The sequence below is a fragment of the Methylocystis sp. genome (assembly GCF_051061285.1).
In the GTDB taxonomy this organism is placed as follows: domain Bacteria; phylum Pseudomonadota; class Alphaproteobacteria; order Rhizobiales; family Beijerinckiaceae; genus Methylocystis.
Map to the genome: position 1 here is coordinate 55,998 of NZ_JBPFEA010000016.1, position 54,530 is coordinate 110,527.

The window sequence follows — 54,530 nt, forward strand, 5'->3', positions numbered from 1 at the left end:
GGCCTGGGCAAGAGCGCGGATCAGGCGGACAGTCGTATCGCTTCCAGGACTCCAGGCATTGATATCGGCGTCGTCAACGATCGTGGCCGCCGCGACTTCCGCCTGCGCCTGCGCCATGTTGTGGGCCATAGCGCGACGCACGCCCCGCAGCGGCTCGGCGGCTTCCGTCTCGCTGAGAATGCGCGCGACGCGCTCAATGTCCTGCGTGGTGATCAGACCGTCCGCGCCGGAGGGCGTCACCATCGCGAGATCGACGTTCAGTTTTCGCGCCAGCGCTCTTACCGCAGGCGTCGCCCGCACCGCTCCGCCGACGTGGCCGACTGAGATCGGCTGATCCCGGACAACCCCGGAGCCGTGCTGAACGGCCCCAACTACCGATCCCGTGTCCTCTCCCGCGCCCTCGAAACCCACCAGCGGCGCGCCGATGCGGATCACGTCACCCGCGGAGGCGAACAGCCGCTCGATGCGGCCTCCCTGAGGCGATGGGATTTCGACGACCGCCTTGGCGGTTTCAACCGCCACGAGCGGCTGATCGACTTTAACGTCCTCGCCGGCGGCGACGCGCCATTCGACGAGTTCGGCCTCCTGCAACCCCTCTCCGAGATCGGGAAGACGAAAGATGTTCATGACGCCTCCATCACTTGCCGAACGCCGTCGATGATGCGGTCCACGCTTGGAATATATTGCTTCTCCAACTTCGCCAGCGGCACGACCACGTCATAGCCGGTGACCCGCTTGATGGGCGCCAACAGCGAGTAAAGCGCGCGCTCAGCGATTTCCGCGGCGACCTCGGCGCCAAAGCCCGCCGTGCGCGGCGCCTCGTGAACGATGACGCAGCGTCCGGTCTTTTCGACGGATCGCAGGATCGTTTCCACGTCGAGAGGCTTCAGAGTGGCGACGTCGATCACTTCGATCATCACGCCCTCTTCTTCGAGCTTTTCGGCGGCGGCGAGCGTTTCGGGCACCATCGCGCCCCAGGTGACGACCGTCGCGTCGGCGCCTTCGCGCAGGATGAAACAGGCGTCGAGCGGTAGCTCCACGCCGTCGTCCTCGACCTCCTGACGGAAGAGACGATAGAGGCGCGTGGGCTCGAGAAAGATCACCGGATCGGGATCACGCACCGACGCCAGAAGCAGCCCGTAGGCTCGGGCGGGGGATGAGGGCGCGACGACGCGAAGCCCCGGCATGTGGGCGAACATCGCCTCCGGACTTTCGGAATGATGCTCGGGCGCGTGAATGCCGGCGCCGCAAGGCGAGCGAAGCACCATGGGACAGGTCAGCCGCCCGCGCGTGCGATTGCGCATGCGAGACGCGTGATTGATGATCTGGTCGATCGCCGGATAGATAAAACCGGAAAACTGGATCTCGGCGACGGGCTTCAGCCCCATCGCCGCCATGCCGACCGCAACGCCGGCGATGCCGCCTTCCGCCAAGGGCGTGTCGATGACCCGCTCGCGCCCGAAGCGCGCCTGCAAGCCGTTGGTGGCGCGGAACACGCCGCCATTGACGCCGATGTCCTCGCCAAGCAGGAGGACGTCCTTGTCTTCGCTCATTGCGCGCGCCAGCGCGAGATTGACCGCTTCGACAAGAGTGATTTCAGACATGACCGTTTCCGTTGCCGTTTGCGCTGCGCTGGGCAAATCGGCGCGCTTCCTCGCGCTGCCACTGCAGGGTATCCGGGAGCTTTGCGTAGAGATGCTCGAACATGGCGTCGGAGTTGAGCGGCGAGGCGTTCAAATAGGCCGCAACCTCGCGATCGACCTCTTCCGCACATTCTTTATGAAGCTCCGCCTCTTGCTCTTTCGACCACGCGCCTTCGCTCACGAGGTAGGCGCGCAGTCGAGCGATCGGCTCGCGCGTCCACTGCGCGCGCACGATTTCGGGATCGCGATAGCGCGATGCGTCGTCGGCGGTGGTATGATCGCCGAGCCGATAGGTGAGCGCTTCGATCAGCGTCGGTCCGCCGCCCGCTCGCGCCTTGTCGATCGCCCGGCGCACCACTTCATGGACCGCGATGACGTCATTGCCGTCGACCTGGCGCCCCTCAACGCCGGCGGCGACACCCTTTTGCGCGAGAGTCTCCGCCGCGCTCTCCAGTTCGCGCGGCGTCGATATCGCCCAGCCATTATTGTTGATGATGAACACGACAGGCGTTTTCCAAACTCCCGCCATGTTCAGCGCTTCGTAAAAAGCGCCATTGGAGGTGCCGCCGTCGCCGATGAACGTGACGACGACGCGGTCCTCCTTCCGCGCCATCAACGCGTAAGCCGCGCCGACCGCCTGCGGGGCTTGCGTGGCGACGGGGACGCAGTTTGGAAAGTCGCCGCGCGCATTTTTGAAATCGCTGCCGCGCTCGTCGCCGCCCCAATAGAGCAGACATTCGGACATCGCCATGCCGCGATAGAATTGCGCCGCATGATCTCGATAGGACGGCACGAGCACGTCGCGTTCTTCCATCGCCGCGGCCGCCCCGACGCCGATCGCTTCCTGGCCGAGCGCCGATGCGAACGTGCCCAGCTGACCGGTGCGTTGAAGACTGATCGCCTTGTTGTCGAAGATTCTGGTTCGCGTCATCGCGCGATAGAATCGGACCAGTCGCTCGATGTCCTTCGCCGACTTGCTGGCCGCCTTGCTGATCTCGCCGCTCGGCGACAACAGCTGAACAAGATCCATATGGAGATCGAAGCCCATCTCAATGTTTCCCATCGCCCCGCTCCTGATGAGCGAAGTAGCGCGGCGATACGCGAGGTCACGGCTCTGCGACATTTTTTTTGGCGATTTCCCGGCGCCGCAGCGCAGGAAAAGAGGCTCGGCTGCGGGCTTGACTGATTTCGGCCGCGCGCCCCGATGCGCTGCGCGCGGACAATGTCGACATGCTCGACTGCAAATTGGCGCGGGGCGCGAATCGCCGACGCCGGCGACGGGCGAGCAAAGAAAGTCGTTGGCGGCGAAGCAGCGCCCTTCGCCCCCTAAGCGGTTTCTCCTGTCGACGCCGCGATGGACCTTTCGACCGACCGGCTGCGCAAGATCATGCAACCGAGGCGCTGGGGCTAGCCCGGCCGCTCGATCGCCATCGCGGTCGCTTCTCCGCCGCCGATGCAGAGCGCCGCCACGCCCCTTTTTAGGCCTTTAGCTTCCAGAGCGGCGAGAAGCGTGACGATGATTCGTGCGCCCGACGCGCCGATCGGATGGCCAAGGGCGCAGGCGCCGCCGCGGACATTGACCTTCTCATGCGGCAAGTCCAGTTCGCGCATCGCCGCCATGGCGACGACGGCGAATGCTTCATTGATCTCAAAGAGGTCGACGTCGTTCGCCGCCCAGCCCACCCGGTCCAGGAGTTTGCGGATCGCTTCGATCGGCATGACGGAAAAGCGGCTCGGCGCGCCCGCGACGGTGACGTAATCGCGAATGATGGCGAGCGGCGTCGCGCCGGCGCGCTCGGCCTCGTCGACGCGCATCAGGGCGAGCGCCGCCGCGCCGTCCGATATCGCGCTGGCGTTGGCGGCGGTGATCGTGCCGTCCTCCCTGAAGGCGGGTTTGAGGCGGGCGATATCCTGCGCCTTGGCTTTGCCGGGCAGCTCGTCGCTGGCGATGACTCGCGCGTTGGCGCCTTTGCCAAGCGTTATTGGCGCGATCTCCTGCGCGAAAGAGTCGTCGCTTGTGGCGCGTTGCGCGCGCGCCAGCGAGGTCGCCGCATATTGGTCCTGCATCTCGCGGGTAAATTGATACTCGGTCGCGCAATCCTCCGCGAAGGAGCCCATCAGCCGACCCTTTTCGTAGGCGTCCTCCAGCCCATCCAGAAACATGTGGTCGAGGACCTTGCGGTGTCCCATTCGATAACCGGTGCGCGCGCGATCGAGCAGATAAGGCGCGTTGCTCATGCTCTCCATGCCGCCGGCGACCGCGACCCGCGCGCCTCCAACGGCGAGTTGGTCGCTCGCGAGCATCACCGCCTTCATTCCAGAGCCGCACATCTTGTTAATGGTGACGGCGCCCGTCGTCTCCGGCAGCCCGGCGCCAAGCGCCGCCTGCCGCGCCGGGGCCTGCCCAAGGCCCGCGGAAAGGACGCAGCCCATGACCACTTCATCTATGTCGTTCGGCGTCAGGCCGGCGCGGCTCACGGCCGCCTCGATGGCGTGCGCGCCGAGCTGCGGCGCGGAAACGTCCTTCAACTCCCCAAGAAATCCGCCGATCGGGGTGCGCGCGGCGCCGACGATGGCGACCGGTGCGGCAGCGCTCATGACAATCTCCTCATCGGCTGGCGAGCTAGCCCCTCCAAGCAAAATATGGGGTTGAATCCCAGCTTTTGAACGCCGGGAGAGGCGTGTCGTCCCCGGCGAGAATGTCTTCGACGGTTTCGTCGCTCACAGCGTCCAGCCTGTCCGGCGACCAACTCGGGCGCCGGTCCTTATCGATGATCGCGGCGCGGATGCCTTCATAAAGATCGTGGGTCGCCAGCATGCGGCACGCCGCCTTGAATTCATTCGTCAGACACGTCTCGACGTCAGGCGCTCTCGCGGCGCGCAGCAGCAATGCGCGCGTCACTTTCAGCGCCGTCGGCGACTTCGCCCTGATGTCCTCCGCCGCGCGCAAGGAGAATTCCGACCCCTCGCGCTCGAAGGCGGCGACCACGTCTGCGACGCTCTCATGCGCCGTCGCTGCAGCGAGCAACGGCCTGTGCAGCGAGAGCCGGCCGTTCCCTGGGTGGCGGGTGAGGCGCCGCAACGCAACATCGACGTCTTCGGCGGCTCCTATCGTGGCGAGCCCGCCAATCAGCGGCTCAACGTCCTCCGCATGAATTAGAACATCCGCAAGACCGGCCTCTATCGCGTCCGCCGCCGCCACCGACGTCGCCGAAAGCGCCAGATAGGCGCCGACCTCGTGCGCCCTCGAAAGAAGCCAGGTCGCGCCCACATCAGGAAAGAATCCGATGCCGACCTCCGGCATCGCGACGCGGCTTCGCTCCGTAACCACTCTCCGGTTGCCATGCGCAGATATGCCGACGCCGCCGCCCATCACGATGCCATCCATGATCACGACATAGGGTTTGGGAAAGGAGGCGATGCGGGCGTTCAGCTCATATTCCTCGCGCCAAAAATCGGCGAAAAGCCGCTTTTGTGAGGGCTCCAGCTCGTAGAGACGCCTCACGTCGCCGCCGGCGCACAGACCGCGATCGCCGGCGCCTGTGACGAGCACGGCGCTGACGCCGGGATCGGTCCCGAAGTCGTCAAGCGCGCGCCGGAACTCGCGCACCATCGGCAGCGTCAGCGTGTTGAGCGCCGGTGGTCTATTGAGGAGGATGCGTCCGAGACGGCCCTCTCGCGAAGCAATGAGATCCATCAGCTCACTTCAGCAGCGAGCGCGCGATGATGACGCGCATGATTTCATTCGTTCCTTCGAGAATCTGATGGACGCGAAGGTCGCGAACGATCTTTTCGACTCCATATTCGCTTAAGTATCCATAGCCGCCATGCAACTGCAGCGCCTCATTGGCGACCGTGAAGCCGGCGTCGGTCACGACGCGCTTGGCCATCGCGCATAGCGCCGTGGCGCCGGGCGCCTTGGCGTCAAGCGCCGCCGCCGCGCGCCAAAGGAATGTGCGCGAGACTTCAAGCTGCGTGGCCATATCCGCAAGCCGAAACTGCAGCGCCTGGAATTCGTCGAGCATGCGTCCGAACGCCTTGCGGCTCGCCATGTAGCGAAGACTATGGTCGAAGGCCGATTGGGCCCCGCCAAGCGAACAGGCGGCGATGTTCAGGCGCCCGCCGTCGAGCGCCGCCATGGCGATCTTGAATCCGTCGCCCTCGCGTCCGATGAGATTTGCGGCCGGCACGCGGCAGTCATCGAAGATGACGGCCCGTGTCGGCTGCGCGTTCCATCCCATTTTTCGCTCGAGCGCGCCAAAACTCAGGCCCGGCGTTCCGCCTTCCACGACAAAGGCGGATATGCCCTGCGGCCCGGGCTCCCCGGTGCGCGCCATGACCACATAGAGATGGTCGGCGCCGCCCGCGCCGGCGCCCGAGATAAACTGTTTCGCGCCATTCAAGACATAATGATCGCCGGCGCGCCGTGCCTGCGTGCGTAGCGCCGCAGCGTCCGAACCGCTGCCCGATTCCGTCAGGCAGTAGCTCGAGAGAACCTCCATCGTCGCGAGCCTTGGCAGCCATGCGTCGATCTGGCGCTCGGTTCCGAAAGCGTCGATCAGGCCCGCGCACATATTGTGAATCGAGAGATAAGCGGCGATCGTGGGACAACCCATTGCGAGCGCCTCGAAGATCAGCACGCCATCCAATCGCGTCAGCCCGGCGCCGCCGGACGCCTCTCGCACAAAGATCGCCGCCATGCCGAGCGCCGCCGCTTCGCGCAGCGTGTCGACCGGGAAGACATGCTCGCGGTCCCAATCGAGAGCAAAGGGCGCAAGGCGATCGCGTCCGAAGTCTCGCGCCATTTCACGAATGGCTTCTTGCTCGGCGCTCAATTCGAAATAGGACGACATTCGGCCATTCACCGCAATTGTTGAAGTTAATCTGTCGCGGCGAAGCTTTTTGGCAAGTCAGCCTCCCAAAGGCGTCTCGGCCCGACCGCCGCACTTGGCGGCGTAGGCCTGCGCCACGCGGCTCGCCGACGCGCGCTTCAATTCGCGGCAGGCGAAAGCCCCCGCCTCCAAAAGGCGGTCGAGCGACACGCCAGTTTCGACGTCCATTCGCTGAAGCATGTAGACGACATCCTCGGTCGCGACATTTCCGGCGGCGCCGGGCGCGAAAGGACATCCGCCAAGGCCGGCGACCGAACTGTCGACGACGCTGACGCCGACTTCGAGACAGGCGAAGATGTTGGCGAGCGCCTGTCCGTAGGTGTCGTGAAAATGCACCGCGATCTTGTCGAGCGGCGCGACGCGCGCCACCCGTTCGACCAGTCGACGGGCTTGCAGCGGCGCGCCGACGCCGATCGTATCGCCGAGCGAGACCTCGAAGCATCCCATATCGAGGAGCGCGCCGGCTATCGACGCCACTCGGCCGCTATCGACCTCGCCTTCATAAGGGCAGCCTAAGACGCAGGAAATATAGCCGCGGGCCATGACGCCGTATCGCCGGGCTTCCACGACGACTTTGGCATATCGCGTTAGACTTTCCTCGATCGAGCAATCGATATTGCGTTTTGAAAACGTCTCCGACGCCGCAGCGAACACGGCGATCTCGTCCGCCCCGGCCGCAAGCGCCGCCGCGAGTCCGCGCAGGTTTGGAACCAGCACGCTCAGCCGCAGATTTTGCCTTGGCGCAAGCGCAAGAGTCTCATCCGTGTGCGCCATCTGCGGCACGGCCGTAGGGGAAACGAAACTTCCGGCTTCGATGCGCGAAAGTCCCGCGGCCGCAAGGCGGCTGATGAGTTCCGCGCGGATCTGCGGCGACAGCGTCACCTTCTCGTTCTGCAGGCCGTCGCGAGGACCGACTTCAACGATGCTAACGCGCGCAGGAAGGCTCATGCCACGTCCTTTCGCAGGATCGTGACGAGTTCGGCGCCCTCGATCGCCATGTCGCCCACTTCGCAGGCGACGCTGTCCACCACGCCGTCATGCGGCGCAGCAAGAGCGATCTCCATTTTCATCGCCTCCAGAACCACGAGGGTCTCGCCCTTGCTGACAGCGTCGCCCGACTTCACCGCGACTCGCGTGACGGTCGCCGGCATCGGCGCCAGCACGCGCTCGTTCGATGGTCCTTCGCCTTGCGATGAGCTCGCCGCTTCCACCCAGTGGATGACATAGTTCCTGCCGCCGAGAATGACGACGACGCCGTCATCCAAGGCGACTGTTGAGACCTCGTGCTTAACCCCGTCCACAAGCAGCGAGAGGCGATCGCCGACGCTTTGAACTTCCACCGCCGTGACGGCGTCGCCAAAGCTCAGCAGGAAGCCGCCGTCCTGCGGACGCATGATTTGTGCAGCAAGCGTCCGGCCCGCCAGCGTAACCCTGAGTTCATGATTGGCGCGCTCATAGAGCCGCCATGCGTCCGTTTCGGCCCAGGGCGACCACTCGTCGCCGACCGCTCGACTCGCATCAAGCGCCGCGCACCGAGCGTTGGCCAGGAAGACCGCGCTCGCCGCCGCAAGAAGGACGCGATCCGAATCCATGCTCGGCGCAGCGGGGCGCGTCAGCATCGCGATATTGTTCCCGACATATTCCGTGTCGTAATCGCCGGCCGCCATTTCGTCGCTCTTGGAGATCGCCCGCAGCAGATCGAGATTTGTGGCGACGCCGACGATCTCGACCGCGTCTAGTCCCCCTTGCAGGCGACGCAACGCCTGCTCGCGACTTTCGCCGAAGACGATGAGTTTCGCTAACAGCGAATCATAATAGGGCGTGACGCGATCCCCGGCGCGCACGCCCGAGTCGATGCGCAAGAAGGGCGTTTCCCGCGGCGCGTGAAAATGGGCGATCTCGCCAACCGAAGGCATGAACCCGCGCGCGGGATCTTCCGCGCAGATCCGCGCTTCGATCGCGCAGCCGCTCATCCTCAGGTCCTTCTGCGTCAAGGGGAGCGGCGCGCCACAGGCGACGCGCAACTGCCATTCGACGAGGTCCTGCTTCGAGACCAGCTCGGTGACGGGATGTTCGACCTGAAGCCGCGTGTTCATCTCGAGAAAATAGAAGTGGTCTTCTCCGACGAGAAATTCGACCGTGCCTGCGCCGGCGTAGCCAGCGGCTCGGGCGGCGCGGATCGCCGCGTCGCTCATCTGCTCTCGCAACGAGGGCGTCAGACCAGGGGCAGGCGTCTCTTCAATGATCTTTTGGTGGCGGCGCTGCATCGAACAGTCGCGCTCAAGGAAAGAAACGACGCCGCCGAGCGAATCTGCGAATATCTGGATTTCGACGTGCTTGTAGCCGGAGAAATATTTCTCGATGAACAGCGTGTCATCGCCGAAGGCGGCGCCCGCTTCGCGCCGCGCGCTTTCGATCGCCGCGGACAACTCCTCAGGCGCGCGCACGATGCGCATGCCCCTGCCGCCGCCGCCGGCGGACGCCTTCACGAGCAATGGAAGGCCGATGCCGCGCGCCGCTTCGAACAGTTCAGCGTCTTCGCCCCCGGAAGAACCCGGCGCCACAGGCACCCCTGCCCGCATCATCGCGGCCTTGGCCTCGCTCTTGGAGCCAAGAAGCCGCATCGCGTGGGGCGGAGGCCCGACGAAGATCAGACCGTTCGCCGCACAGGCTTCGGCGAAGTCCGCATTCTCGGCCAGGAAACCATAGCCCGGATGTATGGCGTCCGACCCGGAACGATGCGCAATTTCGATGATCTTCCCAATCGACAGATAGCTGTCGCGCGCCGGCGCGGGTCCGAGTAGATAGGCTTCATCCGCCAGTTCGACGTGCAGCGCCTGCGCGTCGACGTCGGAATAGACGGCGACCGACGTGACGCCCAATCTTTTCGCGGTTCGCATGATTCGGCAAGCGATCTCGCCGCGGTTCGCGATGAGGAGCTTGCGCATCATCTCAATCGGCCGCGATCCAGAGTGGCGCTCGCTTTTCAAGAAAGGCGGAAAGACCTTCCTGCGCCTCCGCGCTCGATCGCCTTGCGGCGAGTCGATGCGCGGCCTCGCGCAAGAGTTCTGCGTCCACGCCGTGGCCGTGGCATTCCGCGAAGAAGCTCTTCACATCCGCCTGCGCGCCCGGCGCGCCGCGCAAGAGGTCCGCGACGATCGCCGCATGCGCCAAATTGACCTCCAGCCTTGGCGCCACACGGTGGACGAGACCCAACATCTGCGCCTCGGCGGCGGAAAACCGCTCCGCCGTCAAAGCATATCGGCGCAGTTGGCGCAGGCCTATGGCCCGGATGAGAAAGGGCGCAACGATCGCCGGAAGCAAGCCCAGCCGCACCTCATTGAGCGAGAATGACGCGTCGGCGGCGGCGATGACGATATCGCAACACGCAAGCAGGCCGACGCCTCCGCCAACGACGACGCCCTTGGCCAAGGCGATCGTCGGCTTCGACACCGTGTCCAAAGCGTGCAGCATTCGGGCAAGCGCCAAAGCGTCCTGCTCATTGGCGCTCGATGAACGCTGCGTGACGAGGATCATCGAGCCGATGTCGCCGCCGGCGCAAAAATAGTCTCCCGCGCCTTCTAGCGTAATGATGCGGACGTCGGCTCGCGCATCCAATCCTACAAGCGCTTCCTTCAAAGAGCCAATAAGCTCATAGTCGAGCGCATTGCGCTTGTCTGGACGGTTCAGCGTCAAAGTCGCGACGCCATTCGCGTCAACCGATTGCAGCAAAGTCGTCATAGAACATGACTCACATGCGAAACAGGCCAAAGCGCGTTTCTTCGATCGGCGCCTTCAGCGCGAAGGATAACGCCAAACCGACAATCCGTCTCGTGTCGAGCGGGTCGATGACGCCGTCGTCCCAAAGTCGGGCGCTGGAATAGAGCGGCAGGCTCTGCCGCTCATATTGCTCACGAATCGGGCGCGCGAAGTCCTCTTCCTCTTCTTCCGAGAAAGCCTTGCGCTGTTTCTCCATGGCCTCGCGCTTGACGCGCGTCAACACGCTCGCGGCCTGCTCCCCGCCCATGACGCCGATGCGCGCGCCCGGCCACATCCATAAAAATCGCGGCGCGTAGGCGCGTCCGCACATGGCGTAGTTGCCGGCGCCGAAACTCCCGCCGACGATGATCGAGAGCTTCGGCACCGCGGCCGTGGCGACGGCCGTCACCATTTTGGCTCCCTCCTTGGCGACCCCGGCGCTTTCGTACTTCGCCCCGACCATGAAGCCCGTCGTATTGTGCAAAAAAAGCAGCGGTATTTTTCGTCGCGCGCAAAGCTCGATGAAATGCGCGCCCTTTTGCGCGCTCTCGGGAAACAAGACGCCATTGTTGGCGACGATCCCGACAGGATAACCGTAGATGTGCGCGAAGCCTGTCACCAGCGTCGGGCCATACAGCTTGCGGAATTCTTCGAATTCGCTGGCGTCGACAAGGCGCGCGATCACCTCCCGGATGTCGAACTGCTTGCGGGGGTCCTGCGGCAGCAGACTGTAAATCTCGGCGGGATCGTAGCAAGGCTCCGCAGGCCTGCTCACCGGCACTGTGATGGCGCCGCAAGGTCCGAGATTGCCGACGATCTCCCGCGCGATCTGCAGGGCATGCGCGTCATTCTCGGCGCAATGATCGGCAACGCCGGACCGGCGGCAGTGAACGTCGGCGCCGCCGAGCTCCTCGGCGGTCACAACTTCGCCCGTCGCCGCTTTGACGAGAGGCGGACCCGCCAGGAATATCGCGCCTTCGTTGCGCACGATAATCGTTTCATCGCTCATCGCCGGAACATAGGCGCCGCCGGCGGTGCACGAACCCATGACGACGGCGATCTGCGCAATGCCGCGTGAAGACATCGTGGCCTGATTGTAAAAGATCCGGCCAAAATGATCGCGGTCGGGAAAAACATCCTCCTGGCTCGTCAGATTGGCGCCGCCTGAGTCGACGAGATAGAGACAGGGCAAGTTGTTCTGCGCGGCGATCTCTTGCGCGCGAAGATGCTTCTTCACGGTCAGCGGAAAATAGACGCCGCCTTTGACCGTGGCGTCATTGGCCACGATCATGCATTCGCGGCCGCGCACCCGCCCTATGCCGGCGACGACTCCGGCCGCTGCGACACGCCCGTCATACATGCCGTAGGCGGCGAATGGCGCGATTTCGAGAAAGGGCGAGAAGGGATCGACAAGCGCGTCGACGCGCTGACGCGCGAGCATTTTGCCGCGCGCGAGATGCCGCTTACGCGCTTGCTCGCCGCCACCCACTCGAATATCCGCCGCGATCCGCTTCAGCTCGGCGACGCGATCAACCATCGCTTGGTGATTATTCGTGTAATCGGCGTCTTTCGGATTAACAAGGCTATCAAGGCGGGGCATATCTCTAATCCAAAGTCAGGCTGTCTCCTGAAAGAGTTCGCGCCCAATCAACATGCGGCGGATTTCGCTTGTTCCCGCGCCAATCTCGTAAAGCTTGGCGTCGCGCAATAATCTTCCCGTCGGATATTCGTTCATATAGCCGTTGCCGCCGAGGCACTGAATGGATTCAAGCGCCATCCATGTCGCGCGTTCAGCGGCGAAAAGTATCGCGCTCGCGGCATCCTTCCTCGTCACACGGCCGCGATCGCAGGCCTTGGCGACCGCATAGACATAGGCGCGCGTGGCTGTGACCGCCGTATACATGTCAGCGAGCTTGCCCTGCATAAGCTCGAACTCGCCGATCGGCTGTCCAAATTGCTTGCGCTCGTGCACATAGGGAAGCACGACATCCATGCAGGCCTGCATGATTCCAAGCGGACCGCCCGCAAGCACCGCGCGCTCGTAATCCAGGCCGCTCATCAGCACAGTGACTCCGCGCTCGGGGAGGCCGAGCACGTTTTCTTCGGGAACCTCGCAGTCCTCGAATACGAGTTCGCAGGTGTTCGAGCCGCGCATGCCAAGCTTGTCGAGCTTCGCGCTTGATGAAAATCCGGCAAAGACGCGCTCGACTATGAAGGCGGTTATGCCATGCGGGCCGGCTCCCGGATCCGTTTTGGCGTAAACGATCACGACATCGGCGTCGGGACCGTTCGTCACCCACATCTTGCTTCCGTTCAGGACATAACGATCGCCGCGCTTCACCGCGCTAAGCCGCATGTCGGTGACGTCGGAGCCCGCGCCAGGCTCCGACATCGCCAGCGCGCCGACGTGGCGTCCAGAGACGAGATTCGGTAGATACCGCCGCTTCTGTTCGTCCGAGCCGTTACGATGGATCTGATTGACGCAGAGGTTGGAATGGGCGCCGTAGGACAATCCGACCGACGCCGAGGCGCGGCTGATTTCCTCCATCGCCAGCACATGTTCCAGATAACCCATGCCCGCGCCGCCATATTGCTCATGCACGGTCAGACCCAGCGCGCCGAGCGCGCCGAGCTTGGGCCAGAGATCCGGAGGAAAAGCGTTTTGCGCATCGATCTGCTGCGCCTGCGGGGCAATTTCCGCCGTCGCGAAGGCTTCGGTCGCGCTGCGCACGCGGTCGGCCACGTCGCCAAGATCGAAGTCAAAAGTAGGCGTCCAATGGCGCATGCGCATCCTCCGACGGCGCACCAAGATAGAGCCTATATTTCACGAATCGGCGAGGTTTCAAGTTGGCGCGCGCTTGCGCGGCCCTGTTTGGCGCGAGGCGCTTGCTGACTATCCGACGACGCCCGGCTGGGCGTCGAGCACCTGCTGGTCGACGAAGGGGGCGAACCGGCTGAAGTTGGCCTCGAACATTCCGATCAGCCTTTTCGCCATCTGGCTAAATTCTTCGCGCGAGGACCACGTCTGGACAGGATCCAGCATTTTCGAGTCGACGCCCAGCGCAGACGTCGGCGCGCACAGACCAAAGGATGGATCCATCCGGAAGTCGGATTGCGCGAGGGAGCCGTCAAGCGCGCCCTGAAGTAAGGCGCGCGTCGCCGCGATCGGCATCCGACGTCCGATCCCATAGGGTCCGCCCGACCAACCGGTGTTCACCAGCCAGCAGTTCGCTTCGCTGGAACAGATGAATTCGCGCAGCAGGTCGGCGTATTCCGTTGGCCGGCGCGGCATGAAGGGCGCGCCAAAGCATGCGGAGAACGTCGCCTGGGGCTCTTTGACGCCGCGCTCGGTTCCCGCGACCTTTGCGGTGTAGCCGGACAGAAAATGATACATCGCCTGCGCGGGCGTCAGACGCGCGATCGGCGGCAGCACGCCAAAGGCGTCGCAGGTCAGCATCACGATGTTCCGGGGATGGCTCGCGCGACGCGTCTTCGAAGCATTGGAGATGAAGTCGAGCGGATAAGCGATCCGCGTGTTTTCGGTTTTCGAATCGTCGTCGAAGTCGAACCGACCGGCGCCGTGATCGTACGACACATTCTCGAGGATCGCGCCCCGACGATGAGACGCGGCGTAGATATCGGGCTCGGAGTGTTGCGCGAGCCGGATCGCCTTGGCGTAGCAGCCGCCTTCGAAGTTGAAGAGACCGCTCTCGTCCCACCCATGCTCGTCGTCGCCAATCAGGCTGCGCGTCGGATCGGCGGAAAGCGTCGTCTTGCCTGTCCCAGAAAGCCCGAAGAACACCGCTGATCCGCCCTCGCCGTCATTGACGGCGCAATGCATCGGCAGCACGCCTTTCGCGGGCAGAACATAGTTGAGATAGGTGAAGATCGACTTCTTGATCTCTCCCGCATATTGGGTGCCGCCGATGAGCACGACGCCTCTCGACAAGTCCATAGCGATCACCGTGCCGGAGCGGCAACCGTGGCGTGAGGGGTCAGCCTGGAACGAAGGCAAGTCCAGAACCGTTAGTTGCGGCTCGAAACCTCTCGCGCTCTCAACCGGAGTGAAGAGATGCCGCGCAAAGAGCGAATGCCAAGCGTATTCTGTCAAAAGACGAATATTTAGCCGATGCGCTGGCGCCGCGCAGGCATAGAGATCCTGAGCGAAGAGCGTCATTCGACGCGCGTGCGTCAGCATGTCTTGACGCAGCCGGCCAAATTGCTCTGGCGTCATCGAGAGATTGTTGTCCCACCAGATCGTCGGTTCGGTCAAAGCGTTGCAGACGATAAACTTGTCGTTCGGCGATCGCCCCGTGTGTGCGCCGGTTTCCACGACCAGTCCGCCCGTCGAGGATGCGACTCCCTCCCCGCATCGGATCGCTTCGCCGTAGAGCTCGCTCGTCCCGCAATTCCGGCGAGCCTGTATAGAGAGGTCTAAGTCTTCGATCGCACAATCCCCGACGTCGTCTACTCGCCACATCGTCGTGTTCGCCATCCCGAGTTCTTCCTCACCGGCTCGCTAACATGCGACGCGAAATGCGTATGACGCGCCAGCTAAACGCAAGCACTTTTTTGGAAATAAAGCGTAAATCATTCAAATCAAGCCGCCGTAGGCGTTCCGCTGAAAGGCATGCGGACAGCGACGCCCAAGGCTCAACAAAGAGGTCTGCCGAACGCGTCAGCCCCATCGCGACCTGCGATGTCCTGGCTTTTCCGCAATTGGAACAACGACGACGTCAGCGGGTTAAGGCGAGGCTCGAATGATTTCGAGGATGGAGGCAAGAATGGCGACGCCAGAACTGGAGCGGATCCGACAATCGGAGCGCCCAATCAGCGAAACTGCTGCGGTCATGGGCGACAAAGCAATGGCGGCGGCCGACAGAGTCGGGCAACGCATCAATCAGACAATGGAGCAAGCCGGATCGGCGATATCGACGGTGCAGGAGAAGGGCAGCGAAGTCGCCGGACGCGCCGGCGATGTGATCGGCAACTTCCGGCAGGCCATTGAGACGTCGGCGCGCAGTCAGCCAACGACGACGGTGCTCATGGCGGTGGCTGCGGGATTCATGCTGGGCGCGATGTGGAATTCGGGCGGCAGCTATCCGCGCGACTGAAGTTTGGCGGGTGAATGATGGCCGGCGCATGAGCGTCGGCCATGTTCAGCTTCGATGCAGCGCACCAGGGTCTTGCGCCCCCCGCAGATGGTAGGACGCTCGGCCAATCGTCGGCTTGAAGCGCCGATAGGGCGTCGAGTTCCTTCCTTGACATTTTGCTGTGCGCGAAACCGCCCATGAATTCAACGCGCGCCGGATCGACGGCGCGCAACGTCTCGCCAACCCCGCCCGTTCCATATTGCGCGATGACCACATAGGCGAAACCGCGCTGATCGCGTTTCAACGTCAGATCAACGATAACGCCGATTTTTTCGCCGCTCGCGTCTATGACATTAGCGCCAACGGCCGCCGACGCGGAAAAAAGCGTGGGCGCGTTGCCCGCCTGGCTGCTCTTGCGCACGGCGTTGTTGCTTCCGTCCTCATGCCTGGCCTGCCTGCCTAACCACCGCCACACCCCAATCAAGTTGATCCCTGTAAGGAATAGGTTGGTGAGCAGGAGATTGCTCTGATGGGCGCAGGTCGCCGTCAAGCTCCAGGCGACGGAGCCGATTGCAAACACGGCGAAGCCCCAGCCCGTGACGCGCGCGCCGGCGTTGGCGGCCGTCATCATCGCGGCGATCATTGTTGCGGCTGGCGCGATCCAGCCTAACGCCCATTCCCACATAAATGACCGCCAACGGCCCCGAACCAACCGCCGTCGCTAGCCGCCGTTCGTACGGTCCGCCTAAAACGCGCCGGCAGAGACGCTGTTCCGACAGACGCCCGGCGCGGGGGCGCACTCGCCTCGTCCTCGCCGTTCCCCGCCAACCCTGTCCAACTGTTCATAATGCCGGAACAAAGTTGCTGAACGCGAGTTTGTTCAGGGAACTCCAAAAGCACAGAAATCGGCAAGGCTTGAGGTGGGGCATGATGTCAGTTCCAAGTCATCTGTTTTGCTTCTCTCATCTTCGTTGGAATTTCGTTTATCAGCGACCACAACATCTCCTCAGTCGAGCAGCTAGAAATCTCGGCGTCTTCTACGTCGAAGAGCCCATCTTTTCTCAAGATGATGCAGGCGTAAAAATCCAAAGGGATGAAGCCTGCGGCGTTGTTGTCGTGACGCCAGTTCTTCCCGAAGGTCTCACAACAGACGAAATCACGAACGCGCAACACCGCGTCGTGGACAGCTTGCTGGCGCAAGTGCGGCCTTCGCAATGGGTCGGTTGGTACTATACGCCCATGGCGCTTCAATTTACCCGGCATCTCTCTCCCAACCTGCGCATCTATGACAATATGGATGAGCTTTCCGCGTTCGCTGGAGCGCCGCAGGGGATTCTCGATCTCGAACGAGAGCTGATGGCCAAATGCGATCTCATGTTCGTCGGCGGACAGAGCCTGTACGAATCCAAACGTAACCGACACGACAACATTCACGTTTTTCCCAGCAGCGTCGACACCGCTCACTTCAAGAGCGCGCGAGAGCGCAGCGTTGACCCCGACGATCAAAGGGCGATTCCACATCCCCGCATCGGATTCTTTGGCGTCATCGATGAACGCATGAATATGGACATCGTCGCCGGCATCGCGGCGCTGCGCCCGCAGTGGCAATTGGTGATGATCGGTCCCACCGCGAAGATCAGCCCGCAGTCTCTGCCGCGCGCCGAAAACATCCATTGGCTGGGGTGCAAGCAGTACCGGGAGCTTCCGAACTATCTTTCGGGATGGGACGTCGGAATCATGCCATTCGCGATGAATGAAGCGACGCGCTTTATCAGCCCGACGAAAACGCCCGAGTTTCTTGCTGCAGGCGTGCCGGTCGTTTCAACGTCCATCACCGACGTCGTTAACCCCTACGGCGCGGCCGGGCACGTGGAAATCGCATCGAACGCCGAAGAGTTCGTCGCCAAGATCGATCTGTTGCTTAGGCGGCCGAAGGCGCACTGGCTCAGTGCGGTCGATGCGCATCTTGCGGAAATGTCGTGGGACAAAACCTGGGCGAGGATGATGCTGCACATCGCGAGCGTCGGCGCCGAATCCAAATCAGCGCGGGAGGGGCAACTTGTTTGACTGGCTTATCGTCGGGGCGGGCTTCGCGGGAAGCGTGCTGGCCGAACGGCTCGCGTCGCAGCGCGACGAGCGTGTCCTTCTTATCGATCGTCGGCCGCACATTGGCGGGAACGCGTATGACCGCTACGACGACGCCGGCGTGCTTATGCATCAATACGGCCCGCATATCTTTCATACCAATTCCGAAGCGGTCTTCGAGCATCTTTCTCAGTTCACGCGTTGGCGCCCGTACGAGCACCGCGTACTGGCGAACGTGGACGGCATGCTCGTGCCGATCCCGATCAACTTGGACACCGTGAATCGCCTCTATGGTCTCTCCTTAGATTCCAACCAACTTGCGCAGTGGTTCGCGAGCCGCGCGGAACATTGTGAGGAGATCAAAACGTCCGAGGATGTCGTCGTCAGCACGGTGGGGCGAGAACTCTACGAGAAATTCTTTCGCGGCTACACCAAAAAGCAGTGGGGCGTAGAGCCGTCGCAGCTGGACAAATCCGTCACGGCGCGGGTCCCCACGCGCCTCAATCGCGACGACCGCTATTTTGGCGATGAATACCAGTTCATGCCGCTGCACGGCTATACGCGCATGTTCGAACGAATGGTGGACCACCCCAACATCAATGTCATGCTGCAGACCGATTTCGAGGAGCTGCGCAACGAAGTCTTCTATCGGCGACTGATCTTCACCGGGCCGATCGATGAATATTTCAACTTCCGCTTCGGCAAGCTGCCCTATCGGTCTCTGCGCTTTGAACATGTCACGCTCGATAAGCGGCAGCATCAACCCGTGGCCGTCGTCAATTATCCGCAGACCGAAGCCTATACGCGGGTGACGGAATATAAGCATCTCACGGGTCAGGAACATCCTAAGACAAGCTTGACCTATGAGTTCCCCAGCGATGCAGGCGATCCCTATTATCCCGTGCCGCGCCCGGAAAATGCGGAAATTTACAAGCGCTACGAAAAGCTTGCGATCGCGCAGCAAAATGTCTGGTTTGTTGGCCGGCTTGCGACCTATCGCTACTACAATATGGATCAGGTCGTCGGACAGGCGCTCGCAACGTTCCGACGGATCAATAAGGAGATCCCGGCTCGTAACAGCGCGGCCTTCGCGACAGCCTCAGTTGCCGCCGAATAGTCGAGTCAAGAAGGCGATGCGCTAAATTCAGCGGCGCTGCGCAGTCCGGCTAAGCTTGAGTCGTGAATAAAAATACTGCGCGTTTTGGCGTTCGCTATGTAGAAAATCGTCTGTGGATCGCTCATTGTTATATTCGACCAACGCATCGATGCTCCGGCGCCGGCACTTTTGGTCGAGGTGAGGTTAGGTGAGCGCAGCGCGCATATCCCTGGACGGGTTGTGGGACTTTAAATATCTCGGCTATGGCGCCAAGCCGGCCGAGAGCCGGACGATTCTTGTCCCCAGCCCTTGGCAAGCCCAATTCGCCGATCTGCGCATGCGCGGCGGCGTCGCTGTCTATCGCCGAGACGTCGAGATTCCGGAAGAATGGCTAGAGCAGCGCGTCTTTCTGCATTTCGGCGCGGTTTTCCATATCACCCATGTGTTTGTTAACGGCGCATTCGTCGGCAGCCACGTGGGCGGCTTCCTGCCGTTTCATTTCGACATCACGGATCGGATCGTCAACGGAAAGGCCGAGATAAAGGTGAAGGTGGAAAGCCCCACCGACGATCCGTTCGAATTCCCTACGACGCCATTCGCTGAAATGCCGTTCGGCAAGCAGAGCTGGTACGGCCCACTCTCCGGGATATGGCAGTCCGTGTATCTCGAACGGCGGATCGCCGATCACGTAACGACGGTGCGCGTGCGTTCATCGCTGGCCAGCGGAGAGATCTCGGCGCATGTGCGCTTCGAGAGCCCGCTCACCGACGCCGCCGAGGTGATGATTACGGTCTTTGACGCAGAAGATAACGTCGTGGCGCGGTCTTGCGCCAAGCTGGCGCCCGGCGTCGAGAACGCCATCGTTTATTCGTTTGTGCCTGCGCCTCACTGCTGGTCGCCTGACAGCCCCTATCTCTACCGTCTGCAAGTCTCGATGATGCGCGAAGACGTCATCGTCGACCAAACCGAGACGACATTTGGTTTTCGCAGCGTCGAAACCCGCGACGGAAAATTGTATCTCAACGGCAAGCCCTTCTATCTGCGCGCCGCTCTCGATCAGGACTACTATCCCGACACGATCTGCACTCTGCCCTCCGTCGAATTTCTCGAGGACAGATTTTGCAAGGCGAAGCAGCTCGGGCTGAACGCCCTGCGCTGCCACATTAAAGTGCCGGATCCGCGCTATTATGAGGTTGCTGATCGCCTTGGCCTGCTAATTTGGGCGGAACTGCCGAACGCCGGGGATTCGACCGAACTCTCGCGAGAGCGCAAGGAACTCACGCTGAAGGGCCTTATCGATCGCGACGGAAACCATCCCTCGATCTTTTGCTGGACGCTGATCAACGAGAACTGGGGCGTCGACCTTGTCCATGACGCCTATCACCGCGCATGGCTGAAGAAGCTGTACCTGTGGCTCAAATCCTACGATCCGTCCCGGCTTGTCGTCGACAACTCCCCTCTGGCGCCAAGCTTTCACGTACAAACTGATCTCGCGGATTTTCATTTCTATGCCGCCATTCCCGATAGTCGGGAGGACTGGGATCAGTTCGTCGAGGAACTCGCTGGAAGGGCCGAATGGCTCTTCAGCCCCGAGGGCGACGCCGTCATCACGGGACAGGAGCCGCTGCTATGCTCGGAATTTGGCAATTGGGGGCTGCCCGACCCTGAGAAATTAAGAGACGCGGCCGGCGCCGAAGCCTGGTGGTTCGAGACGGGCCACGACTGGAGCGAAGGCGTCATGTATGCGCATGGCGTTCGCAACCGATTTCAAGACTGGAGTCTCGATCGCGTATTCGGGACGTTCGAAAGCTTCGTGGAAGCGACGCAATGGCAACAGTTTCGGGCGCTGAAATATCAGATCGAGGCCATGCGTCGGAAGCCGCAGATCGCCGGCTACGTCATCACCGAGCTGACTGATTGTCACTGGGAGGCGAACGGCCTTCTCGACATGCGCTCGAACCCGCGCGTTTTTCACAATCTGTTTCACTCGATCAATGCCGATACGGTTGTTCTGCCCACACTCGATCGACCCGCCTATTGGTCGGGCGACGCCGTTCGCCTCTCGCTCTGCGTCGCGCATGGCGGGCCAAATCCGCTGGAGCCGGCGGCTCTCGACATATCGGTCACCGAGCCGATGACGTTGGAAATCCCCTCCATCGCGCCCGGCGCTGTGGTTGATCTCGGCCTGATTTCGGTGAAACTGCCGGTCGTCGAGCATTCCTGCCTGCGCCGTCTCACCCTGCGCTTGCGCTCTCTCGACGGACGACTCCTCGCGAGCAATGACGTCGAGATTGCCGTGCATGCGCAGCTTCGACCGCCGGAGCTTTCGCTGTGGTCGTCGCAGGATGACATTCGGGATCAGTTGCAGGCGCTTGGCTATGGATTGGCGGAAGGCGCCGAGACGGCGGACGTCGTTGTCGAGACGCAAGCTTCCGCCGCGCTCGCGGCCTATGTGCGCGCCGGCGGCCGAGCGGTTCTCTTGACCGAAACGCCGGGCTCGCTCACGCCATTCTTTCCGCACTGGCAGAACGTCAAGGTGGTGGCGCGCGACGGCACGCTTTGGCGAGGCGACTGGGCGTCCTCCTTCGCCTGGCTTCGACGACAGGGTCCCTTCGCCGCAATTCCCGGCGGGCCTTTGCTTGACCACGCGTTTGATCGTGTGATCCCGACGCATGTCATCTCCGGCTGCAATCTCCTTGACTTTCAGGCGCGCGTTCACGCGGCGCTGGTTGTCGGGTGGATTCATCGTCCGGCTGCAATTGCAGTCGGACGCAATTACGGCACAGGCCGCATCGTGATCGCGACCTTCAAACTGTTCCGTGATCCTCCGGGAGAAGATCCAACCGCCGCGGCTTTGCTTGGCGGGCTGATCGAGGCTGCGGCGCGAAGCGCCGTTCCGGCGCCTGCGATCTCCAAGCTCGAACCCGTGGGTTGGGAAGACCTTTAGGCGAGCTGGCGCGTTATAGCGCCATGCATTCTGCGCAAGACATGTCAGACGTCGCGGTTTATCGCCGGGCGCTGACATACTTCCTACAAGACCGGGTGCGGATCGCCGTGCTTGTCGCGATGATCGCGGTCTCCGTCAGCGTCGGCCTCCTTGAGGCGTGGCCACTGGCGGTGCTTGTCGACTCCGTGCTTTCCAGCGAGCCGAAAGGCAATTGGATACACAGCTACTTCCTCGCCGTATTGCCGAAGGACAAGCCGGGGCAGATCGCAGGTCTGGTGGCGATCGGACTGGGATTGCAACTCGTCGGATATACGGCCTGGATGGGCCGCATGATGATCAACTATTACCTCAATTATCGCGGCACGACGCGGGTGCGGTTTGATCTCTTCACCAAGCTTCAAAATCTTGGCCTCACCTATCACCGCAGCCGACCGCAGGGCGATTCGATCTATCGTCTGACGACAGACGCCTTCGGCCCGTGGGGCATCGTCGACGTGGTGATCGGAACCTCGGTTGCGGCCGTAACGCTCACCGTGATGACCACTATTCTTTTGTCTCGAAACGTCAGTTTAACGCTTGCGGCGTTTACCGTCGCCCCCTTCATGATATGGAGCAACTGGCGATTTGGCGTCAGAATCCACAAACGCGCGCTTGACTCGAAGCAGATCGACGTCGATCTGACCGCGCATATTCAGCAGGCGATGACGCGTATACCTTTGGCGCAGGCGTTTCGTCGCGAGGCTTTCGAATTCAGACGCTTCTCCGGCGCGGTCGGCAGAAGCGTCGAGGCGCTGCTGAGTTTGAATTGGCAGGAACAGCTCTATCCTCTCGCGCGCGACGGCATCCTATCCGTTGGCGGCGCGATCATCCTCGGCTATGGAGGCTGGCTCGTTTACCGCGACCAGTTTCTCGCGCCCATCGCCGACGGAATGACCGTCGGGACGCTGCTCATTTTCATCGACTACTTGCGCAAGCTTTGGGACCCGCTGAAATGGCTCAGCGAATTCTTCGCCAAAGTGCGCATCTTCGAGGCCGCGTCGCGACGGGTTTTTCGTGTGCTTGACGAACCGGAAGCGGTTGTCGATACGCCGGCGGCGCGTTGGATTTCCAGTAAGCCGCGAACTCTGACGCTCGAGCGCGTGAGTTTTGACTACGGGGGCGGCAAGCAAATTCTCACCGACGTTTCGGCGACGATACGGCCGCGCCAGATGGTGGCTTTCGTCGGAGCGAGCGGCGCCGGCAAAAGCACGCTGTTGAGTCTCATGCTTCGGTTCTACGATCCAACGAGCGGGGCGCTACGCTTGGATGGCGTCGACTTCAGGGATGTACGGCTCGAGTCGCTGAGAGCGCATTTCGCGCTCGTCGCGCAAGACAGCCTCGTGCTGCCGGCGACCATCGCAGAAAATCTCGCCTATGGCCGGCAGAGCGCAACGCGAGCGGAAATCGAACGAGCGGCCGAAGATGCGGGCGCCGCCGAATTCATTCACCCTCTGCCTCATGGCTATGAGACCGCGCTCGCCGAAGGCGGCGCGAATCGCTCCGGCGGTCAGCGGCAGCGGATCGCCATCGCGCGCGCGCTGCTGTCCGACGCGCCGTTCCTCGTTCTTGACGAACCAACGAGCGCGCTCGATCCCGAGCAGGAGCGGCGGCTGATAGGAACGCTGCACCGACTAAAGGGATCACGCACAATCATTCTCGTGACCCATCGGCTGGAGTCGGTTGTCGATTGCGATTGCATCTTCGTCATGAGCAAAGGACAAATCGTCGAACGCGGCGCGCACGACGCGCTCATCTCTTCAGGCGGCGCTTTCTCAAAAGCGCGAAGTCGTGCTGAAGCGGCGGAGTGACGTCTTTGCACGCGAGGAGCGGGCATTCACCTCCGCGTGGCGTAGCGCTTCGCTTTGCTGCTCAAGAGATCGATCCGCGGCTCGCCGCGACATTCAGCCTCCTGCTTCGCCTGATGCAGCGCTTCGAGCGGCGCTGCGCCTTGAAGCGCCTCGGCCATCGGTTCGCATAGAAGCCGGCCTGCGCCGGGATCGCGGTGACAGAGCGGATCCCACAGGCCCATAGGCGTCCAGAGATCGCGATCATGCCACTCGGGCATGCCCAAGATCGGGTAAAGGCACGCCCCGCGTAAGGGCACGTTCTGCAGCAGGAGCGTGTGGCAGGCGCTGACCACTTCGCACAGCCACGGTCCACGATTGTCCCCGACGTGGCTGGTCTCCGTGATCATGACGTCGCGGCCGTATCGCTTCCAGACGGAGAGAATGAGATCCGAGAGCGGCGCTCGGCGCGAATCATCATCGTCAAGCGGCGGCACGTTGCCGTCGGCGTTGGGCGCGTCGTTCAACTCCCACTGATTGGTCCAGTAATAATTGATTCCCACTACGTCCAAATGTTCAGGACTGCCGCCGAGTTCGGGCAGCAGCCTGCCGCACAACATGTCCCAGCTTTGAAACACAAGCCTGTTATTGAAATCATGCGCCTGAGCAGCAAGATCGGGCCTGTCCTTGGGACAGACGACGCGGCACAAGGGATCGACGCTGACGAAACGCGCATCGGGACAGGCGGCGCGGATCGCATTGATGCCGGCGATTGCGCCGCGCGCGAGCGCGACCTTCAGCTCCCAGCCGCGTCCCGACCCATATGGCGCGAACAGCGCCTTCTCGCCGCCGGCATAGGCCATGAACGAAGGCTCATTGATCGGCGTGAAGACGCAGCGACCATCCATGCGCGCGGCCACGAAACGCGCCACCGCATAGCAGTAGTCGGCAAATCGCCGGACGAACGCCTCGGACCAAAGGTCGACGTCCTGAGGGAAACCATAGTGAAAGAGGTCCCATATGACGCCCACGTCATGACGCTTTGCGGCCTCAATGAATGGTGCGAGCGAGGAGAAGTCGTATCGACCGCGGCAATCGACGAGCGGCCAACGAACGGTCTCACGCGCGGCGTGCAAGCCCAGTCGCGCGATGTCGGCATAGTCTTCGTCGACATTGGCGTCGTGACCTGTCGCGACGACTTGATCAAACCACTCGCCGTGCCGGTTGAAGCCTGTCGATCCTTCAAAACCAGCCAGAAAGAAGCTCTGAAACATGCCTTCGCTCCCCGATTGCTCGTGGAGGCTGCGCTACGGCAGCCGTGGCGCTGGCGCGAGCGGACCCACCGCGTCCGCGCCGCCGGATGTCAGTCGACGATAGGCGTCGACAAGGGGCGTCTCAACACGGTCCAGCCGCCCCGATGGATCAGGATCGAGATTCCAAAGCCCCATCTGCAAGAGATGATCGTGGAGCGGCCGCAGCCCCTGACGATAGGCCCACGTCACGAGCGCGAACATCGGCCACCACGTATAGCCCACCATCGGAACGCCCTTCGCGCGCAGCATCTTCACCGCCTCGACCGAGTCGGTGAGCCAGGCCTGCCGCTGTCTCACCGAACCTTTGGTCGCGGTTTCCGAGATCATGATCGGCGCGCCGTAACGTTCAAAATACATCTCGCCGATCTTCGTCAGGAGCGCGCCGGAGGCATAAGGCATTCGAATGCGCAGCCGCCCGAAACGGTCGCGCGACATCCGCTTGAGCGTGAAGATCGGGTAAAGGTTCACGCCAATGACAGAAAGCTCAAGCGGGCGTTCGCGAAAGGCGTTCAGCGCGGGTTCCGCGGCGCCCTGCTTGAGAAGCCAGGTCCACAGCGGATGACGCGCATCGACGCGCCCGCTGATGAGATCGAGCGCAAGGAACACAATCGCTTGACGCCGCTCCACCTCCTCGGCCAGCGCCGGGTCGCTCGACTCGAAAACATCGGTGGCGTCGACATGAAAGGCGACGATATCCGGGTCGACTTCGTGCAGCCCGCGGGTCGTTTCGACGATTCCGCGACAGATCGACAGCATCACCGCAACGAAGCTTGGCCAGCTGCGCCCGTACGGCGGCCACCAGCCCAAACGTCCGCAATACCATGCGGTGATCCGCGGCTCATTCAGCGGCGTGTACCACCTGATCCTTCCCCGGAACCGTTCGGCGAGTCGCGCCGCGAACTCCGCGACGCGGCTTGGATAGTCCTCGTTGAGGAAGGCGTGCTCCATCCAATGCGGCAAACCGTAATGCACGAGATCGACGATCGGGTCGATGTTAAGTTCCAGCATGCGCCCAAGCGCGGCGTCGACGAAGCTGAAATCCCAGACCTTGGGCTCAGGCTGTACGCGATGCCAGGGCACGCCATAGCGCGCGCAGGAGACCCCCAACCGCGCCATCAGCGCGATATCCGCGTCCCACCGCCGGTAATGATCCGTCAGCTCATATTCGTCGAGCATGCGCCCGGTTCTCGGATGCGGAGCGGTGATGAACGTGTCTTCAACGCCGGTCGCCCACAGAAAGGCGCCAGGCGCAGTGAGCCGATCGAGTTCCCTTGCGCTCGGAAGCATCATGCGCGGTTCATCGACGCGGCGGCGGCGAATGGCTCGCCGGCCCGAGGGTTGCCGCGGTGGAACAACAGGCGGCGCTGGCGCGAATCCGATGGCGCAGGAGCGTCGTTCATCGCAGGCGTCCTCCGTCTCTTCGCCGTGTATCGTTCGTGAGCTGCCGCATTCGCGCGCTCACGCTCGAGACTGCAGCGGCGGGCTGGCCCCTACCTTAACCCTAAAGATCGACGTCGGTTCCGGCGCGCCGGCGCATCACGTTCTGGCTGCGAAGAGAGCCGGACGACGGCAGACTGCCGCGTTGGAGCTGTGAGTGATGAAATTCATAAAGAAATGGCAAAGCGCACGGCCGACTCCTGGCCGTGCGCCTCCTTCGGGTCAGCGGGCGTTCTTCTGGATCGCCTCCATGAGCGAAGAATTGGGCTTCTTCTTGCAATAATGCGTGATCTTATCCGTATTGCGTCTCACGTAGCGTGAATCGATCACGGTGATATTGTTCTTGGAGCTGAAATAGCCCCTCATCCAGTTGGCGACAAAGTCCTGGGTGTCTGCGTCATATTCGGCGAACTGCTTGCAGGTGATTTCCGACATCTCGATCGTGACCTGCGCGTTGGCCGGGACGGCGAGGGCGACCGCGGCTAGAGCGCCTGCGAAAATAAGTTGGCGATTCATGTGGTTCCCCGTTCCTGTTACTTCTGCTCAAAAGCGCGCTGCAGACCCGCCATGACCGACTCATTCGGATTGGAAGCGCACCAGCTCTTCACGCTGGCGGAATTTTTCCGGAATAAGTTCACGTCGATAAAGGTTCGGCCGCTTTTCTGCGCGAACCAGCCGCCCATAAAGGCGCCGAAGTCTGCTTGGTCGTCGGCCGGCATCGCCAACAATTCCCCGCAGGTGATGCGGGTCATGTCGATCTTGACCTGCGCGTTGGACAGCGAAGGCGCGAGCGCTCCCGCCGCGGCAAGCGCAAATATCAGCTTCCTCATAAGATTTCCTCCGATAAAACCAGATTTCCGAAGCGCCGCCTCATCCCGCGGCTTTCGCAGGGCAAGGGGCTCGTCAACGCTGGCGGTTCCGACGATCGCCGGCGCCTAACGCCCCACCCCGGCGCACTTGAACTAAACATTAAAAAAATGAAAGTCCATCGGTGTGATTTGACCATCCTTAGCCGCTCCGGAGCCTTTCCGTTTTGCAGGCCTGGGCATTTAAGCTTTTCCGGGCATCATCAGCCAACTCGCCCTTGTGGTCGGTTTCACTTTTAAAAACAGCGTTTAGAACGCAGAGCCTGGATAACTTCCCTAGCCCAGCTCGGAAACGCGCACAAAAAACCAATAAGCGCCAAAGCAGGCGATAATCGCTGAGCAGACCTGAACGAGAAGCGGACTGCGCTGACCGCGCGTGAAAATCTTATCGGTCATAAGAAGTAAGGGGAGAACGATGAGCACGACGCCGATCTGCCCAACTTCGACGCCGATGTTGAAGCTCGCCAGCGCCGGCACGATGGCGCGCTGAGGAACGCCGAGTTCGATCAGGCCACTCGCGAAACCAAAGCCATGGATGAAGCCAAACGCGAATGTGTCTCGCCAGCGACCGTCGACCTTGCGCGTAAAGAAGTTCTCAACTGCAACGTAGATGATCGACAGCGCGATGGCGATCTCCACCCAACGGCTCGGCAGATTGACGAGTTCAAGCGCCGCAAGCGACAGGGTGATCGAATGCGAGATGGTGAACGCCGTCACGATCTTGACGACGGGCCAGATGCGCGTCGCCCAAAGCATCACGGCGATCAGGAAGCACAGATGATCATAGCCCGTCACGATGTGCTCGACCCCGGCGGACAAAAATTTCGGCGCAAGCTCCCAAGGCGTCAGCAGCGGCTTGGAGAGATCGATCATCGGGTCGCCAGGATAGATCATGACTTGCCCGGGCGCCGGCTCCCGGCCCAGGCGCTGCGCCTCGGTCAGATTGGATTCATCGCTCTTCTCCCCGATGCTGACGAGATGTTTCGCACGCGGTCCCTGCGCATCAAGAAGTCTGAACGGATTGTAAAAAATCTGTCCTTGAACCGCGCTGCAGTCCATCCGCAACACGACTTTTGAGTCATAAGGATTGGTCGGATCATCGCCGACCGAAACGACCGTGCTCGCGCAGGTCTGACCTTCCGCATTCTGCAGATCGACGCGCGTCTGAATGAACTTGCCGATCATGCCCTCGATCACGCCGGGCTCGGTGAGATCGACATCGTCGCTCTTCGGTTTGTTCTCGGCGAACATGCGCTCGATGTCGGTTCCGAGAAAGCCGACCTCGACACGATAAAGACCATGCCCTGCCGGCACGATTCGGCTGCTGGAAATATTCGCCGTATGGGCGTGCGCCGCCGGCGCACTCGCGAAAAACGCCACAACGACAGCGACCGCGCCGTTCAGCAACCACACCATCGGGCGGACTCCCTTGACGCGCCGCGCGCCTGCGGCGTATGCACTTTGCCTAAAAGATGCATATCGAGGGAGAGGCGCAAGCTCAAGTCCATCAGCGCGGCAGCCTTACGCGAGGCGCGCTGAACGTTATGCGATACGATTTTTTGGCGACGCGGCGGAATGGCGTCGCTGGTCAAGTCTGTGACAAGATGAGCAATCGGCGTCTCGCGGCCCGACGCATCTTTGCGCGCGAGCGGGCTCGGAAATGATTATTGAATCGGACTTCGCCCCATGACGAAGAGCGGACAGGCAAGATTCTCCCGTCGAAAAAGCCTTTCCTGGATGTCGGTCGACCGGCATGCGCGCCTGCTATCGCTTGCTGGCGTGATCCTGTCAGTCGGCGCGACGCCTGAACCCGCCACAGCGTATGGAGCTGTCTCTGATTCCCCACGTCGCGATCAACAGCTTGGCCCTGCTCCGGCGATGGAACTCACCGCCCCCTCGCATCCGCCGCGAGAGCCGCAACGCCCGGCGATCATTCTGGCGCATGCGATCGTTGTCCGCACCTCCCCCGCGCAAGGCGGCGTCGGCGCCGAAGACATCGGAAAAGTGGAAGTGTGGTACGACGCCGGCATTCGCGACGCCTTTGCCGCATTGGCGGTTGTAAGCGCATCGGGCGAAAGGGTCGACAAGCGCGACGCGGCGATCGATAGCGCCGATCCAAGCCATGTATCGGTGAGCGTGAACCGGTTGACTCCCGGTAAATATACCGCTCGCTATCGGGCGCTTTCGGCTGACGGCCATCTCGTCAGCGGCGCCTGGGAGTTCGAGGTGCGCCCGTGATGCGCGTCCTTGAGGCGCGCCGGCAAGCGCGGAGCGCGTATCGAAGGCGCGAGGGCGCGCAATTGGCGGTTATGATCAGTGGATTCATGCGAAAACCGCTCTTCGGCGTAAGGGAAGGAAACAGAAAGCGATGAGTCCTGGCCGTCTGAACGCACTGGTTTTCATAGGCATCGTGCTGCTGATTGGCGTCAACGGCGCGGCGTTTTCCTATCGCCTATGGGGTCCGGCCCTCAATCAATATGTGGACGACTTTTGGAAGGCGCATACGCTAAGACCAGCCGTGAAGGCGGGCGATCGCACGATTTCGGAATGTCTTGGGGTCAGCGATTTCTACTCCGTGCACCTCACGACATATTTCCTGCCGGACTCCGAAGGGAGCGCCGGAGGGCCGACGGACGATTTGAGCAAATATGCCGAATATTGCGATCGTGTGCCCGGAACGGGCAAGTTGATTTTTTCCGTCACCCTCATGGAAAAAGACGCGAGAAACGAATCCGTCGCGCTTTCCTTCTATCAAGTCGATACGGATGGCGGTCTCAAACAGATCAATGCTCTGCCGTCTCGGCCCCGCCCAAGCGGCTTTGTGACTTTGGACGCGAACGTCGCTCACAAGGGGAAATACCTGCTCAAGCTCGCCTTTGGCGAGGCGAAGAACGCCGAGGACACCATCGAGATGCCGATTTTCGTCGGACAATGATCAGAGCTTTGCAAAGCGAACCGGCGCGATTATTCAATATCTCGCGCGCCTTTGCGCGCGGCGCTTTTGTCGCCACCGCAAAAAGCCCGTGACGTAAAGCGCAAGCGGCGTCAGCCCGACAAATAGAACGATCGAACGTCCGACAGCGCCGAAAGCTTCGCCCGAATGCAGCGGGAACAGCCATTCCAGAAATTTTTCGCCGGCGGTGAAGCCATTGCGATCCTGGACATCGAGAACCTTACCACTGTACTGGTCGACGCCGACATTTCGGCTTGTTTTGGTTCGGTTGGGTTCATCGTCTGATTGCTTGCCGACGACATAGACGCCGCTTGGCGCGCTTGGCAGAAGAATCCAGTGGAGCCTTCCATCTGGAAAGATTTTATCGGCGGCCGCAACCGCCGCGCCGACGCCGATCGGCGATTGGCCTGGAAGCGGCTTCGATTTTCCAAAATCAACTTTAGGACGCACCGGAGAAAACAAGGTCGTCACCGACCGCGTCGCCGGCTTAAAGATCATGGCTATTCCAGTGGATAACATGACCAGCAAGATGGCGGCGCAATAAATGCCGACGCTTCGGTGCACGTCATAGGCAAGTCTTTCGGCGCTGGCGCCCCATTTGATTTTCAATCCCAGTCGCCAATCGCCATTGAGCGGGAACCACAGATAAAGTCCGACGAGAATGGAAAAGAAAACAAGTATGGCGAGCGAACCGAGGATATAGGCGTTGTTGAATCCAAGCAGCAACGTCCAATGGAAGGTCATGAGAAACGGGATCAGAGGCTGCGAAAACGGCGTGCCGCGATGCTGATAAAGGCGCTGCCCTTTGACCTTCGCCGTGTAGGGATCGACGAACAACTGATATACGTCGGTCTCAAGATCGTCCGTCTCAACCATATAGGTTATCGCCGCAGCCGAGCCCGGATGGCGTGGCATCGTCAGTCTTTCCGCCTTGCCGTCGGCCGGCATCGCCGCGTAAGCGGCGTCGAGAATGTCGTCCGGCGAGCGGTAAGAAGCCTGCGCTGGCGCATCAACGCGCATGATTGAAGCGTTCAGCAGTTCGTCGATATCCTCGCGAAACGCCAGAACCGCGCCGCTGAGCCCGACCAAAACGAACACGGCCCCGACGAAGAGGCCGATGGTTCGATGAAGCTGCAGAAAGACCTTGCGTGCGACTTCGCGCCGACGCCCAATACGCGACGACGACGCCGCCCCTCTGTTGGGGCGGGCTTCGATCGTTCTCTCAATCATTGCGTTAACTTCGGTCCGCCAGCGCTTTCGCGCCTCCATCGCATCCAATCCCACCCGTTTCGGGCGACCCTGTCAACTGAAGCTGCGGCGCTCCGGCGACGCCATATCTGACGTCACGCGCCATCAAATGCGCCAAGCTAATGAAAGCGGTCGGCTCTTGCAGGCGACCGCAGCTTCGGCCTCATGGCGCAGTCCTAATGGCGCAGTCCTAATGGCGCAGTCCTCATGGCGCTGGCCTCATGGCGCTGAATGCGGTCAGCGCCGGCGCATCCTTTGCGATGACATCACTTCTTCTCGCGCCGCTCGACGAGCAAAAAAACCATGCCCCCTATCGCGACGATTGCCCATGTCACAACGGCCAGGAGCCATGTTTGTCCCGCTCTACATTTCGCCTTACCGTCGCCTTCCCGCGAATTACGCCCTCAATTCGCGCGCGTGCTTGGCTGAAGTTCGCGACGCCTTGCAGCGCGCCGCCCGCGCGCGAATCTAAGGCGACTTTAATGGTCACGCCAGCCTAGTATGAGTAATATAATACAGCATCATACTAAGAATATCAAGCAATTCAGCTCCGAACATGGTTTTTCGAACGCTCGCCGCAAAGTCAAAGGGCGGGATGCGTCGCAGACGATGGCGCTTGTCTCCGACTTTCGCGAAGTTCTCCTTTGGTTGCCATTATCTTCAGGTCATGCTTGCTTTCCACGTGAGGGCGAAGCATGCCGATTGCCTTCGAGAAGAGTCCGAAAACGAAGAGGGGGAAAAATGAAAAATGATGTGTGCAAGGGTGCGACGCTGGCCGTTGCCGCTGTTTCAATCGTTCTCGCTGGCGCTGCGCCGCCCGCAAAGGCGGCGTCGACGGGCAAAGTGCATTGCCTCGGCGTCAATAGCTGTAAGGGCAAGGCCGACTGTCACTCGCCCAAAAACGCGTGCAAGGGCATGAACTCCTGCAAAGGCCAGGGCTGGGTCTTTAAGGAGACGGCCGCGGCCTGCGAAGAGGCAGGCGGTAAGGCTCTCGACTGACCCTCGCCTCATAGGACGGCGCGACCGCCATGCACGCCGGCGCGCTCGCCTCTTGACCTGGGGCGGACGTTTGGCGTGCTGCCGCGTCATTGCTTTGCAGCACGCGTCACTGATCGCCTGAGCGGCACGGTGAGGAACACCGAGCCCCGCGAGAGGGCGTGTAGCGGCGATCGCCCGTATCGGGTTGGAGATCCGCGCGATCGAGCGTCAAGCTTGATCGCGACGGCGCACATTCCAAAACATTAGCTCAGCCCCGACGCGGAAGCCTCGCGGTTTGCGCACCGCAATGCGAATCCCCCTCCGGACTTTTATTTTTTTGCTTCCAAACTCCAGCGTCTGCCAGGTGGAGCGCGCGGCCAAGCCTAGAGCAAAGTTTGGGCGCTCGGCGGGGATCTTTGCCGGCGGCAAACGGCCGCTAATTAGATCTTGTCTTTTGGGGCATCGAAGTTGAGAGGCGAACATGTCGATAACGGTCGGCGAATCCACTTTTCCCGAGCGCGCCAAGCAGGGCGGCTTGATCGATGATGTTGGCGGCGTTGCAGCCGTCATCCTCGCAATTTTCGGACTCATCGGCATCGAGGCGCCGATCATGGCCGTGATCGCGACAATTGTGTTCGGCATCACGCTCCTGATCCAAGGCAACGGCATGATGTCTGAGTATGCCAGATGTTCTGTTCGGCTCGGCGGCAAGTCTTCGATCAACGGTTTCGCCGCCAGCAGCCGTTCGGCGGTTATTCTGCTTGGAGGCGGCGGCATCGCTCTAGGCGTGCTTTCGCTACTGGACTTCGACTCGGCAGTGCTGACGCCAATCGCGTCAATCCTGTTCGGGAGCGCGCTGGTCTTGAGCAGCGTCTCTGTGTGGCATCTTAATGTCGTCAGACGCGCGTCCAAGGGCGAGGAATCTTCGCGAGACATTCTCGCAAACCAAATGGCTTTTGATTCCGCCGGCATTCAGATCTTTGGCGGCTTCGCCGCTGTCGTGCTCGGCATTCTTGCCGTGTCCGGGACTAGGAATGACCTTACGTTCAACCTCGTAGCGCTGCTCATTCTCGGCTCCGCGCTCGTGCTGAAGGGAGGCGGCCTGAACGCCATCCTCCTCAGCTTTATGCGCTCAACTACGCGGCGGCCGCCGACTCCGCGCGCATGACGCGCAAATTGAACCGACCTTGCGCGGGCTGCGACTTGGCTTGCGGTCTAAAAACGAGCTGCATTAAGCATGAGCGGCGTAACGCGCTGTAGATCTTGACTAGGTGAATCCCGCGCTATGTGGAGTCGCGCGCGCTATTGCATGTGTGCAGATATCGAAGTCTGGAGGCACTGTCATGTCCATTACTTCTCGGGAGTCGACATTTCGTGAAACGGCGGCGTATGGGGGCCTGATCGACGCGATTGGCGGTCTAGCCACCGTCGTTATCGCCATCGTTGGATTATCGGGCGTGAATGCCCCGATGATGGCGTCAATCGCCACGATCGTCTTTGGCGCCGCGTTGTTGATCCAAGGCGGAACCATGCTGTCGGAATACGCCCAGATTATTTTTCCAGCAGGCTCAAGAGCCACGAATGTCGAGGGATTTGGCGGCAGCAGCCTGTCCGTCGTCTTCCTCGCCGGCGCGGCCGGCATCGTTCTTGGCGTGCTTTCGCTGCTCGGCATTGAGCCTGCAGCGCTAACGCCGATCGCCGCGATCGCGTTCGGGTCTGCCTTAATTCTGAGTAGCAATGCTGTGTGGCAACTGCATGTGCTCAGCCAAGAGTCGCTGAGGAGCAGAAACCCGGCTGGCGCCGGCGGCAGTGAAATTCTCGCGAGCGAGATGGCCTTTGGCTCAGCAGGCATTCAGGCGCTCTCGGGTTTGGCCGTGATCGTGCTCGGGATTCTCGCGATCGCGGGCGCGGCGAATGATCTGACCCTCAACCTTGTCGCGTTGCTCGCCCTTGGCGCGACGATCGTGTTCACGGGCGGTAGCCTGAGCGCCACCCTGCTGAACTTTATGCGCGCGCCTTAACAGGTCGCGCGAGCGCCGCCTGACGGTGCGAGGATCGCAAACTCGCATCGTCTTCTCCCTGGCCGCCGCAATCCGGGCCGGCGGTCTCGGCGTATTGTTGTTGTTCAGTTTTTTTTGCACCTGTTCCGGCTGTGAACGGGGTTGCATTTTTCGATGTTGATGACCTGGGTCCCTGTAGCGGACCGTCTGCCGCCTTGTATTCCGATGATCGCATCCCCAAATATTAATAGCGGTTTCTGCGAGCTTCGCGGCGTCATCTCGAAATATTGTCAGCCGATCGTCTTCGCCGTGCTAACACTCCGTGGCCACTGAACTGGCAGAGAGACGCTTGGCGCCGAGTCGTCCCCAGGGGCGATAGCAATACACCCTGCCGCGCCAGCGCCCGCAGTCCGAACTTCGAAGGGATAGACTCAATGGCCAAAGCTGAACTTGGCGTGAAGCGCCGATGCCTGACTTGCGCAACTGCTTTTTACGATCTCAATCGCCTGCCGATCGTCTGCCCAAAATGCGCCGCGGCCTTTCAGGTCGTGGAGGTCTTGCGTTCGGCGGCAAGGCGACCTTACTCGGCAGGTTTCGCCAGGCCCGCGCCAATCGCGCCGGTCATCCAACCGGTCGTCGATGATGTTCTCTTGTCAACGGCTGATGAGGAGGAAGACTCAACGGCCGATGAGGAAGAAGAGAGCATTGATGAGGTATTGGAAGAAGCGGATGTCGTCGAAACCGCCACCGAATAAGCTGCTGACGTTCTGACGCCGCTTAATCGAGGCTTGGATCGATCCCTGCCAAGGACAAGGCGAAGACGACGATGCACAGGGCGAGCGCAACCGTGACGCCGACAAGCGGCGCGGCAAAGCTTGGGAGGTTTTTGAAGAAGCGCATGAACCTGTTCGCCTGAGAAAGATCGCGATCTAAATGGCGAGCCGTTAAGAGTAGGTTTATTGACCGCTGTCAAGTGGGAAAGCGAAGCTCGGCGACCGCCCATCGACAATTTGCCCTATCAACCGTTTATTTGCGCCGTGTTCGACGCCAGGCGTTGAATATCCAGGCGCCGACGAGCAGCACTAAAAGATAGACGATCGCCGCCAGAGCCAGTTCCGGGAGCTGATCCGCCACCGCCGGCCAAAAAAGGAAGGCGAGGAGCGTGACGACTCCTGCGACAAGGGCAGCCAAGAGCGCATCGTAATGCATCGTCCGCGAAGCCTCCGACCTGAACGCCAGTCCGATGAACTCGGTTCTGGCCCGACGTGGACTGGATCAATCTCCTTCAGGAAACGTCGCGGCCTGAAATCACGCTTGGCGGCGCCAAAAACATAGCGGCAAGCCGTCTGCGCGCCGTCAGAAGAACCTGATCATATACTTTTCTCTCCATCAATTGCTTGCGCAAAAAGCGTAGGCAAAAAAACTTACCGTCGCGACATGCGCGCGTGGGAAGTCGTGTTGGGCGAAAGTGCAGCTCGTTATCGAAAATACCGAGGCGGTCGTTTTTATTGATCGCGACGCAACAACTTTAAAGCGCGACCGCCTGAAGGCAGAATTCGGCGCCGAATTTTGGAAATTCTTGGCTGGGGGACCTGGATTCGAACCAAGATTAACGGAGTCAGAGTCCGCTGTTCTACCGTTGAACTATCCCCCAACGGCGCCGCGCCAACACAACGCGACGACCTGGTCGATGGCGCTTTACTTCGTCGCCGCCGACTTCAGTTTGGAGAGCGGCCGGATTTTGACGCGCACGCTTGCGGGCTTGGCGGCGGCTTTGACCATCTCGCCCGTCGCGGGATTGCGAACCAAAGTCCCCGCCTTCCGCGCCGGCACCTTGCGAAGGGTCGCTTTCAGAAGGCCCGGCAGGGTGAATTCGCCCACGCCGCGCGGGTGAACTGACCCGAGAAAAACACTCTCCAACGTCGCATAGACGCCCACCGCGGTCTTGCGAGGAATGTCATTTTCCTCGGCAATCCGGTTGATGAGCGCCGATTTCGTAAATGTCTCTTTGATAGGCCGAATGGCGGCAGGCTCAGCCTTGCTGACCTTCCTGCTCGCCGCCTTCACCGGTTTTCCTCTAGCCATAAGATGTCCTTTACTAGATAAGCGCCTGCATTATTGCTCATCCGCACAGATGCGATTGCTAACGATTTCATTGGTGATTCGCAAATTCTGCGCAGCAATTGCAAGCGGCGGAAGATGTCGGGCTTCAACAACAATACTGAAGCCATCGCCAAGAAGGAGATTGTGGCGACGATCTTCGACAAAGGCCCAGGCCTCTTCGAAGAAAACAACGCTCATTGGCGCTCGGGGGCGAACAGCCGCAGCGCCTGACGGCCATGCCCTGGTTCGTCCATCCGTCGCGAGGTTGAACTCGCCGCGCTTACGGTCAGCGCGCATGGGGCGCACGGTTCAAGGGCGAGCAAGAGCCCACAGCGCGCGACTCGCCCCGAACGAGACGATCCCGAGGCTGAAAATCAGCTTCCTGTCCGAAATGCTTGAGCGATTGGCTGGGGGACCTGGATTCGAACCAAGATTAACGGAGTCAGAGTCCGCTGTTCTACCGTTGAACTATCCCCCAAACGGCCCCGCGCTGAGCGCGCGCGAACGGCTGGTGACTTAGAGAGCGCCGCCGACAGTGTCAACCGGCCGCCGCCCAACGCCGCCGCGCGCGCTTTTAATGCTTGCAGGAAACGCCCTTGCGGGCGGCGCGCCGATCCTGCATGAAAGAAATTTACGCCAGCATCGCGGCGTTACGATGATCGCCGCTCCGCTTCCGTCGATGCGGCGCGAGGTGGGACGGAGCGGCTTCGCGGAAGGGATCGAGTGAGGGAAACCGGTCTACCCTCTACGGCGTCGGCCTCGGCGCAGGCCGCGCCCGAGCTTCACTTAAACCCCGGCGTCGCTTCCGGCGCGCTCGACTCGCGCCATGTCTACGCCGCGCTCGACCTCGGCACCAACAACTGCCGGCTGCTGATCGCCCGGCCCGAGCACAGGCCGCGGCGGCGCAACAATGATTTTTTGCGCATCATCGACGCCTTCTCGCGCATCGTGCGGCTGGGGGAAGGCCTCGGCAAGGCTGGCCGGATCAGCGAGGAAGCGATCGAGCGCACCATCGCCGCGCTCCAAATCTGCCGCGAGAAAATGGATGCGCGCGGCGTCACCCGCGCCCGGCTTGTCGCGACCCAGGCGTGCCGCAGCGCGGCGAATGGCGATGAATTCGTCGAGCGCGTCCGCGAACGCACCGGGTTGCAGCTCGAGATCATTGACCGCGAAACCGAGGCGCGCTTCGCCGCCCGCGGCTGCGGATCGCTCGCCGATCCGGCCGCCGAAAGCGTGCTGCTGTTCGACATTGGCGGCGGGTCCACCGAGCTCGTGTGGCTGGCGCGCGAACGGCGCAGCGAAAATGGCGCTTACGCCTTTCGCGCCTGGACGTCGCTCGAACTCGGCGTCGTGACGCTCGCGGAGCATTTCGGCGGCCGCTGCGTTTCGGCCGAGACGTTCGCGGCCATGGCGCAGCAGGTGCGCGAGACTCTCGCCCCCTTCGCGCGGCGCATGGCCTCGGAGCGCCGCTGTCCGCGCTTCCATCTTCTGGGCACTTCGGGAACGGTCACCACCCTGGCCGGCGTCCATCTTGGGCTCGAGCGTTACGATCGCTGGCGCGTCGACGGCTTGTGGATGAGCGACGATGACGCAACGCGGGCGATCCTGCGGCTGCGGGAGATGGATTTCGATGAGCGCGTCGCCAACGGCTGCATCGGACCGCAACGCGCCGATCTCGTCCTTGCCGGCTGCGCGATTTTCGAGGCGATTCGCGCGCTTTTTCCGGCGCAGCGGACGCGCATCGCCGACCGGGGGTTGCGGGAAGGCATGCTGCTGGAGCTGATGGAAGCCGACGGCGCGCTGACGCGGCGCGTCTAGAGCGCGTTGCGAAAAAGTGGGAACTGGTTTTTCGCATAGAGCGCGCTCTAAACTTTGGGAATCGATCACGCTATCTGCATTTGGGCGATTCCGCCCAAATGCAGCGTGATCGAGCAGCTCGACGGCGGGCGCGCGGACGGGCAGAAGTGTCCGCGGCATAATGCGAACGCTTGGGGGAGCGGATGACAGACGCAATGGATGGAGCGCGCCAGCATGGGCCGCGCCGCGAGACGGGGCGATGAGCGGCCGCGGATTGTATCGGCCCTGCGTCGGCGTCCTGTTGCTCAATGCGCAGGGCCTGGCCTTTATCGGGCGGCGGCGCGCGAAAGGCGCCCATGACCAGACCCGCCCGCCCTATCTCTGGCAGATGCCTCAGGGGGGCATCGACGAGGGCGAGACGCCCTATGAGGCGGCGCTGCGCGAGCTTCACGAAGAGACCAATGTGTCGAGCGTCGCCCTTCTCGCCGAGGCTCCAGACTGGCTTTGCTACGATCTGCCCAGAAACAACAACAACCGCTGGAGCGGCAAATATGTCGGCCAGATCCAGCGCTGGTTCGCGCTGCGCTTCACCGGCGACGAAAGCGAGATCGATATTCATGCGCCGGGCCACGGCGCGCACAAGCCCGAATTCGACGCCTGGCGCTGGGAGACGCTTTCGGCGCTGCCGGAACTCATCGTGCCGTTCAAGCGGGTCGTCTATGAGCAGGTGGTGAAGGAATTCTCGCCCCTGGTCGCGGCGCCCGATTCCTTATCGAGCACCTGATTCCATGTGATCGGGAAGCGCCCTAGGCCGACCGCAAGAGCCGCGCGGCGAAGAATCCGTCGATGCCGGCAAGACGCGGATCTTCATTTGGCCAGTAATGCGGCAAGGTGCGCAGATCGCCGTCTCGATTGATGAACTCCTCCGGGACGCCCTCGCCAGGATCGATCGGCATTCGGCGGAAATCCGGATTGCGGCGCAAAAACGCCGCGATCTGATATTCGCCTTCCTCCGGCTCCAGCGAGCAAGAGCAATAAACGATGCGCCCGCCCGCCCGCGTCAGGAGCGCCGCGCGATTGAGCAGCTTTGTCTGCAAGCTCGCGAGCGTTTCGATGTCGCCCGGCTTCTTGGTCCAGGGCACGTCGGGATGGCGGCGGATCGTTCCCGTCGCCGAACAGGGCGCGTCAATCAAAATCGCGTCGAAAGGCTGCGCCTGATAGGCGGCGGCGTCGCCGACAGCAACTTCCGCGTGTAACTGTAGCCGTGCGAGATTGGCGGCGAGCAGCTTCAGGCGCTCCGCCGAACGGTCCAGAGCGACCACCTGCGCGCGGGCAAGCGCCATCTGCGCCGTCTTGCCGCCAGGCGCGGCGCACATGTCGAGCACGCGCTCATCCGGCCGCGGCGCGAGCAGGCGCGCCGGCAGAGCGGCGGCGGCGTCCTGCACCCACCATTCGCCGTCCCCATAGCCGGGAAGTTCGCTGATCGGCGCGTGGCTGCGCAGCCGCACCGAGCCCGTCGGCAGCACGACGCCGTCGAGCCGCTCCGCCCAGCCCTTGGGATCGTCTTTAACGGACACGTCGAGGGGCGGTTCGAGCATGTGCATCGCCGCGATGGCGCGCCCAGCGTCTTCGCCATAATGCTTGCGCCAGCGCTGCGCCAGCCATGGCGGCGCATCATGCTCGCCGCTTGCGGCGACGTCTAAGAATTCCTGCCGCCGTCGCGCGAGATTGCGCAACACGCCGTTGACGAGCCCGCTAAAGCCGGCGGTTTTCGGTTCAAGGCGCGCCGCGCGCACCGCGAGATCGACGGCGGCGTGATCGGCGGCGTCGAGAAACAGGATTTGCGCGGCGGCGGCGATCAGCGAAAACTCAAGCCGCGCGGCCTGACGCGGCAGCCCCTTTTCGAGGAGCTCGGCGAGACTGTAGCGGATGAGGCCGAGCCGACGCACCGCGACCGTGACGATCGAGCGCGTGAGCGACACGTCGCGGGCGTCGAGCCCGGAGAGGCGCGAAGGAACGGCGTTCGCCGCGAAACACTCATCGAGACGATGGCCGCCCTGAACGATGTCGCCGATGATGTTGGCGGCGGCGAGGCGCGCCGGCAACCCGGGAATCTTCGCCGCTTCCGCCTCCCGCACCGCTTCGGCGGGCACGAAGCCTTGCCGGGACCCTTGACGCATTGATTTGGTCCGGGCGGAAATTGATCTACTGTCGCTGTTCGCCAAACGGCTTCCTCCCTCCGCGACCAAGCCGAATCATAGCACAATAGGCGCGGCGGCGGGCGACGAATGCACACAGGAACGGACCGTGTCGAAGGCAGGAGACGCAGCAAGTTCGACAGAGCGGCCCGCGCAGCCGCCGCCGGCCGCGCAGCGCGCATTGGCCGAAGCGCAGGCGCGTCGCCGCGAGGCGGCGCAAGCTCCTGCTCCGCCGCAAGAACTTGGCGGCCGCGGCGGACCCGACCCGGCGCGCTACGGCGACTGGGAAGTCAAAGGAATTGCTAGCGATTTTTGATCAGCTGCGCGCGAGCGCGTTTCTGGAGAGCGTACCGATATGAAAAAAAAAATAGCGTTAGGCGGTCTGTTTCTTTGTCTGACGTTCTCCGCCGCCCAACTGGAGCCGGCGCAAGCGCAGAGCCTCGATCTCACGTCGAGCAAGGTCGTCGACCTCACTCACGCCTTCAACGCCGAAACCATCTACTGGCCGACCTCGCCGTCGGGTTTCGAGCTCAGAGTGCTGCACAAGGGACCGACCAAGGCAGGCTTCTTCTATTTCGCCAACGCCTTCTGTTCGCCGGAGCATGGCGGCACCCATCTCGACGCGCCGATGCATTTCGCCGAGGGCCGCTGGACAAACGCCGAAATTCCGGTCGAGCGTTTCGTCGGCCCGGCGATCGTCATCGACGTCGCCGCCAAGGCCGCGGCGAACCCGGACTATCTGCTGACGATCGAAGACATCGCCGTCTGGGAGGCGGCGCATGGCCGCATTCCGGACAAAGCGATCGTGCTGCTGCGCACCGGATGGAGCGCACGCTGGCCCGACAAGAAGGCCTATCTCGGCGACGACACGCCGGGCGACGCCACACATCTCCATTTCCCGTCTTTCGGGCCTGAAGCGGCGGCCTGGCTCGCGAAAGAGCGCCGCCCCAACCTCATCGGCGTCGACACGGCGAGCGTCGACAACGGGCCGTCACAGGATTTTTTGGTGCACAGGATCATCGGCGCCGCCAATATCGGCGGGCTTGAGAACCTCACCAGCCTCGACCAGTTGCCGCCAACGGGCGCGATTCTCGTCGCCTTGCCGATGAAGATCGAAAAAGGCTCGGGCGGCCCCGCCCGCATCATTGCGCTCGTCCCGCGGTAACGCGGTTACCCGACGCCCTTCGCGCGCAGGAAGGCCAACGCCTTTTCCCAAGCGTCGCTGGCGACGTCTGGCCGATAGCTGTCGCGATAGTCAGCGAAGAACGCATGCGGCGCGTCGGCATAGACGATGATCTCGGCGGGCGCCCGCGCCTTCTTCAGGCGCTCGCGCATGGTCTCGATGAGTTCGACGGGAATGCTCGGATCGGCGCCGCCGTACAGCCCCAGCGTCGGCGTTTTCAGCTCCCCCGCGATGTCGATCGGCCAGCGTGGCTGCGCCGGCGTATGCGGCCCATCAAGCCGCCCGTACCAGGGAATGCAGGCGAGGAGCCGGGGATGATGCGCCGCATAGAGCCAAGCGATGCGCCCGCCCCAGCAAAATCCGGTGATCGCCGCGCGTCCGGCGTCCCCGCCTTTCGTCGCGGCGTAAGCGAGCGCCAGATCGAATATCTCCATCGTCTCGGCGTCGGGAACCTTGGCGACGATGGCGCGAATCGCCTCTATGTCTGGCGCTTCTTGCGGGTCCCCGTAGCGAATGAGGAAGTCGGGCGCAATGGCGAGAAACCCGAGCTTCGCGAACCGCCGCACGATGTCGCGGATATGTTCGTGCAGGCCAAAGATTTCCTGCGCCACGAGAATAATCGGGAAATCGCCGCCGGTCCGCGGGCGGGCGATATAGGCCGGCGCGCCGCCCGGCAGCGTCGTCATGCCCGCCTCAAGCCCCTCCACGTCCGTGGCGATGGCGCTTGGCGCGGGCGCGCCCGCCGCGTGGGCGAACCGGGCGGGGTTGTTCGAAGGCAAGGTCACGAGGCCTCCTACAGAGCTGACGTCGGGGATTAGCTATGAAAAGGACGGGCTGTGTCCAGCCGGCCGAGCACGACGCCGTCGGGTCGACGTTAAAGTTCCGACCGCCGCGAACGCCATCCCGAAGGCGTCAAGAGTCTGGCGCGCCAATATCGCGCCGCAACCGCGACTTCTCTTTGTGCGCGAAACCGCGTATATCGCCGCACCGTATCGGCGGACCCACGCCGAAGGAGAGGAAGCCTTGGAGCCCTCGTTCTCGTCCCCGGCGAGCGCCCTCTTCCGAGACCGTCGACAAGCGGCGCGGCGCGCTCCTCTCAAAGGAAACCTTCCATGATGCAGCGATCCGACGCCGGTCCCGCCTCCGGCGGCGAAGGGACGCAAGCTGCGCAACACGGGGACGAGCGTGCGAAGGGCGGGCTCGTCGGCCTCATCATCGGTTCGATCGGCGTCGTCTATGGCGACATCGGCACCAGCCCGCTGTATGCGCTGCGCGAGTCGCTCGCCCATCAGGTGGAGCATGACGCGCTGACGGAGGAGTCCGTCGTCGGGGCGATTTCGCTGCTCATTTTTGCGCTGATTTTCACGGTGACGATCAAATATGTCATCTTCGTCATGCGCGCCGACAACCGCGGCGAAGGCGGCATTCTTTCTCTGATGGCGCTGGCGCAGACCGCCATGGGCCGGCGCACGAAAGTCGCCTTTCTGCTCGGCGTCGCGGGCGCGGCGCTCTTCGCTGGCGAGGCGATCATTACGCCGGCCATCTCGGTGATGTCGGCTGTTGAAGGCCTGGAGCTCGTCACTCACCGCTTCAGCGAATTCGTCCTGCCGATCACCATCTTCATCCTTGTGACGCTGTTTTGGGTGCAAAGTCACGGAACGGCGCGAGTGGCGGCTTTCTTCGGGCCCATTATGATCGCCTTTTTCCTGACCATTGGCGTGTTGGGCGCGATGCATATTCCCGAAGCGCCACAGGTGTTGCGCAGTTTCGATCCGCGGCAAGGCATCGCTTTTCTCGTAACCCACGGCTGGCTCGGCTTCGCCGTCCTCGGCTCGGTTTTCCTCGCGGTCACCGGCGTCGAGGCGCTTTACGCCGACATGGGTCATTTCGGCCGCGGACCGATCCGTACGGCCTGGCTCGGATTCGTGTTGCCGGCGCTGCTGCTCAACTATCTTGGCCAGGGCGCGCTCGTGTTGTCGCGCCCCGAAGCCGTCGGCAACCCGTTCTTCCTGCTGGCGCCGGACTGGGCGCTTTTGCCGCTTGTCGTCCTTTCGACGCTGGCCACGACAATCGCCGCGCAAGCGGTGATTACCGGAGCCTTCTCGCTGGCGCGGCAAGCCATTCAGCTCGGCCTCATTCCACGACTCGAAGTCACGCATACGTCGGCGTCGCAGGAGGGCCAGATCTATATCGGCCGCATCAACCGGCTGCTGCTCATCGGCGTGGTGCTGCTCGTCATCGCCTTTAGGAGCTCATCGGCGCTTGCGTCCGCCTATGGCATCGCGGTCACCGGCACCATGGTGCTTTCGACGTCGCTGCTGTTCATCGTCGCCTGGCGCAAATGGGGCTGGCCGCTATTCGTATCGATCCTCTTCGCGGCCTCTTTCCTGGTCGTCGAATTCGCCTTTCTGGCCGCCAATCTGATGAAGGTCAAAGACGGCGGCTGGGTGCCGCTCGCGCTCGGCGGCTGCGTCATGATCATCATGTGGACCTGGACGCGCGGCACGCGTCTTCTCGCCGAGAAAACCCATCGCGACTCCATTCCGATGATGGAGCTCATCGCGATGCTGCAGAAGTCGAAGCCGACGCGCGTGCCCGGCACGGCGGTCTTTCTGACCAGCGATCCGGCTGTCGCGCCGACGGCGCTGATGCATAATCTCAAGCACAACAAGGTTCTGCACGAGCGCGTGCTGGTGATCTGCGTGAGAACGGAGGACCGGCCGCGCGTCGCGCCAGGCAAGCGCTTTGAAATCGATAAGCTCAGCGACGACTTCTACCGCGCGACGCTGCACTATGGCTTCATGGAAAGTCCGCGCGTTCCGGCCGCGCTCGCCGCCATGCGCAAGGCCGGGTTCAAATACGACATCATGACCACGAGCTTCTTCCTGGGCCGGCGCTCGATCAAGGAAAGTCCCTCATCCGAAATGCCGGTGTGGCAGGATAAGCTCTATGTCGCGCTCACTCGGCAAGCCGCCAACGCCACGGACTTCTTCTCGATCCCCTCTGACCGAGTCGTCGAACTGGGCGCGCAAGTGACGATTTAGCGCGCGCGAAAACAGTGGACGGGAGGGGGTCCAGGCACTAAGCAACGGCGGCCCCCGCGTGGCGCGCGTAAGAGCCGAAAAGGGCCGGCGGCGCCCGGTCGAGAGGGCTTTTTGAAGATTTCGCCGCCTTACGAAGGACGTCTGTCGCTTATGCCCACCCGTATCGATGATCGCTTCGCCGCCCTCAAGAAGGAAGGGCGCGCCGCCCTCGTGACCTTTGTAATGGCCGGCGACCCGGATCTCGCGACGTCGCTCGACATTTTGCGTGGCCTGCCCGGCGCCGGGGCGGACGTCATCGAGGTCGGCATGCCTTTCACCGATCCGATGGCGGATGGGCCGGCGATCCAGGCGGCGGGCCTGCGAGCGCTCAAGGCGGGGACAACGCTCAAGAAGACCTTGAAGCTCGTCGCCGACTTTCGCGCCGGAGACGACGCCACCCCCATCGTGCTGATGGGCTACTACAATCCGATCTATGTTTACGGCGTCGACGCCTTCCTGCGCGACGCCCGGGACGCCGGCGTCGATGGCCTGATCGTCGTGGACCTGCCGCCCGAGGAAGACGCCGAACTCTGCGTTCCCGCCCGCAGCGCCGGGCTGAACTTCATTCGCCTGGCCACGCCGACGACCGATGACAAGCGGCTTCCCAAGGTGCTCGAAAATACAAGCGGCTTCGTCTACTATGTGTCGCTGACCGGCATCACCGGCGCGGCGCTTGCCGACTACGCCGGCGTCAGTCAGGCGGTTGCGCGCATCAAGCGGCACACGGCGCTGCCGATCGCCGTCGGATTTGGCGTCAAAAATGCGGAGAACGCCGCCGAGCTCGCCCGTAACGCCGATGGCGTCGTGGTCGGCACGGCGCTGGTCCAAGCGCTTAAGGCCTCGCTCGACGCCGAGGGCCGCGCCGGACCTTCCAGCGTTGGCGCTGTGACGGGGCTCGTCGCGTCCATCGCCGAAGGCGTGCGCGACGCTCGCCCTAAGGGCGGCGTGATGAGTTGGCTGACGAGGCTCGTGTCATGAATTGGTATTCGAACGTCGTCCCGCCGAAGATCAAGGCGCTGATCAAGCGCGAAGCGCCGGAAAATCTCTGGGTGAAATGTCCCGAGAGCGGCCAGCTCGTCTTCCACAAGGACATCGAGGCCAATCTCTATGTCGTGCCCGGGTCGGGCTACCACATGCGCTGCCCGGTCGAGACGCGGCTCGCCAGTCTTTTCGACGACGCCGAATGCGAACTGCTTCCGACGCCGGAAGCGCCCTTGGATCCGCTCAAGTTTCGCGACATCAAGCGTTACGTCGACAAGCTGAAGGAATATAGAGTCAAAACCGGCATGGCGGACGCCGTGACGATCGCCTTCGGCAATCTCGAAGGCTCGCCGGTCACCGTCGCCATTCAGGACTTCGAATTCCTGGGCGGCTCGCTTGGCATGGCGGCCGGCGAGGCGATCATCGCCGGCTGCGAACATGCGCTCGCCAAGCGCACGCCTTTTGTGATCTTCACGGCGTCGGGCGGCGCGCGCATGCAGGAGGGCATGTTCTCGCTCATGCAGATGCCGCGCACGACCATCGCCGTGCAGCGCCTGCGCGAGGCGCGCCTGCCCTATATCGTCGTGCTGACCAATCCGACGACGGGCGGCGTCACGGCGTCCTACGCCATGCTCGGCGACGTGCAGATCGCCGAGCCCGGCGCGATCATCGGCTTCGCCGGCGCCCGCGTCATTGAGCAGACGATCCGCGAGAAGCTTCCCGAGGGCTTCCAGCGCGCCGAATATTTACGCGATCACGGCATGGTCGATATGGTGGTGCCGCGTCAGGAGCTGCGCCAGACGCTGGCGCGCCTGTGCGGTCTCCTGACCAAGTCGCCGCCGCGACGCGCCGCCGCCTGATATCGCGAGGCGCAGCCGCAATGGATCAGCATGACGCGATCCTGTCGCGACTGCTCACGCTTCATCCAAAGAAGATCGATCTGTCGCTGGGGCGCACGGAGCGGCTGCTCGCCGCGCTCGGACGACCGGAGCTCAGACTGCCGCCCGTCATTCACGTCGCCGGAACCAACGGCAAAGGCTCGACGATCGCCTTTCTGCGCGCGATGCTCGAAGCCGCCGGCAAGCGCGTGCATGTCTATACGTCCCCTCACCTCCTGCGCTTCAACGAGCGGATTCGTCTCGGCGCCGACGGCGGCGGAACGCTTGTCGACGACGAGCGTCTGAACGCGGCGCTCGAACGCTGCGAACAGGCGAACGCGGGGCAGCCGATCACCTTCTTCGAGATCACGACGGCGGCGGCCTTTTTGCTTTTCGCCGAAGCGCCGGCCGACTGGCTGCTGCTCGAGACGGGCCTCGGCGGGCGCTATGACGCGACCAATGTCATCTCGCAGCTCAAATGCGCCATCATCACTTCGATCTCCCTCGACCATCTCGAATTTCTCGGCGATACGGTCGAAAAGATCGCCCATGAGAAGGCCGGAATATTGAAGAAGGGCGCGCCGGGCGTGATCGGCTTCCAGTCGGAGCCGGTGGCGAGGGCGCTGGAGCGCGAGGCGCGACGCGTCGGCGCGACGCCGATCGTCGCCGGGCGCGACTTCCACATCTGCAACGAGAACGGGCGCCTCGTTTATGAGGACGAGCGCGGCTTGCTCGATCTGCCGCTACCGCGGCTCGCCGGACGCCACCAGCATGAAAACGCCGCCGGCGCCATCGCCGCCCTGCGCGCCGTCGCCCCGGAGATTCCGCCCGCGGCGGTCGAGGCGGGGCTGACGCGCGCCGAATGGCCGGCGCGGCTGCAGCGGCTCATACGCGGGCGCATCGTCGATCTCGCCCCGCCCGGCGCCGAGGTGTGGCTCGACGGCGGCCATAATGAGGATGGCGGCCGCGTTCTGGCCGAGGCCATGGCGGAGTTCCACGACAAGGCCCCGCGCCCGCTGGCGCTGATCTGCGGCGCGCAAACGACCAAGGACATTCGCGCGCTGCTCAAGCATTTCGTCGGACTGGCGCGCGAGGTCGTCGCTGTGCCGGTCGAGGGCGAGCATAAGAGCTGGCCGCCCGAGGATGTGGCGAGCCTCGCCAGGGCTGAGGGGATGCCCGGCGCCGCGGCGGGGGGCGTCGAGGAAGCGCTCGCGATCCTTTCGATGCGCCGCTTCGACGCGCCGCCGCGCGTGTTGATCGCAGGTTCGCTTTATCTCGCCGCCTCGGTGCTGGCGGCCAACGGTTCGGTGGTGGAATGAGCCGCGCCCGTTTCGCCCGCGCCGCCACATCGCCGAGAGAGCCGGGTCTCAGGCTTTTGTAAGCGCCTCCACAAGCTTGCGGGCCGCCGGACCGGAGGAAGCCGGGTTCTGGCCCGTGATCAACTGGCCGTCCCGGACGACATACGGGGCCCAGTCCGCCGCCTTCGCGAAGCGCCCGCCCTTCGCCTGAAGCTCGTCCTCGACAAGGAACGGAACGACGTGGGTGAGGCCAACCGCCTCCTCCTCTCCGTTGGTGAACCCGGTCACCGTCTTGTCCGCGACCAGCGGCCGGCCGTCGGGACCTTCGACATGGCGCAGCACGCCCGGCGCGTGGCACACGAGCGCGATGGGTTTGCCGGCGCCGATGAAGGATTCGATCAGCCTGATCGAATCCGGGTCCTCGGCGAGGTCCCACATCGGCCCATGGCCGCCGGGATAGAAGACCGAGTCGAAATCGTCCTGACGGACGCTGTCGAGCCGCGCCGTGTCGGCGAGGCGCGCCTTGGCCGCCTCGTCCGCTTGGAACCGGCGGGTGAGATCAGTCTGAAATTCGGGTTCATTGCTCTTTGGGTCCAACGGCGGCTGACCGCCCTTGGGCGAGGCAAGCGTGATCTCGGCTCCGGCGTCGAGAAACACGTAATAGGGCGCAGCGAGCTCTTCCAGCCAGAAGCCTGTCTTTCGGCCTGTGTCGCCGAGCCTGTCGTGCGAGGTGAGGACGATGAGGATTTTCACGGATTTCTCCTGTTTCGGGGAGCATGTTCGCATGCTTGGGGTTGCGAAAAAATGACGCAATGGTCCGGCGGCGCCCAGCGCGAGCAGGAGGGTAGGCGCGCGAGGCCACTTGGATTCGGGAAAAATTTGCTCCACAAGCGCTCCGATGCGCGTTGCGCAACGACTGGAGCCAAGAACTCATGACCCTGATGTTGGCGAGCGTTCTTTCCCGCGAAGAGGCGGAGATCGCCCTCTCGCGCGGCGCTGACATCATTGACTGCAAGGCGCCCTCGCGCGGCGCGCTGGGCGCCCTACCCCTGGACACCGTCGCTGAGATCGTCGCCTTCGTCGACGGCCGCCGCCCGGTCAGCGCCGTCGTCGAGCTGCCGCACGACGTCGCGCATGCGCTGCGCGACTTTGAAGAGGTCGTCGCGGCAGGCGTCGATTATGTGAAATTCGCCCTGCCGGCGACGCCCGACGCCGTCGAGATCATCGAGGCGCTGGCGCCGCTGACCGCAAAAACAAAGCTTGTCGCCGTCCTCTTCGCCGATCTCGGCCCCGAATTCGACACTCTCGAGCCGCTGGCCGGCGCCGGCTTTCATGGCGCGATGCTGGATACCGCGCATAAAGGCAAAGGCCGACTGGTCGACTTTATGAGCGTCGGCGCGCTGTCCGAATTCGTCGCGCGCTGCCGTGAGCTCGGGCTCGCCTCAGGACTCGCTGGGGCATTGGAGCCTCCCGATGTGCCGCGCTTGCTCGTCACCGGAGCGGACGTGCTTGGCTTTCGCGGCGCGCTCTGCGCGCATGGCGAGCGGCGCGCCGCCATCGACGCCCGCGCCACGACGCTGATCCGCGATTTGATCCCTTCGACACGAGGCGCACACGCCGATTTTCACGCCCACTGGTCGTTCCTCGGCCGCGGCTATATCGAGCCCGCCGGCGCGAACGACACCGATTGCGTGTTTCTCAAGGATTATGTCGCGCCCGTCGAGATCGGCGCCTACGCCCACGAACACGGCCATACGCAGCGTGTGCGGTTCAACGTGGAAGCGGACGTGACCCGCATCAACGGCTCCGACGACATGCGCTCGATCTTCTCCTATGACGTGATCATGGACGCAATCAAAATGATCCTCGCCGGCGGCCATATCGAGCTGGTCGAAACGATCGCCGAGCGCCTCGCCGAAAGCGTGCTGCTGCATGAGCGCGTGCGATCGGTGACCGTGCAAGTTGAAAAGCTCGACGTTGCGCCCGGCGCTGTCGGCGTGAGGATAAGGCGCGCCCGCGCCCATGAAGAGGCGCGTCGCCTGCAGCCGGCGCCGATGCGCATCGATGCCGTCAAGTAGCGCGCCCCTCGTCGTCAAATTGGGCGGAAGCCTGCATGCGTCGCCGACGCTCGCCGATTGGCTTGCGGCGCTGAAGCGCTATCCGCGGCCGCTGACGATCGTTCCCGGCGGCGGACCTTTCGCCGACGCGGTGCGCGCCGCGCAGCCTGCATTAGGCTACGATGATAAGACCGCGCACGCCATGGCGGTTCTGGCGATGGAGCAATATGCGCTGGCGCTCGCGAACCGTGACGACTCGTTGGAGCTCGCGGCCTCTCGTGACGCAATCGCAGCGGCGCAGGCGCGAGGACGAATCGCGCTTTGGCGGCCGAGCGCCATGGTCGCCGCGGCGGACGATATCGCGCCCTCCTGGGACGTCACCTCCGACAGTCTCGCCGCCTGGCTTGCCAAAAAAATGGGCGCTTGCGCGCTGGCGCTTATCAAGAGCGTCGATGTCGGCGATGGCGCCTTACTGAGTGAGATTATGCGCAAGGGCGTTGTCGATTCGGCGCTTCCGGATTATCTCGATGGGACGCCGCTCTTCCTCGCCGGCCCTTCGTCTCTCCCGCACGCCGCCGCGCTTCTTGCCGACGGCGTCGCGCCGGGCGCAGCCATCGCAAATTTTCCAACGCGGAAGTTCGCCTGATGACCAAAAAGAAAGTAGTCACGCCGCGCTGGGGTTGGGCGCTCACCGGATCTGGGCATTTCTTCACCGAATGTCTCGAGATGATCCGCTCGCTCGATCACGTCGATCTCTTCGTCAGCAAGGCGGCGGCGGAAGTCGTGCGCATGTATAAGCACGATCTCGATCTGCCGGAGACGGTTCGCATCTTTAAGGACACCACCGCGAGCGCCGCGCCGGTCGGGAATTTCTACTACAATTTTTATCACACGCTGGTTCTCGCGCCGGCGACCTCGAACACCGTCGCGAAATGCGTCGCCGGCATTTCCGACAACCTTGCGACGAATGTCTTCGCGCAGGCCGGCAAATGCCGCGTGCCGACGATCGTCTTCGCCTGCGACACCGCGCCCGAACTCGAGACGCGCGCGCCCAAGGGCATGGTGATGGTCTATCCGCGCCGCATCGATTTGCAGAACACCGACGCGCTCAAATCCTTCGAAGCGACGCAGGTCGTCGAAAGCCTCGCGGCGCTGCAGGAGGCGGTGGAGCGCCGCCGTCGCGAAGTCGAGCCGCAACCCTAACGAAGTCTCCGCATGAGCGAGCGCCTGCTGTTCCTCACCGGCCATCTTGCACTGCCGCGGTTGGAGCGCATGGTCGCGAGCTTCGGCGAAGCGGCGCAGGCGTGGCGTATCCACGACATTGGCGTAAAGGTCGCGGCGCTGATGACCCAGGAGATCATTCAGCGTCGCCTGCCGCGCCCCGTGCAGGCCGACCGCGTCATATTGCCGGGACGCTGTCGCGCCAATCTCGCCGTGCTGACCGAGGATTTCGGCGTCGCCTTTGAACGCGGGCCGGAAGAGATCGCCGATCTTCCCGCCTATCTCGGGCGCGGCGGCGCGGCGCCGGATCTCTCGCGCTACGACATGCAGATTTTCGCCGAGATCGTCGACGCGTCGAAGATGAGCGTCGCGGATATTTCGATCAAGGCGCGCGAACTCGCCAGCGGCGGCGCCGACGTCATCGATCTCGGCTGTCTGCCGGACACGCCTTTCAATCATCTCGAGGAAACGATCGCGGCGCTCAAGGCCCACGGCCTGAAGGTGAGCGTCGACTCGGCCAATGTCGCCGAGCTTGAACGCGCGGCGAAGGCCGGCGTCGACCACCTCTTGAGTTTGGACGAAGCAACGCTGTCGATCCTTCCCGACAATTCACCCATTATTCCGATTCTGACGCCGCGGCCGCACGGCGATCTCGACTCGCTGCAGCGCGCCGTGCGCAACGCGCGCGCGCGCGGAATCAACGCCATTCTCGATCCGATTCTCGATCCGATTCATTTCGGCCTTGCCGCCTCGATCGCCCGCTACGTCGAACTGCGCGCGCGCGAGCCTGAGGCCGAGATCATGATGGGAACGGGCAATCTCACGGAGCTGACCGACGCCGACTCCGCCGGCGTCACCGCGGCGATGCTCGGCATATGTTCAGAGCTCGACATCCGGCATCTGCTGACGGTGCAAGTGTCGCCCCATACGCGACGGACGCTGCAGGAGCACGATGCCGCGAGGCGGTTGATGTTTGCGGCGCGCGCCGACCGCGCGCTGCCAAAGGGCTATAGCGACGCCATGCTGCAGATCCACGACCGCAAACCTTACGCCGCAACGCCGGAAGACATTGCCGCGCTTGCGCGCGAACTGCGCGATGCTAATTTCCGCATAGATGTGACGCAGGACGGCGTGCATATCTACGCCAAAGGGCTCCACCATGTCGCGGCGGACGCAATGGCGCTCTTCCCGTATCTTGCCGTCGAACATGACGGCGCCCACGCTTTTTACCTTGGCGCCGAATTGATGAAAGCCGAGATCGCCTACAAGCTCGGCAAGCGCTATCGTCAGGACGAGCCGCTCGACTTCGGCGTCGCGACGGACGTCAACGAAGAGGACGCGACCCGCTTCAAGGAGATGGGTCACACGATGCGCAAAGCGGGCCAGGGACCTGCGAAAGATGCCTCTGATACATGAATGCGTCGTCACGACGCTGTCGCCGGAAGGTCGACCGCATATCGCGCCGCTCGGACTGATCGAGGAACACGGCTTCTGGATCGCCGCGCCGTTTCGTCCCTCCTCGACCCTATTCAATCTCACGCATAATCCCAAAGCGACGGCGAGCTTCACCGACGACGCGCGCATTTTTGCCGGACTCGTCGCCGGCCAACGCAATTGGCCGCTCACCGACATCGAGGGCTGGCCGGCGCCGCGCCTTTCCGCCGCGCTGGCGCATGCCGAACTCATCGTCGCGCGCGTCGAGGAGCACGAATCACGGCCGCGCTTCTTCTGCAGAGTGAGGCGAATTGAGTCGCATCGCGCCTTTCTCGGCATGAACCGAGCGCGCGCCGCCGTGCTGGAAGCGGCGATTCTCGCGACGCGGCTCGACATGCTGCCACGCGAAAAGATTGAGAGCGAACTCGCCTATCTGCGGATCGCCATCGACAAAACTGCCGGCGACGCCGAGCGCGAAGCCTGGAACATGGTGATGGAGAAAATTGACGCTCATCGGCACGCCAAAGCAGGCGCGGCGCACTAGGCGACGTTGCCTTGCGTGCCTTAAGGGGCGCTACGACGGATCGAGCAGCGCCAGCGCCGAGGCCGGCGCGCAATTCGCCGCTTTCTCGGCCAACGCCGCCGGCGCCGCGATCAGATCGGCGAAATCGATGAATGTCCGGCCTTGCCGATGCGCCAGACGCGCTGCGAGTTTGCGGCCGACGCCGGCGCCGACGACCGGCGCATTGAACGTCAGCGCGTCGCGCGATTCGACCAGCGCAATCTGATCTTCGATGGCGCGCAATTGCGCGCGCGCAAGATACTGCGCGAAGGCGCGCCATTGCGCATCACGCAATTCGGCGGCGTCGCGCCCGGCCATACGCGCCAGCCGCGCTCGTGACGCCGCAATCGTCTTCGGGCGTCCGTCCGCCGTCAGCGATAGGTCGGCGTCGGTTTCGCCTTCGGGGAGATCGCCGAGCACGCGCCGCACGTCGGCCATTGACGCAAAGGCCTCGTTGACGAGCGGCGTCCATCGTCCGGCGATCGGCGCGCGCGCCGCATAGGCCTGAGGCGCGCCGCGTGAAAATCCGGCATAGGCGAGTTCGCCATAGGCGAGGCGGTCGGCGTCGCTCGCCCCGCGCGCCGCGACACGTCCGGCGCAAATCGGCGCAAGGTCCGTCGTCGTCGATCCGATGTCGATGAACAGCGCCTCGACGCAATGGCGCGCGACGAGTTCGGCCGAGGCGCGCCAATTGGCCGAAGCGACGGCGTCGACATGGGCGCCGATCTCGTCGCGGCTGATGAAACCGCGTTCGCCGGCGTAAAAAAGAATGTCAGAAACGCCGATCTCACGCGCTGCGATGGCGGCCACCGTTACGACGCCGCGCGACCGACTTTCGAACGCGTCGGAGAGTTCCGCCGTCATTGTGACGTGATGACGCTCAGCCTCGCCGAGCGCTGCGCGCACGGCGCGAAGCGCCTGTTCCAGGCTGGCGACGCTTTCATGCGGGGCGCAGGCGATCTGCACGACCGCCGTGAGGCGCCCGTCATCCGCGCGCGCCGCCTTGACATGGGCGCCGCCGATATCCCAGCCGATGACCGCCGCCATCCGCCTCTCCCAAAAGAAAAAGGGGAGCCGCGCGGCCCCCCTTCAATTTCGAAGATGCTACGCGATTCAGTTCGGCGCGAAGGGGTGCTTGGCTTCGTTGCGCTTGGCGACGACTTCCGAAGCCTTCGGCTCGCCCTTGACGGCGCGGGCGATGGCTTCCTTCGTCGCGGTATAATTGTAGTCCTGGATCTTCTTGTCGTCCGAAGCGTCCCAGTGAATGAACACGCCGACCGCAATGAAGATGTCGTCGGCTTCGTCGACCGGGATCACGCCCTCGGCGACCGAATCCGCGACCGCCTTGGCGACGCCATGCTGCGCCGGGCCGAACATCTGCACCGCCTGCTTGGCGCCCTTGATCGTCACCTTGTTGAACAGGATCGTGTTGGGCTTGCACAACAGGTTCGGCGCGACGACCGCGAGCAGCGTCGTGAAGCCGTCCTTGTTGTTGACGAGCGCATTGGCGAAGGCGAGCTCGGCCGCCGAGCCGCGCGGACCCATGATCAGATCGATATGCGCAACTTCATTGCCGTCGCCGACCAGCGACTCGCCGACCAG

General features: G+C 62.8%; 53 protein-coding genes and 2 tRNA genes (1 of these 55 only partly in view). 26 read left to right on the forward strand and 29 right to left on the reverse strand.

Features of this window, described 5'->3' with window-relative positions:
• From ACR65T_RS05705 to ACR65T_RS05760, 12 genes are all read right to left on the reverse strand, one after another.
• A protein-coding gene (locus ACR65T_RS05705) for a dihydrolipoamide acetyltransferase family protein (RefSeq protein WP_434495575.1) crosses the window boundary here: on the reverse strand, nt 1–627 show its 5' portion. Its footprint begins 474 nt before the window's first position; 627 of the gene's 1,101 nt are visible here — the first part of the coding sequence; it begins with the start codon at nt 625–627; the stop codon falls past the left edge of the window.
• A complete protein-coding gene (locus ACR65T_RS05710; protein WP_175093010.1) occupies nt 624–1,604 on the reverse strand; it encodes an alpha-ketoacid dehydrogenase subunit beta in 981 nt (326 codons plus the stop codon). The genes ACR65T_RS05705 and ACR65T_RS05710 overlap by 4 nt, the downstream gene beginning before the upstream one ends.
• The gene (gene pdhA, locus ACR65T_RS05715; RefSeq protein WP_434495576.1) at nt 1,597–2,706 is read right to left on the reverse strand and encodes a pyruvate dehydrogenase (acetyl-transferring) E1 component subunit alpha; all 1,110 of its coding nucleotides are present in this window, start codon (nt 2,704–2,706) and stop codon (nt 1,597–1,599) included. Before pdhA ends, ACR65T_RS05710 begins: the two co-directional genes overlap by 8 nt.
• A gap of 344 nt (nt 2,707–3,050) precedes the next feature.
• A complete protein-coding gene (locus tag ACR65T_RS05720) occupies nt 3,051–4,241 on the reverse strand; it encodes an acetyl-CoA C-acyltransferase (protein WP_434495577.1) in 1,191 nt (396 codons plus the stop codon).
• 25 nt (nt 4,242–4,266) lie between these two features.
• Nucleotides 4,267–5,340 (reverse strand): 3-hydroxyisobutyryl-CoA hydrolase, encoded by a 1,074-nt coding sequence (locus ACR65T_RS05725; protein ID WP_434495578.1) that lies wholly within the window; start codon nt 5,338–5,340, stop codon nt 4,267–4,269.
• A 4-nt stretch (nt 5,341–5,344) separates the two neighbouring features.
• Entirely contained in the window at nt 5,345–6,496 is a 1,152-nt protein-coding gene (locus tag ACR65T_RS05730; RefSeq protein WP_434495579.1) for an acyl-CoA dehydrogenase family protein, read from the reverse strand.
• Between the two features lie 57 nt (nt 6,497–6,553).
• Nucleotides 6,554–7,483, reverse strand: a complete 930-nt coding sequence (locus ACR65T_RS05735; RefSeq protein WP_434495580.1) for a hydroxymethylglutaryl-CoA lyase — start codon at nt 7,481–7,483, stop codon at nt 6,554–6,556.
• Nucleotides 7,480–9,486, reverse strand: a complete 2,007-nt coding sequence (locus ACR65T_RS05740) for an acetyl/propionyl/methylcrotonyl-CoA carboxylase subunit alpha (protein WP_434495581.1) — start codon at nt 9,484–9,486, stop codon at nt 7,480–7,482. The genes ACR65T_RS05735 and ACR65T_RS05740 overlap by 4 nt, the downstream gene beginning before the upstream one ends.
• A 1-nt stretch (nt 9,487) precedes the next feature.
• Nucleotides 9,488–10,276 (reverse strand): enoyl-CoA hydratase-related protein, encoded by a 789-nt coding sequence (locus ACR65T_RS05745; RefSeq protein ID WP_434495582.1) that lies wholly within the window; start codon nt 10,274–10,276, stop codon nt 9,488–9,490.
• 10 nt (nt 10,277–10,286) lie between these two features.
• Entirely contained in the window at nt 10,287–11,894 is a 1,608-nt protein-coding gene (locus ACR65T_RS05750; RefSeq protein ID WP_434495583.1) for a carboxyl transferase domain-containing protein, read from the reverse strand.
• Between the two features lie 15 nt (nt 11,895–11,909).
• A complete protein-coding gene (locus tag ACR65T_RS05755; RefSeq protein ID WP_434495584.1) occupies nt 11,910–13,079 on the reverse strand; it encodes an isovaleryl-CoA dehydrogenase in 1,170 nt (389 codons plus the stop codon).
• A gap of 108 nt (nt 13,080–13,187) precedes the next feature.
• The gene (locus tag ACR65T_RS05760) at nt 13,188–14,789 is read right to left on the reverse strand and encodes a phosphoenolpyruvate carboxykinase (RefSeq protein WP_434495585.1); all 1,602 of its coding nucleotides are present in this window, start codon (nt 14,787–14,789) and stop codon (nt 13,188–13,190) included.
• Between the two features lie 289 nt (nt 14,790–15,078).
• On the opposite strand from ACR65T_RS05760, the gene ACR65T_RS05765 reads away from it, so the two are divergent.
• Nucleotides 15,079–15,408: a hypothetical protein gene (locus tag ACR65T_RS05765; protein WP_434495586.1), complete on the forward strand. Its 330-nt coding sequence runs from the start codon at nt 15,079–15,081 to the stop codon at nt 15,406–15,408.
• Here ACR65T_RS05765 and ACR65T_RS05770 read toward each other — a convergent pair.
• Complete coding sequence (locus ACR65T_RS05770) at nt 15,359–16,018, reverse strand: PRC-barrel domain-containing protein (RefSeq protein ID WP_434495587.1); 660 nt, start codon at nt 16,016–16,018, stop codon at nt 15,359–15,361. The two genes, ACR65T_RS05765 and ACR65T_RS05770, sit on opposite strands and share 50 nt — an antisense overlap.
• 56 nt (nt 16,019–16,074) lie before the next feature.
• Between ACR65T_RS05770 and ACR65T_RS05775 the strand changes: the two genes are divergently transcribed.
• The 4 genes from ACR65T_RS05775 to ACR65T_RS05790 all read left to right on the forward strand — a co-directional run bounded on the left by ACR65T_RS05775 (nt 16,075) and on the right by ACR65T_RS05790 (nt 23,362).
• The gene (locus tag ACR65T_RS05775) at nt 16,075–17,454 is read left to right on the forward strand and encodes a glycosyltransferase (RefSeq protein ID WP_434495588.1); all 1,380 of its coding nucleotides are present in this window, start codon (nt 16,075–16,077) and stop codon (nt 17,452–17,454) included.
• Nucleotides 17,447–18,589 carry a UDP-galactopyranose mutase gene (gene glf / locus ACR65T_RS05780; protein ID WP_434495589.1) on the forward strand — a complete coding sequence of 381 codons (1,143 nt, stop codon included), beginning with the start codon at nt 17,447–17,449 and terminating at the stop codon, nt 18,587–18,589. The genes ACR65T_RS05775 and glf overlap by 8 nt, the downstream gene beginning before the upstream one ends.
• A 187-nt stretch (nt 18,590–18,776) precedes the next feature.
• Complete coding sequence (locus tag ACR65T_RS05785; protein ID WP_434495590.1) at nt 18,777–21,515, forward strand: glycoside hydrolase family 2 protein; 2,739 nt, start codon at nt 18,777–18,779, stop codon at nt 21,513–21,515.
• 41 nt (nt 21,516–21,556) lie between these two features.
• Complete coding sequence (locus ACR65T_RS05790) at nt 21,557–23,362, forward strand: ABC transporter ATP-binding protein (protein ID WP_434495591.1); 1,806 nt, start codon at nt 21,557–21,559, stop codon at nt 23,360–23,362.
• 26 nt (nt 23,363–23,388) lie between these two features.
• Here ACR65T_RS05790 and ACR65T_RS05795 read toward each other — a convergent pair whose 3' ends face one another.
• From ACR65T_RS05795 to ACR65T_RS05815, 5 genes are all read right to left on the reverse strand, one after another.
• On the reverse strand, nt 23,389–24,612 hold the full coding sequence (locus ACR65T_RS05795; protein WP_434495592.1) for a glycoside hydrolase: 1,224 nt from the start codon (nt 24,610–24,612) through the stop codon (nt 23,389–23,391).
• 33 nt (nt 24,613–24,645) lie between these two features.
• Nucleotides 24,646–25,941: a family 1 glycosylhydrolase gene (locus tag ACR65T_RS05800; RefSeq protein ID WP_434495593.1), complete on the reverse strand. Its 1,296-nt coding sequence runs from the start codon at nt 25,939–25,941 to the stop codon at nt 24,646–24,648.
• 369 nt (nt 25,942–26,310) lie between these two features.
• Entirely contained in the window at nt 26,311–26,604 is a 294-nt protein-coding gene (locus ACR65T_RS05805; protein WP_434495594.1) for an HdeA/HdeB family chaperone, read from the reverse strand.
• Nucleotides 26,605–26,621: 17 nt separating this feature from the next.
• Nucleotides 26,622–26,918 carry an HdeA/HdeB family chaperone gene (locus ACR65T_RS05810; protein WP_175093139.1) on the reverse strand — a complete coding sequence of 99 codons (297 nt, stop codon included), beginning with the start codon at nt 26,916–26,918 and terminating at the stop codon, nt 26,622–26,624.
• A gap of 312 nt (nt 26,919–27,230) precedes the next feature.
• Nucleotides 27,231–28,370, reverse strand: a complete 1,140-nt coding sequence (locus tag ACR65T_RS05815; RefSeq protein WP_434495595.1) for a HupE/UreJ family protein — start codon at nt 28,368–28,370, stop codon at nt 27,231–27,233.
• Between the two features lie 270 nt (nt 28,371–28,640).
• Here ACR65T_RS05815 and ACR65T_RS05820 point away from each other — a divergent pair, with 270 nt between their 5' ends.
• Both ACR65T_RS05820 and ACR65T_RS05825 read left to right on the forward strand, forming a co-directional pair.
• Complete coding sequence (locus ACR65T_RS05820) at nt 28,641–29,192, forward strand: copper resistance CopC family protein (protein ID WP_434495596.1); 552 nt, start codon at nt 28,641–28,643, stop codon at nt 29,190–29,192.
• 130 nt (nt 29,193–29,322) lie between these two features.
• Nucleotides 29,323–29,889, forward strand: a complete 567-nt coding sequence (locus tag ACR65T_RS05825) for a hypothetical protein (RefSeq protein ID WP_434495597.1) — start codon at nt 29,323–29,325, stop codon at nt 29,887–29,889.
• Nucleotides 29,890–29,922: 33 nt separating this feature from the next.
• Here the strand turns inward: ACR65T_RS05825 and ACR65T_RS05830 are convergent, their stop codons facing one another.
• On the reverse strand, nt 29,923–31,137 hold the full coding sequence (locus ACR65T_RS05830) for a PepSY-associated TM helix domain-containing protein (protein ID WP_434495598.1): 1,215 nt from the start codon (nt 31,135–31,137) through the stop codon (nt 29,923–29,925).
• A 759-nt stretch (nt 31,138–31,896) separates the two neighbouring features.
• On the opposite strand from ACR65T_RS05830, the gene bufA2 reads away from it, so the two are divergent.
• From bufA2 to ACR65T_RS05850, 4 genes are all read left to right on the forward strand, one after another.
• A complete protein-coding gene (gene bufA2, locus ACR65T_RS05835) occupies nt 31,897–32,154 on the forward strand; it encodes a BufA2 family periplasmic bufferin-type metallophore (protein ID WP_196400661.1) in 258 nt (85 codons plus the stop codon).
• 460 nt (nt 32,155–32,614) lie between these two features.
• A complete protein-coding gene (locus ACR65T_RS05840; RefSeq protein ID WP_434495599.1) occupies nt 32,615–33,301 on the forward strand; it encodes a hypothetical protein in 687 nt (228 codons plus the stop codon).
• A gap of 175 nt (nt 33,302–33,476) precedes the next feature.
• The gene (locus ACR65T_RS05845) at nt 33,477–34,154 is read left to right on the forward strand and encodes a hypothetical protein (RefSeq protein ID WP_434495623.1); all 678 of its coding nucleotides are present in this window, start codon (nt 33,477–33,479) and stop codon (nt 34,152–34,154) included.
• A 413-nt stretch (nt 34,155–34,567) separates the two neighbouring features.
• Nucleotides 34,568–34,888: a TIGR02300 family protein gene (locus ACR65T_RS05850; protein WP_434495600.1), complete on the forward strand. Its 321-nt coding sequence runs from the start codon at nt 34,568–34,570 to the stop codon at nt 34,886–34,888.
• A 22-nt stretch (nt 34,889–34,910) separates the two neighbouring features.
• On the opposite strand, the gene ACR65T_RS05855 is transcribed toward ACR65T_RS05850, so the two are convergent.
• From ACR65T_RS05855 to ACR65T_RS05870, 4 genes are all read right to left on the reverse strand, one after another.
• Nucleotides 34,911–35,033, reverse strand: a complete 123-nt coding sequence (locus ACR65T_RS05855) for a hypothetical protein (protein WP_256364808.1) — start codon at nt 35,031–35,033, stop codon at nt 34,911–34,913.
• Between the two features lie 126 nt (nt 35,034–35,159).
• Nucleotides 35,160–35,342 carry a hypothetical protein gene (locus ACR65T_RS05860; protein ID WP_123176691.1) on the reverse strand — a complete coding sequence of 61 codons (183 nt, stop codon included), beginning with the start codon at nt 35,340–35,342 and terminating at the stop codon, nt 35,160–35,162.
• Nucleotides 35,343–35,713: 371 nt separating this feature from the next.
• A tRNA-Gln gene (locus ACR65T_RS05865) sits at nt 35,714–35,787 on the reverse strand.
• A 44-nt stretch (nt 35,788–35,831) separates the two neighbouring features.
• Nucleotides 35,832–36,218 (reverse strand): HU family DNA-binding protein, encoded by a 387-nt coding sequence (locus tag ACR65T_RS05870; RefSeq protein ID WP_123176692.1) that lies wholly within the window; start codon nt 36,216–36,218, stop codon nt 35,832–35,834.
• Nucleotides 36,219–36,251: 33 nt separating this feature from the next.
• On the opposite strand from ACR65T_RS05870, the gene ACR65T_RS05875 reads away from it, so the two are divergent.
• Nucleotides 36,252–36,467 carry a hypothetical protein gene (locus ACR65T_RS05875; protein ID WP_434495601.1) on the forward strand — a complete coding sequence of 72 codons (216 nt, stop codon included), beginning with the start codon at nt 36,252–36,254 and terminating at the stop codon, nt 36,465–36,467.
• A 173-nt stretch (nt 36,468–36,640) separates the two neighbouring features.
• On the opposite strand, the gene ACR65T_RS05880 is transcribed toward ACR65T_RS05875, so the two are convergent.
• A tRNA-Gln gene (locus ACR65T_RS05880) sits at nt 36,641–36,714 on the reverse strand.
• 99 nt (nt 36,715–36,813) lie between these two features.
• On the opposite strand from ACR65T_RS05880, the gene ACR65T_RS05885 reads away from it, so the two are divergent.
• The 3 genes from ACR65T_RS05885 (at nt 36,814) to ACR65T_RS05895 (ending at nt 38,817) form a co-directional block, all read left to right on the forward strand.
• Nucleotides 36,814–36,963, forward strand: coding sequence for a hypothetical protein (locus ACR65T_RS05885; RefSeq protein ID WP_434495602.1), 150 nt, complete (start codon nt 36,814–36,816; stop codon nt 36,961–36,963).
• On the forward strand, nt 36,960–38,054 hold the full coding sequence (locus tag ACR65T_RS05890; RefSeq protein WP_434495603.1) for a Ppx/GppA phosphatase family protein: 1,095 nt from the start codon (nt 36,960–36,962) through the stop codon (nt 38,052–38,054). Before ACR65T_RS05885 ends, ACR65T_RS05890 begins: the two co-directional genes overlap by 4 nt.
• A gap of 238 nt (nt 38,055–38,292) precedes the next feature.
• On the forward strand, nt 38,293–38,817 hold the full coding sequence (locus ACR65T_RS05895; protein WP_434495604.1) for an RNA pyrophosphohydrolase: 525 nt from the start codon (nt 38,293–38,295) through the stop codon (nt 38,815–38,817).
• Between the two features lie 22 nt (nt 38,818–38,839).
• Here ACR65T_RS05895 and ACR65T_RS05900 read toward each other — a convergent pair whose 3' ends face one another.
• Entirely contained in the window at nt 38,840–40,213 is a 1,374-nt protein-coding gene (locus ACR65T_RS05900) for an RsmB/NOP family class I SAM-dependent RNA methyltransferase (protein WP_434495605.1), read from the reverse strand.
• 127 nt (nt 40,214–40,340) lie between these two features.
• Here ACR65T_RS05900 and ACR65T_RS05905 point away from each other — a divergent pair, with 127 nt between their 5' ends.
• Together ACR65T_RS05905 and ACR65T_RS05910 are read left to right on the forward strand one after the other, a co-directional pair.
• Nucleotides 40,341–40,547, forward strand: a complete 207-nt coding sequence (locus ACR65T_RS05905) for a DUF1674 domain-containing protein (protein ID WP_434495606.1) — start codon at nt 40,341–40,343, stop codon at nt 40,545–40,547.
• A gap of 39 nt (nt 40,548–40,586) precedes the next feature.
• Nucleotides 40,587–41,396, forward strand: coding sequence for a cyclase family protein (locus ACR65T_RS05910; protein WP_434495607.1), 810 nt, complete (start codon nt 40,587–40,589; stop codon nt 41,394–41,396).
• 5 nt (nt 41,397–41,401) lie between these two features.
• Here ACR65T_RS05910 and ACR65T_RS05915 read toward each other — a convergent pair whose 3' ends face one another.
• Complete coding sequence (locus ACR65T_RS05915; RefSeq protein ID WP_434495608.1) at nt 41,402–42,199, reverse strand: dienelactone hydrolase family protein; 798 nt, start codon at nt 42,197–42,199, stop codon at nt 41,402–41,404.
• 327 nt (nt 42,200–42,526) lie between these two features.
• On the opposite strand from ACR65T_RS05915, the gene ACR65T_RS05920 reads away from it, so the two are divergent.
• From ACR65T_RS05920 to ACR65T_RS05935, 4 genes are all read left to right on the forward strand, one after another.
• A complete protein-coding gene (locus ACR65T_RS05920; protein WP_434495609.1) occupies nt 42,527–44,458 on the forward strand; it encodes a potassium transporter Kup in 1,932 nt (643 codons plus the stop codon).
• 150 nt (nt 44,459–44,608) lie between these two features.
• A complete protein-coding gene (gene trpA / locus ACR65T_RS05925) occupies nt 44,609–45,475 on the forward strand; it encodes a tryptophan synthase subunit alpha (protein WP_434495610.1) in 867 nt (288 codons plus the stop codon).
• The gene (gene accD / locus ACR65T_RS05930) at nt 45,472–46,338 is read left to right on the forward strand and encodes an acetyl-CoA carboxylase, carboxyltransferase subunit beta (protein ID WP_434495611.1); all 867 of its coding nucleotides are present in this window, start codon (nt 45,472–45,474) and stop codon (nt 46,336–46,338) included. Before trpA ends, accD begins: the two co-directional genes overlap by 4 nt.
• Nucleotides 46,339–46,358: 20 nt before the next feature.
• On the forward strand, nt 46,359–47,675 hold the full coding sequence (locus ACR65T_RS05935; protein WP_434495612.1) for a bifunctional folylpolyglutamate synthase/dihydrofolate synthase: 1,317 nt from the start codon (nt 46,359–46,361) through the stop codon (nt 47,673–47,675).
• 48 nt (nt 47,676–47,723) lie between these two features.
• Here ACR65T_RS05935 and ACR65T_RS05940 read toward each other — a convergent pair whose 3' ends face one another.
• On the reverse strand, nt 47,724–48,407 hold the full coding sequence (locus ACR65T_RS05940; RefSeq protein WP_434495613.1) for a type 1 glutamine amidotransferase domain-containing protein: 684 nt from the start codon (nt 48,405–48,407) through the stop codon (nt 47,724–47,726).
• A gap of 179 nt (nt 48,408–48,586) precedes the next feature.
• Here ACR65T_RS05940 and ACR65T_RS05945 point away from each other — a divergent pair, with 179 nt between their 5' ends.
• From ACR65T_RS05945 to ACR65T_RS05965, 5 genes are read left to right on the forward strand one after another with little or no spacing between them, the layout of a single operon-like run.
• Nucleotides 48,587–49,732 (forward strand): (5-formylfuran-3-yl)methyl phosphate synthase, encoded by a 1,146-nt coding sequence (locus tag ACR65T_RS05945; protein ID WP_434495614.1) that lies wholly within the window; start codon nt 48,587–48,589, stop codon nt 49,730–49,732.
• A complete protein-coding gene (locus ACR65T_RS05950; protein WP_434495615.1) occupies nt 49,719–50,357 on the forward strand; it encodes a uridylate kinase in 639 nt (212 codons plus the stop codon). The genes ACR65T_RS05945 and ACR65T_RS05950 overlap by 14 nt, the downstream gene beginning before the upstream one ends.
• A complete protein-coding gene (locus ACR65T_RS05955) occupies nt 50,357–50,914 on the forward strand; it encodes a flavoprotein (RefSeq protein WP_018409685.1) in 558 nt (185 codons plus the stop codon). Before ACR65T_RS05950 ends, ACR65T_RS05955 begins: the two co-directional genes overlap by 1 nt.
• A gap of 12 nt (nt 50,915–50,926) precedes the next feature.
• The gene (locus ACR65T_RS05960) at nt 50,927–52,348 is read left to right on the forward strand and encodes a DUF6513 domain-containing protein (protein ID WP_434495616.1); all 1,422 of its coding nucleotides are present in this window, start codon (nt 50,927–50,929) and stop codon (nt 52,346–52,348) included.
• Nucleotides 52,332–52,910: a DUF447 domain-containing protein gene (locus ACR65T_RS05965; protein ID WP_434495617.1), complete on the forward strand. Its 579-nt coding sequence runs from the start codon at nt 52,332–52,334 to the stop codon at nt 52,908–52,910. Before ACR65T_RS05960 ends, ACR65T_RS05965 begins: the two co-directional genes overlap by 17 nt.
• Nucleotides 52,911–52,940: 30 nt before the next feature.
• Here ACR65T_RS05965 and ACR65T_RS05970 read toward each other — a convergent pair whose 3' ends face one another.
• Together ACR65T_RS05970 and fae are read right to left on the reverse strand one after the other, a co-directional pair.
• Nucleotides 52,941–53,975, reverse strand: a complete 1,035-nt coding sequence (locus tag ACR65T_RS05970; RefSeq protein ID WP_434495618.1) for a hydantoinase/oxoprolinase family protein — start codon at nt 53,973–53,975, stop codon at nt 52,941–52,943.
• 66 nt (nt 53,976–54,041) lie between these two features.
• The coding region (gene fae, locus ACR65T_RS05975; RefSeq protein ID WP_434495619.1) for a formaldehyde-activating enzyme at nt 54,042–54,530 on the reverse strand (489 nt) is incomplete at its 5' end.

What these genes read in the sequence shown, in the direction of transcription:
- ACR65T_RS05755 (WP_434495584.1), bottom strand. Translation starts at nt 13,079, where the DNA reads ATGCGCCATTGGACGCCTACTTTTGACTTCGATCTTGGCGACGTGGCC.
- ACR65T_RS05725 (WP_434495578.1), bottom strand. Translation starts at nt 5,340, where the DNA reads ATGGATCTCATTGCTTCGCGAGAGGGCCGTCTCGGACGCATCCTCCTC.
- ACR65T_RS05900 (WP_434495605.1), bottom strand. Translation starts at nt 40,213, where the DNA reads ATGCGTCAAGGGTCCCGGCAAGGCTTCGTGCCCGCCGAAGCGGTGCGG.
- ACR65T_RS05825 (WP_434495597.1), top strand. Translation starts at nt 29,323, where the DNA reads ATGAGTCCTGGCCGTCTGAACGCACTGGTTTTCATAGGCATCGTGCTG.
- accD (WP_434495611.1), top strand. Translation starts at nt 45,472, where the DNA reads ATGAATTGGTATTCGAACGTCGTCCCGCCGAAGATCAAGGCGCTGATC.
- trpA (WP_434495610.1), top strand. Translation starts at nt 44,609, where the DNA reads ATGCCCACCCGTATCGATGATCGCTTCGCCGCCCTCAAGAAGGAAGGG.
- ACR65T_RS05795 (WP_434495592.1), bottom strand. Translation starts at nt 24,612, where the DNA reads ATGTTTCAGAGCTTCTTTCTGGCTGGTTTTGAAGGATCGACAGGCTTC.
- ACR65T_RS05895 (WP_434495604.1), top strand. Translation starts at nt 38,293, where the DNA reads ATGAGCGGCCGCGGATTGTATCGGCCCTGCGTCGGCGTCCTGTTGCTC.
- ACR65T_RS05750 (WP_434495583.1), bottom strand. Translation starts at nt 11,894, where the DNA reads ATGCCCCGCCTTGATAGCCTTGTTAATCCGAAAGACGCCGATTACACG.
- ACR65T_RS05860 (WP_123176691.1), bottom strand. Translation starts at nt 35,342, where the DNA reads ATGCATTACGATGCGCTCTTGGCTGCCCTTGTCGCAGGAGTCGTCACG.
- ACR65T_RS05920 (WP_434495609.1), top strand. Translation starts at nt 42,527, where the DNA reads ATGATGCAGCGATCCGACGCCGGTCCCGCCTCCGGCGGCGAAGGGACG.
- ACR65T_RS05840 (WP_434495599.1), top strand. Translation starts at nt 32,615, where the DNA reads ATGTCGATAACGGTCGGCGAATCCACTTTTCCCGAGCGCGCCAAGCAG.
- ACR65T_RS05820 (WP_434495596.1), top strand. Translation starts at nt 28,641, where the DNA reads ATGACGAAGAGCGGACAGGCAAGATTCTCCCGTCGAAAAAGCCTTTCC.
- ACR65T_RS05760 (WP_434495585.1), bottom strand. Translation starts at nt 14,789, where the DNA reads ATGGCGAACACGACGATGTGGCGAGTAGACGACGTCGGGGATTGTGCG.
- ACR65T_RS05775 (WP_434495588.1), top strand. Translation starts at nt 16,075, where the DNA reads ATGACCGCCAACGGCCCCGAACCAACCGCCGTCGCTAGCCGCCGTTCG.
- ACR65T_RS05770 (WP_434495587.1), bottom strand. Translation starts at nt 16,018, where the DNA reads ATGATGACGGCCGCCAACGCCGGCGCGCGCGTCACGGGCTGGGGCTTC.
- ACR65T_RS05935 (WP_434495612.1), top strand. Translation starts at nt 46,359, where the DNA reads ATGGATCAGCATGACGCGATCCTGTCGCGACTGCTCACGCTTCATCCA.
- ACR65T_RS05805 (WP_434495594.1), bottom strand. Translation starts at nt 26,604, where the DNA reads ATGAATCGCCAACTTATTTTCGCAGGCGCTCTAGCCGCGGTCGCCCTC.
- ACR65T_RS05870 (WP_123176692.1), bottom strand. Translation starts at nt 36,218, where the DNA reads ATGGCTAGAGGAAAACCGGTGAAGGCGGCGAGCAGGAAGGTCAGCAAG.
- ACR65T_RS05945 (WP_434495614.1), top strand. Translation starts at nt 48,587, where the DNA reads ATGACCCTGATGTTGGCGAGCGTTCTTTCCCGCGAAGAGGCGGAGATC.
- ACR65T_RS05965 (WP_434495617.1), top strand. Translation starts at nt 52,332, where the DNA reads ATGCCTCTGATACATGAATGCGTCGTCACGACGCTGTCGCCGGAAGGT.
- pdhA (WP_434495576.1), bottom strand. Translation starts at nt 2,706, where the DNA reads ATGGGAAACATTGAGATGGGCTTCGATCTCCATATGGATCTTGTTCAG.
- ACR65T_RS05850 (WP_434495600.1), top strand. Translation starts at nt 34,568, where the DNA reads ATGGCCAAAGCTGAACTTGGCGTGAAGCGCCGATGCCTGACTTGCGCA.
- ACR65T_RS05955 (WP_018409685.1), top strand. Translation starts at nt 50,357, where the DNA reads ATGACCAAAAAGAAAGTAGTCACGCCGCGCTGGGGTTGGGCGCTCACC.
- ACR65T_RS05745 (WP_434495582.1), bottom strand. Translation starts at nt 10,276, where the DNA reads ATGACGACTTTGCTGCAATCGGTTGACGCGAATGGCGTCGCGACTTTG.
- bufA2 (WP_196400661.1), top strand. Translation starts at nt 31,897, where the DNA reads ATGAAAAATGATGTGTGCAAGGGTGCGACGCTGGCCGTTGCCGCTGTT.
- ACR65T_RS05710 (WP_175093010.1), bottom strand. Translation starts at nt 1,604, where the DNA reads ATGTCTGAAATCACTCTTGTCGAAGCGGTCAATCTCGCGCTGGCGCGC.
- ACR65T_RS05845 (WP_434495623.1), top strand. Translation starts at nt 33,477, where the DNA reads ATGTCCATTACTTCTCGGGAGTCGACATTTCGTGAAACGGCGGCGTAT.
- ACR65T_RS05855 (WP_256364808.1), bottom strand. Translation starts at nt 35,033, where the DNA reads ATGCGCTTCTTCAAAAACCTCCCAAGCTTTGCCGCGCCGCTTGTCGGC.
- ACR65T_RS05765 (WP_434495586.1), top strand. Translation starts at nt 15,079, where the DNA reads ATGGCGACGCCAGAACTGGAGCGGATCCGACAATCGGAGCGCCCAATC.
- ACR65T_RS05740 (WP_434495581.1), bottom strand. Translation starts at nt 9,486, where the DNA reads ATGATGCGCAAGCTCCTCATCGCGAACCGCGGCGAGATCGCTTGCCGA.
- ACR65T_RS05815 (WP_434495595.1), bottom strand. Translation starts at nt 28,370, where the DNA reads ATGGTGTGGTTGCTGAACGGCGCGGTCGCTGTCGTTGTGGCGTTTTTC.
- ACR65T_RS05810 (WP_175093139.1), bottom strand. Translation starts at nt 26,918, where the DNA reads ATGAGGAAGCTGATATTTGCGCTTGCCGCGGCGGGAGCGCTCGCGCCT.
- ACR65T_RS05730 (WP_434495579.1), bottom strand. Translation starts at nt 6,496, where the DNA reads ATGTCGTCCTATTTCGAATTGAGCGCCGAGCAAGAAGCCATTCGTGAA.
- ACR65T_RS05885 (WP_434495602.1), top strand. Translation starts at nt 36,814, where the DNA reads ATGCTTGCAGGAAACGCCCTTGCGGGCGGCGCGCCGATCCTGCATGAA.
- ACR65T_RS05735 (WP_434495580.1), bottom strand. Translation starts at nt 7,483, where the DNA reads ATGAGCCTTCCTGCGCGCGTTAGCATCGTTGAAGTCGGTCCTCGCGAC.
- ACR65T_RS05720 (WP_434495577.1), bottom strand. Translation starts at nt 4,241, where the DNA reads ATGAGCGCTGCCGCACCGGTCGCCATCGTCGGCGCCGCGCGCACCCCG.
- ACR65T_RS05960 (WP_434495616.1), top strand. Translation starts at nt 50,927, where the DNA reads ATGAGCGAGCGCCTGCTGTTCCTCACCGGCCATCTTGCACTGCCGCGG.
- ACR65T_RS05910 (WP_434495607.1), top strand. Translation starts at nt 40,587, where the DNA reads ATGAAAAAAAAAATAGCGTTAGGCGGTCTGTTTCTTTGTCTGACGTTC.
- ACR65T_RS05800 (WP_434495593.1), bottom strand. Translation starts at nt 25,941, where the DNA reads ATGATGCTTCCGAGCGCAAGGGAACTCGATCGGCTCACTGCGCCTGGC.
- ACR65T_RS05830 (WP_434495598.1), bottom strand. Translation starts at nt 31,137, where the DNA reads ATGATTGAGAGAACGATCGAAGCCCGCCCCAACAGAGGGGCGGCGTCG.
- ACR65T_RS05970 (WP_434495618.1), bottom strand. Translation starts at nt 53,975, where the DNA reads ATGGCGGCGGTCATCGGCTGGGATATCGGCGGCGCCCATGTCAAGGCG.
- ACR65T_RS05950 (WP_434495615.1), top strand. Translation starts at nt 49,719, where the DNA reads ATGCCGTCAAGTAGCGCGCCCCTCGTCGTCAAATTGGGCGGAAGCCTG.
- ACR65T_RS05790 (WP_434495591.1), top strand. Translation starts at nt 21,557, where the DNA reads ATGTCAGACGTCGCGGTTTATCGCCGGGCGCTGACATACTTCCTACAA.